Consider the following 57435-nt stretch of genomic DNA (forward strand, 5'->3'; position numbering starts at 1 on the left):
GAACTGGTGCAGCCCGCCTACCGGAAGAACTCGCTGTGGAGTCCAAGCTACTTTGCGGGAAGTGTCGGAGGCGCCCCCCTGAGCATGGTCAAGCAGTATATTGAGCAACAATCGAGGCCGGACTAGGGGCGCTCTCGCGCCCCTCGCTATCCATCCTCGCACTAGAAGTACGAGGTTTTTCGCGATGTTCGATAAAGCGTGATGGCCATGGTCGAACGACTCCTGAAAAGAGGTAAAGATTGCGCCTACGCGCTACGTTGTCGCAGTCCCTGCGATAGGCATAGAGTGCCCTTCTCTGTGTACTGCCTTTTTCCGCTGTCACTGAACTGTCTATTAGTCTAATAACAATATCGTCACGGGGCTTTCTAAAAGCATTAAAAAAGCAATGAATAACAACTACTTGATACTAAAAAAATGCCATGAACCAGGATAAAAAAAGCCCTCTTCACTGGTAAGACCAATTTTCCAACATAGTCATTCCGGGCGCCTGACCGTATCTTTCACGCTGTCCCAACTATCATTGAAAATGATGCGTTGGCTTTCGCGGAGCATACCAAATCAATAACAAGGGGCCGTTCCTCCCATGAATGAAAATATATTAGCTCTTCTGGCATTTCTGCCGCTGTTGCTGGCAGGGATATTGCTCATAGGCTTTAAAATCCCCGCCAAGATAGCGATGCCGATCGTTTTCTTCACCGCCGCCATTATCGGCCTGACCGCATGGGACATGTCGTTCAGCCGTGTCGCGGCATCCACCGTTCAAGGGTTGATCCAGACCGCTGGCCTGCTGTGGATCATCTTTGGCGCCATCCTGCTGCTGAACACCCTCAAGCACTCCGGTGGCATCACGGCCATTCGTAACGGCTTTTCAGGCATCAGCCCGGACCGTCGTGTGCAGGCGCTGATCGTCGCGTGGCTGTTTGGCTGCTTTATCGAAGGTGCTTCAGGCTTTGGTACTCCTGCCGCCGTGGCTGCACCGCTGATGGTCGCCCTGGGCTTCCCGGCGCTGGCAGCCGTCGTGGTAGGCATGATGATTCAGTCGACCCCGGTATCGTTTGGCGCAGTGGGCACCCCGATTGTAGTGGGCGTAGGCAGCGGCCTGGACCGTGCCGGTATCACGGCGCAGCTGGAAGCCAACGGCTCCACCTGGGAAGCCTTCTTCCAACAGGTCACCAGCACCACGGCGATCACTCACGGCATCGTGGGTATCCTCATGCCGTTGATTCTAGTGCTGATCATGGTGCGCTTCTTTGGCGCCAACCGCTCCTGGAAAGAGGGGCTGTCCATTGCTCCGTTCGCCATTTTCACGGGCATCGCGTTCGTCGTACCTTACATGCTGGTAGGCGTCTTCCTGGGGCCAGAGTTCCCCTCGATGATCGGTGCCATGGTCGGTCTGGCCATTGTCGTACCCGCCACGCGTAAAGGGTTCCTGCTGCCGAAAGACACCTGGGATTTCCCGGAAGCCACCTCCTGGCCGGACGAGTGGATCGGCAATCTGCAGATCAAGCTGGATGACGTGGTAGGCAAGACGCCGATTTCGACGCTCAAAGGCTGGATCCCCTATGTACTGCTGGCGATCTTCCTGGTGGCCTCCCGTACCGTCGAGCCCCTGCGTGTGGCACTGACTTCCGTGAACCTGAACTGGACCAACATTTTCGGTGAAACCGGCGTCAGCGGCGGCCTCCAGCCGCTCTACCTGCCGGGCGGCATCATTCTAGCCGTGGTGTTCATCACCTACTTCCTGCACAAGATGAATCCGCGTCAGATGAGCGCTGCGGTTTCAGAGTCCACCAAGACCATTTTTGGTGCGGGTTTCGTACTCATCTTCACCGTGCCGATGGTGCGCATCCTGATCAACTCGGGCGTCAATGGCGCAGACCTGGTCTCCATGCCCGTCATGATGGCCCAGGCCGTCGCCAACGGCGTGGGTGGTGTCTATCCCTTCTTTGCTCCCGCCGTGGGCGCCATGGGCGCTTTCATCGCCGGTTCCAATACGATTTCCAACCTGATGCTGGCCGAGTTCCAGTTCAGCATTGCGCAAACCCTGGGACTCTCAACCGCCGCCATGGTCGCACTTCAGGCGGTGGGTGCTGCAGCGGGTAACATGATCGCGATTCACAACGTGGTCGCTGCCTCGGCAACCGTTGGCCTGCTGGGTCGCGAAGGCACCACGATTCGTAAAACGATCATTCCGACCATCTACTACCTGATATTCGCCGGCATCATCGCGCTGGTCGCGTTCTACGTGCTGGGTATCACTGACCCGCTGATGTAACCTCAGTTGGGCTCAGACACCCTCTCCCACCCCCAGGCCACGCCTGGGGGTGGGCGTTTTCAGGTACATGCAAGCTCAATTGATGCGCTTGAGCGAGTCAGCGTGCTGCTTGCCCCGTATCACATAGCTTTGTGCGTTCAGCTTCAGCGCTTCCACCGCCTCTGCCGACAGCTCCCTGACCACTTTGGCAGGTGAGCCGACAATCAGCGAGTTTGGCGGAAAGACCGCCCCTTCCTTGATGAAGGCCCCTGCGCCTACCAGGCTGTTCTCGCCAATCACGGCGCCGTTGAGCACGACCGCCTGAATGCCGATCAAGCAGCCATCCCCCACGGTACAGCCATGCAGCATCGCCTGGTGCCCGACGGTCACCCCCTTTCCCACCTTCAGCGGGTAGCCGGGGTCCGCGTGCAGTACGGCGCCATCCTGAATGTTGCTCTCTTCACCGATTTCCAGATGATCGCTGTCGCCGCGCAGTACCGCCTGATACCACACGCTGGCGCGTGCCTTCAGGGTAACCTGACCGATGACGTCCGCCGTGTCGGCAATGTATACGTCTTCATGAATAGCGGGCCGATGCTCGCCAAATTGATAGATGGCCACGTAACGCTCCTTTTGTTGGTTATTCGCTCATGAAGAGTGTCACGATTACTGCCACTGTTCCAGGCGCATGGCGGAGCGCTCCAGGCGATCGTGCTCCGCCTCCAGCTCTCTCAGCAATTCACTGATGCTGGTGAGGTGCTCCAGCGCAATCTGCCGCGCCTGCTCGGCGTGGCCGCTGACTACCGAGTCATGCAGGCGTGCGTGCTGTTGATTGATCATCTCTCTGGGGCCGGGCCGGTGGTAGAGGTGCTTGACCGATGCAAAGACCGAACTGAGCAGCAGATCGGTCAGCCCCTGCAGCGTATGCACCAGCACGGGGTTGTGGGAGGCCTGGGAGATGGCCAGATGAAACGCGTGGTCCAGTCGCGCCAACTGTTCGACTTCCAGGGTATCCGTCTGGGCAGCGTATTCGGCCATGTCACGATAGCGGCGTGTGATCAGCACGCGGTCCATGGACGTGCCACGCCGAGCCGCCAGATAGGCAGACTCGCCCTCCAGCAGCGCGCGCACTTCCAGCAGGTCGAACAGCGTCCGTGGATGGTCACGAAACAGATGCATCAGCGGGCTCTGGTGTTGGCTCGGCAACAGAGACGCCACGGTGGAACCATGGCCCTGGCGAGTGTTGATGATGCCCTTGCTGCGCAAGATCCTCAGCCCCTCACGCAGGGAGGCACGAGAAACGCCCAGACGCTCACATAGCCGCCGCTCGGAAGGCAGCAGTTGGCCCGGTCGAAAGACTCCCTCGAGAATCAGCTCTTCCAGCCTGGCCGCCACGTGCTCGGGCGTGCGTTTGCCCATGGCGATATCGTCGTTGTTGAGTACCACTTGCCCTCCTCTCTGCTTGAGCCATAACGCCTCCTGGCGGTAAGACCAAGTAGCTGTTTGGGGTGAGTATGCCACGAACCTTGCGACTATCGACCAATTACTGGTCAGACCACTGCACCACAGGCTGGACAGGCGCCTGAAAAAAGCTCAGATTGGCGTCAAGCGGCGGCAACCTGCTGCTCTGTTCAACGATAAAAATGAAGGATGTCGCGATGAATATCCTGTTCGACGAGCGCCTCGATGGCGAGCTCGTCCACCGTGATAAAGCCGAGGTGCTCAGCGACCTGCAAAGCGCTGTGCCTACCTTGACCCTGCTGCACCGCGAAGAAGACCTGCGCCCATTCGAATGCGATGGCCTGGCGGCTTATCGGGTGCTGCCCATGCTGGTCGCCCTGCCGGAAACGCTGGCCCAAGTGGAAGGCCTGCTCAAGCGCTGTCACGCCCTGGGCGTACCGGTGGTGACCCGCGGCGCAGGCACCGGGCTTTCCGGCGGCGCCCTGCCCCTGGAACAAGGCGTGCTGCTGGTCATGTCGCGCTTCAATCAGATCATCAGCGTCGACCCCGATGCCCGTCTGGCCAGGGTACAACCCGGCGTTCGCAACCTGGCGATTTCCGAGGCGGCGGCGCCCTATGGCCTGTATTACGCGCCCGACCCGTCTTCCCAGATTGCCTGCTCCATTGGCGGTAACGTCGCCGAAAATGCCGGTGGCGTGCACTGCCTCAAGTATGGCCTGACCGTGCATAACGTGCTGCGCGTGGACGTACTGACCATCGAAGGCGAGCACATGACGCTGGGCTCCGAAGCGCTGGATGCGCCAGGCTTTGATCTGCTCGCGCTGATGAATGGCTCCGAAGGCATGCTGGGGGTGGTCACGGAGATTACCGTCAAACTGTTGCCCAAGCCGGAAACCGCCAAGGTTCTCATGGCCAGCTTCGACGATATCGAAAAGGCAGGCCGCGCAGTGGGTGACATCATTGCCGCAGGGATCATTCCCGGTGGCCTGGAAATGATGGACAAGCTCGCCATTCAGGCCGCAGAAGACTTCATCAAGGCGGGCTATCCAGTGGATGCCGAAGCCATTCTGCTCTGCGAGCTGGACGGCGTCGAAGCAGACGTGGACGACGACTGCGAGACCGTGCGCCGGGTACTGGAAACGGCAGGGGCCACCCATATTCAACAGGCCCGGGACGCAGCCGAGCGCGCCAAATTCTGGGCCGGGCGCAAGAACGCCTTCCCGGCGGTAGGCCGCATGTCACCGGACTACTACTGCATGGATGGCACCATCCCCCGCCGCGAGCTGCCCCGGGTACTCAAGGGCATTGCCGCGCTTTCCGAGGAGAGTGGTCTGGCCGTGGCCAACGTGTTTCACGCGGGCGATGGCAATATGCACCCGCTGATTCTGTTCGATGCCAACAAAGAGGGTGAGCTGGCCCTGGCGGAAGACGTCGGTGGCAAGATCCTGGAGCTGTGCGTTGCCGCAGGCGGTTCGATTACCGGCGAGCACGGCGTGGGGCGCGAGAAGATCAATCAGATGTGCAGCCAGTTTCAGCCCGACGAACTGACGGTCTTTCACGCTCTGAAAGCGGCCTTCGACCCGCAACGGCTGCTCAATCCGGGGAAGAACATTCCGACCCTGGCGCGCTGCGCCGAATTTGGCGCCATGCATGTACATAACAACGAGTTACCGCATCCAGAGCTGCCACGCTTCTGATGCCACAAGGACCGACCATGACCGAACTAGCGATACACGCTGACCAGGATATCGCCGCTGAACTGTGCGAACAGGTGCGCAGCGCCTACGCCGAGCGCACCCCGCTACGCATCGTGGCGGGAAACACCCGGGCTTTCTATGGCCGCCCGGCAGAAGGCGCGGAGCTCAATGTCGCGGCCCATCGCGGCATCGTCTCCTACGACCCCGTGGAGCTGGTGGTGACCGTGCGGGCCGGCACACGGCTTGACGCGCTGAACGCAGCACTTGCCGAGAAGCATCAGATGCTGCCTTTCGAGCCACCGATCTTTGGCGAAGCCAGCACCATTGGCGGTGCGGTCGCCACTGGCATGTCCGGCCCCCGTCGCCCCTGGGCCGGGGCTGCCAGGGATTTCGTGCTGGGCACGCGGGTGATCACTCAGGAAGGCAAACTGCTGCGCTTTGGCGGCGAAGTCATGAAGAACGTGGCGGGCTACGATCTCTCCCGCATGATGACCGGCGCTCAGGGCACGCTGGGCGTACTGGCCGATATCTCTTTCAAGGTGCTGCCGATTCCCACCGCCAGCCATAGCCTGCGCCTCTCCATGGGTCTGGAAGACGCCCTGGCGAAGCTCTCCGAGCTGGGCCGCCAGCCGCTGCCGATCACCGCTGCAGCCTGGCACGCGGGCGAGCTGTTCATCCGCCTGGAAGGCGGCGAAAGCTCGGTCAAGGCGACCAGGGAACGGCTGGGCGGCGACGCCCTCTCGGCAGACTTCTGGCAGCAGCTACGCGACCTGCAACACGCCTTTTTCAACCTGGCCGAGGGCCAAGCTCTGTGGCGCCTGTCGCTACCCCCCCATACACCGCCGTTGGCACTGGCCGTCGATGAAAGCGATATCTTCTACGACTGGGGCGGCAGCCAGCGCTGGGTGAAAACCCCACTGCCCGCGCAAACCCTGCGCGATGCCTGCCAGCAGGCAGGCGGCCACGCCACCTGCTACACCCCGCATCATCAGGGCGGTGCGGAGTCACCGTTCACGCCACTGAATTCAGTCGTGGAAAAGTATCATCGCAACCTGAAGGCCGAACTGGATGCCCACGGCATTTTCAATCCTGGTCGTCTTTATGCGGCATTTTAATCAGGAGAGCTGACATGCAGACGCACTTTACCGATGCCGACCGCCAGAAACCGCATATTCAGGAAGCCGAGCGCATTCTGCGCACCTGCGTACACTGCGGCTTTTGTAACGCCACCTGCCCCACTTACCAGCTGCTGGGTGATGAGCGAGACGGGCCACGCGGGCGTATCTACCTGATGAAAGAGCTGCTGGAGAGCCGCGATGACGATGACCAGGTCACCGAAGAGACTCGCCTGCACCTCGACCGCTGCCTGACCTGCCGCAACTGTGAAACCACCTGCCCCTCGGGCGTCGAGTATCACAAGCTGCTGGATATAGGGCGCGCCGAGATCGAGCGCCGCGTGCCCCGCTCAGCCGCCGAACGCGCCCAACGCTACGCCCTGCGTAAAATGCTGGTGGACCCCAAGCGCTTCAAGGCGCTGCTGAGTCTGGGGCAAACCTTCAAACCGCTGGTGCCTGGCAAGCTGCGCAGCAAAATGCCGCCCGCACCGGTCGATGCAGGCCAGCGACCCGACAGCCAGCGCCATGCCCGCAAGGTGCTGATCCTGGAAGGCTGCGTGCAGCCAGGCCTGTCGCCCAACACCAATGCAGCCACGGCGCGCCTGCTCGACCGCCTGGGCATCAGCGTCACACCGATCAGCGAAGCGGGCTGCTGCGGTGCCATCGATTTCCACCTCAATGCACAGGAAGCCGGTCGCCAGCGCATGCGCGCCAATATCGACGCCTGGTGGCCTCACATCGAGCAAGGGGCCGAAGCCATCGTGCAAACCGCCAGCGGCTGCGGCGCCTTCGTCAAAGAGTATGCCGACATGCTCAAGGACGACCCTGCCTACGCCGAAAAGGCCCGCCGGGTCAGCGCATTGGCCAGGGATATCGTCGAGATTCTGCGCGACGAGCCTTTGGAGACCCTGCAGCTCAAGGAGCATCAGCGTCTGGCATTCCACTGCCCCTGTACGTTGCAGCATGCCCAGAAGCTCAACGGCGCGGTGGAAAGCGTGCTTAGCCAACTCGGCTTTACGCTGGCCCCGGTCAAGGATGCCCACCTGTGCTGCGGTTCGGCAGGCACCTACTCGGTGACGCAGCCGGAGCTCGCCACCCAGCTGCGCGACAACAAACTCAATGCTCTGGAAGCAGGCAACCCCGAAGTGATCGTGACCGCCAATATCGGCTGTCAGACGCATCTGGCCAGTGCCAATCGCACGCCAGTCCGCCACTGGGTAGAAGTCGTCGACGCTGCCCTGGTATAACCTCGATACTCGCGGCCCCTGGCATCACGCCTTGCCCGTCAGGCGCCGCGCCTCACCCCCCATGATAAGAAGGATACTTTGATGCAAACCAAAGCCGTTCTGGGCCAAGCCGACGTTATTCAAGTACTGGACGCCGCACAGCAAGAAGCCGACAACAACAGCTGGCCAGTGACCATTGCCGTCACCGACGATGGCGGCCACCTGCTGGCCCTGCGCCGTCTGGATGGCGCTGCCCCGTTCAGCGCCGAAGTAGCGACCCAAAAAGCGCGCAGCGCGGCATTGGGCCGTAAGGAGACGCAAGTCTTCGAGGAGATGATCAACGGGGGTCGTACGGCGTTTGTCTCGGCACCGCTGCAGGGGCTGCTGTCCGGCGGCGTACCGATCATCGTGGATGGCCAGGTCGTGGGTGCCGTCGGCATTTCTGGCGTCAAGCCGGACCAGGACGTCCAGATCGCCAAAGCCGGTGTCAGCGCTATCGCCTGACCACTGAGCACCGCATGACGCCGTGACAAACGGCGTCATGCGCGCCTGAACATAGGCATCTGGAAATAGAAACGACAAAAAAGCCCGGATCAAGGATCCGGGCTTTTGGAATGTGTTCGGTTTTATCGACGTGCTTGCATGCACATGAATAACCGATAAGTGCTTAATGGCGGACCGGACGAGACTCGAACTCGCGACCTCCGGCGTGACAGGCCGGCATTCTAACCGACTGAACTACCGGTCCACGTTAAGGCACTTCAAGGCCAGTGCAAGGGCGTTGTCAAAGCGGTTCAGTCGCTATGCACGCTGCTTGAATGGTGGGTGGTACTGGGTTCGAACCAGTGACCCCCAGCTTGTAAGGCTGGTGCTCTCCCAACTGAGCTAACCACCCGATCATTGATAGCCGTTGGCTGATCAATCGACTACTTCAAGTTATCGTGGCGGACCGGACGAGACTCGAACTCGCGACCTCCGGCGTGACAGGCCGGCATTCTAACCGACTGAACTACCGGTCCGAATTACGATAACAGGTTTGCAGCATTGAGCGATGATGGCGGACCGGACGAGACTCGAACTCGCGACCTCCGGCGTGACAGGCCGGCATTCTAACCGACTGAACTACCGGTCCACAAATGCATCACTTGCTGCTTACGTTTCCAGGGCACCATGTCAATGGTGGGTGGTACTGGGTTCGAACCAGTGACCCCCAGCTTGTAAGGCTGGTGCTCTCCCAACTGAGCTAACCACCCGCTGGTCACGTGGCGCTGCATTCTACAGAAGCCTGTTCAAATGTCAACACAAGACGTTTAAATTTTGCATTTAAACCAGTGTGCTGCACGTATCACCGACTTCCACTCCCTGAGCGCGGACGAAGGATGCCGCAATCCGGGCCGCCTCGTCAATCAAAACCTTTTGTTCGAGGCCGGATAATTTGCGTGGTGTGAAATCATGGTCCCCCTCGGCCAGCCATTCGACCCGTACACTAGCGGGCAGAGAGTAGCTTTCCACCTCCGTACGGGTGCCAAAAGGATCTCGCTCCCCCTGAATGACCAGCATTGGACAGCTCAACGACGCAAAGTGCTCTGTACGCAGCATGTCCGTTTTTTTCGGCGGATGAAACGGGTACCCCACGGCAATCACGCCCGGGCACGGCTGCTCACTGGCAAACAACGACGCCAGGCGTCCGCCCATGGACTTGCCGCCCACCCACAAAGGAAGCGGATTCAGCGGCGCGATTAGAGAATACCAACGAGTGACACAGGCCACGCTTTTCAGCACGGGCGGTGGCGGGCGGCGCTTGCCCTGCTCGTTCATTTGCTGCATGTAGGGCAGATCGATGGCCCATACCTGCACCTCATTCTGCGCCAGCGTCGCGGCAAATTGACGCATGAAGTCGGATAAGTGCCCGGCGCCAGCGCCGTGCATCAGCAGCACACGGCCCTGCCTCGGCAGGCCAGAAACGCTCACTGGCCCATAACCTTCCACGTTAAAGCGCTGAACAGCGGGGCTGGCAACCTTTTCCGATAATGCCTCTGGGGTCAGGCATTCGAACCCCAAACCAGCGTAGTGAGACAACGGCAACTCCTGTTAATTCAGCGTTACATCCATTGGCGTGTTCAGCTTATGCCTCGGCTGCGCTAGAATCTAGACCGGATCTTGACCTGCATCATCAAGCGGGTGGCCGCACCCGGGCAAAATGCGCATGCACACTGCTACGGGTTACCCCCTAACCGCGTTCGATGGGAACATGAAATGAGCACAGCACTGGAACACCCGACCTACAATTACAAGGTAGTTCGGCAGTTCGCGATCATGACCGTTGTGTGGGGCATCGTAGGCATGACGATTGGCGTCATCCTCGCCGCACAGCTGGTTTGGCCGCAACTGAACCTCGGCTTACCTTGGACTAGCTTCGGGCGTCTTCGTCCGTTACACACTAACGCCGTCATCTTTGCCTTCGGTGGCTCGGCGCTGTTCGCGACGTCCTATTACGTCGTTCAGCGTACCTGTCAGACGCGACTGTTCTCTGACAAGCTCGCCGCGTTCACCTTCTGGGGTTGGCAGGCGGTGATTCTTTCCGCCGTGGTGACTCTGCCACTGGGTTACACCACCACGAAAGAGTACGCTGAGCTGGAATGGCCGATCAATATTCTGATTGCCGTTGTCTGGATCAGCTATGCCATCGTGTTCCTGATGACGGTCAAGAAGCGCTCCACGTCACATATTTATGTGGCCAACTGGTTCTTTGCTGCGTTCATCCTGACCGTTGCCGTGCTGCACATCGTCAATAACGCCGCCATTCCCGTCACCATGATGTACTCCACCTCGATCTATGCGGGCGCCGTGGACGCCATGGTGCAGTGGTGGTACGGCCACAACGCGGTGGGCTTCTTCCTGACGGCAGGCTTTTTGGGCATGATGTACTACTTCGTGCCGAAACAGGCCGAGCGTCCAATCTACTCCTACCGTCTGTCCATCGTTCACTTCTGGTCGCTGATCATGATCTACATGTGGGCAGGGCCACACCACCTTCACTATACGGCCCTGCCCAACTGGGCGCAGTCGCTGGGCATGATCATGTCGATCATCCTGCTGGCTCCCTCCTGGGGCGGCATGATCAACGGCATGATGACCCTATCGGGCGCCTGGCATAAGCTGCGCACCGACCCGACCCTGCGCTTTCTGGTCGTGGCCCTGTCGTTCTACGGCATGTCGACCTTCGAAGGCCCGATGATGGCCATCAAGACCGTCAACGCGCTGTCTCACTACACCGACTGGACCATCGGCCACGTGCACTCCGGGGCGCTGGGCTGGGTAGCGATGATCACCATTGGCTCCATGTACCACCTGATCCCGCGGGTCTTCGGTCGCACCGAAATGTACTCCACCAGCCTGATCGCCGTGCACTTCTGGCTGGCCACCATCGGTACCGTACTGTACATCGCCGCCATGTGGGTCAACGGCATCATGCAGGGCTTGATGTGGCGCGCCATCAACGCCGACGGCACGCTGATGTACACCTTCGTTGAGTCTGTCGAGGCCAGCGGGCCAGGCTACTTCGTTCGCCTGATAGGCGGCCTGTTCTGGATCGTCGGCATGCTGATCATGGCATTCAACGTGTACATGACCGTCAAGCGTCGTGAAGCCATCAGCTACTCGGCACCACAAGCCGCTTAAACCGGGGAAGTTCAGACCAATGAAACATGAGATTGTCGAAAAGAACGTTGGCCTACTCGCCGTCTTGATCCTGGTTGCGATCAGCTTTGGCGGCCTGGCCGAAGTCGTGCCACTGTTCTTTCAAAAGGATACGACGGAGCCCGTGGAAGGGCTGCGCCCGCTTAGCGCTCTGGAGCTGGAAGGTCGAGACATCTACCGCCGCGAAGGCTGCGTGGGCTGCCACTCACAGATGATTCGCCCGTTCCGCGCCGAAACCGAGCGCTACGGTCACTACAACGTGGCCGGTGAGCAGGTGTACGAGCACAACTTCTTGTGGGGGTCCAAGCGTACGGGGCCAGACCTGGCGCGCGTAGGCGGCCGCTACAGCGATGACTGGCACCGCGCCCATATGTACAACCCACGCGATGTCGTGCCCGAGTCCATCATGCCGGCTTACCCCTGGCTGTTCGAGCGCACCCTGGATGGCGAAGCAACGCCGCGCAAGATGCGCGTGCTGCGTCAGCTGGGCGTTCCCTACACCGATGAAGATATCGCCAACGCTACCGCCGAAGTACGCGGCCAGCAGGAAATCACTGCACTGGTGGCCTATCTACAACAGCTAGGAACCGTGCTCGAGGGCACTCGTTAAGTTATGGATACGGGAACTTTCCGCGGACTTATCACGTTCATTCTCATTGTCGCTTTCGTAGGCATCTTCTTCTGGGCCTACTCCAAGCGGCGTAAACCCGACTTCGATGAAGCGGCCAACCTGCCCTTTGCCGACGATGAAAACGATAAGCAACCGACCCGTGACAAGCATGCTTCGCCAGAGGGCGAAGCGGATTCCCGCCACGACAGGGGAGATAAGAATAGATGAATAACTTATGGGGTGACTCCCTATCCAGCTTCTGGAGCGCCTGGATCATCGTCATCACTCTGGGCACGATTGCGCTGAGCGTTTGGATCCTCATGACCAACCGCCGCACCGACAAGACCCCGGATGCTGATGGCAATGTAGAGACCACTGGCCACGCGGCTGACGGCATCGAAGAGTACGACAATCCCCTGCCCCAGTGGTGGTTCAAGCTCTTCATCCTGACCGTGGTCTTTGCGCTGGGCTATCTGGTGCTCTATCCAGGCCTGGGCAACTATGCGGGCGTGCTGGGCTGGACCCAGGAAGGTCAGTGGGAAGAGGAAGTGGCGCAGGCCAACGAGCGCTTCACACCGATCTTTGCTCAGTACCAGGAAGTGCCGATCCCCGAGCTGGCACAGGATGCCGAGGCCATGCAGGTAGCCGAGCGCATTTACCTGAACAACTGCGCGGTGTGTCACGGCTCCAACGCCCAGGGCGGCTACGGCTTCCCGAACCTGACCAACGACGACTGGCTGTATGGCGGCGAGCCCGAGAACATTCTCGCGACCCTGAACAATGGTCGTAACGGCCTGATGCCCTCCTGGCAGCAGCTTGGTGAAAACAACATCGAGAACCTGACCCAGTACGTGCTGTCGCTCTCCAACCTGGAGCACGACGAAGAGCGCGCCGCCAGCGGTGAAAGCACGTATCTGGCCGCCTGTGCTGCCTGTCACGCACCTAGCGGCACCGGCAACACGGCACTCGGCGCGCCCAACCTGACCAACGATATCTGGCTGTATCAGGCACCGGGTCAGAGCGTTGCCGACTCCATTCGCCAAACGCTGCGCAATGGTCGTAACGGCCACATGCCTGCTCAAGCGGCGTACATTGGTGAAGAGCGCGTCCACCTGGTGGCCGCGTACGTGTACAGCCTGCGCTTCCGCGACTGATCCCGTTATCAGGCGTTTGACGCCAGCGTGCACCAAGGGTGCGGTCTCATACCGCACCCTTTCTACATCCAGCAACCGCTCAGCCGTTCGGCGATCCGTTACACTATTGTTTATCGACACAGATTTATCGAAACAGGTTTAGCGACACGGCATAACGCTACTACGCCAGCGACCACCCTTCGGCTGCCGCCCACGTCTGCCTCACTGAGCTGCGATCACCGCCATGGAAAAAATACCTAGCCACGATATTACGCCGCCCACCGTTGGGCACCACACGCCTGGCCAGACCGAGACCCAGGAGATGTACGCCAAGCGGCGGCACATCTACGTGCGTGAAATCAAAGGTCTGTTCCAAAAGGTTCGGCGCAGCGCCAACTGGGCACTGATGATGGCCTTCTTTCTGCTTCCCTGGTTGAACTGGGGGGATCGACCGGCCATATGGTTCGACCTGCCCGGGCGTGAGTTTCATATCTTTGCGGCGACTTTCTACCCGCAAGAGTTCGTGCTGCTCTCGTGGCTATTGATCATCTGTGCCTTTGGGCTGTTTTTCATCACGGTGTTTGCTGGTCGCGTCTGGTGCGGCTATACCTGCCCCCAGAGCGTCTGGACCTTCCTGTACATCTGGCTGGAACATCGTATCGAAGGCAGCCGCCATCAACGCATCAAGCTGGACCAACAGGCCATGGATGCCAGCAAGGCGTGGCGCAAGACCGCCAAGCACAGCGCCTGGCTGCTGATCGCTCTGGCCACCGGCGTGACCTTCGTGGGCTATTTCACGCCCATTCGTTCACTGGTGATCGAGCTGCCCACGCTGGAGGCCCACGGCTGGTCCTACTTCTGGGTCGGCTTTTTCCTGGTGTTCACCTACCTGAATGCGGGCTGGTTGCGTGAGCAGGTGTGCATCTACATGTGCCCCTACGCTCGCTTTCAGTCGGTCATGTTCGACCGCGATACGCTGATCGTTTCTTACGACGCCACCCGGGGAGAGCCGCGCGGCAGCCGCAAGAAAACCCTCACCCATTCCCAGGCTCAGGCGGCAGGATACGGTGACTGTATCGACTGCGAGCTGTGCGTGCAGGTGTGCCCCACGGGGATCGATATTCGCGACGGCCTTCAGTACGAATGCATCACCTGCGCCGCCTGTATCGATGCCTGCGACAGCGTCATGGATCGCATGGGCTACCCGCGCGGGCTGGTTCGCTATACCACGGAAAATGCACTGGAAGGCAAGAAGAGCCATGTGCTGCGCCCCCGCCTGCTGGGCTATCTGGCCGCGCTGCTGGTCATGATCGCCACGTTTGCCTGGGCGGTGAACGACCGCATGCCGCTGGGCTTCGAGGCCGAGCGGGAGCGCACCCAGCTTTACCAGATCACGCGAGACGGTCAGGTCAGCAACGTCTACAACCTGACGATTCGCAATCTGGACAATAGGGCCCACACCTATCAGCTGAGCGTGACCGGGCTCGAGACGCTCTCCCTGGACCGCACATCGATCGAAGTGCCTGCCGGTGAGACACGCACCCAGATCGTGACCGTCCTGGCCGACCCCGCTGAGCTGCGAGAGCCCAGCCAATCGATTACCTTTATCTTGCAGTCTCAGCAAGACAACACCATTCGCTCGGAGCGTGAGACACGTTTCCTGGGCGACGTTAGGAGATAAGCCCCCATGTCCGACACCCCGATTCAGCCCTGGTACAAGCAGTTCTGGCCATGGTTCCTGCTGGCACTGCTCTCCTCGTCCATCGTGGTCAGCACTACCTTTGCCGTACTGTCGGTCAAGACTGCCGACGGCATGGTGGTCCAGGAGGATTACTACGAACACGGCAAGGCCATCAACATGATTTTGGCCAAGCAGGAGCGTGCCAACGAGCTGGGGCTTTCCGCCGAGCTGCGCATCGATCCGCTCACCAGCGATATCGTGCTGGACCTGACCGGCGACGACCGCCCGGAGACCCTCTACCTGACGCTGATCTTCCCGACCCAGGATGACCGTGACCAGGAGTTCGTGCTGCAGCACGTGCGCGAAGGCCGCTACATCACCCAGGGCCCCGACAACCTGCGCTACCGCTGGTACATTCAGCTGCAGCCCCAGCAAACCGAAGCCGACTGGCGGCTGATCGGTGAGGCGCGCTTCCCCAATGAAGAGAGTGTCGCCCTTCTACCCGGAGGCCGCACGCAGAGCGAATGAGTAATGCATCTCTAGCCAGCTGTTACCACTGCGGCAGCGCGGTGCCTGATGGGGCACCATGGAAGATCATCATTGACGAAGCGCCCCAGCCGCTTTGCTGCCCCGGCTGCGAAGCGGTCGCCCACGCCATTGTGGAAGGCGGCCTGGAGAGCTACTACCGCTACCGCACCGAGCTACCGGAGCGCCCCGACGAGCGTCAGGCCAGCAAATCAGACACCTGGTCGGTGTTCGACGACCCCGCGCTGCAGGCCCAGTTCACCCACCCGGAAGGGGATGAAGGCCACCTGCGGGCAACCCTGGCCGTAGAGGGGATTACCTGCGCCGCCTGCGCCTGGCTCATCGAACACCGCCTGAACGCCCTGGAAGGCGTCAGCTCCAGCGCAGTCAACCTGTCGCACCACCGCCTGCGCGTATGCTGGGACCCGACACGTATCAAGCTCTCCCAGCTGTTTGCCGAGCTGGCCAGCATTGGCTACGACGCCCAACCCTACGAGCCCGATCAGGCCCAGGCACGCCTGCAACACGAAGAGCGCATGAACGTGCGCCGTCTGATCGTAGCCGCCGTGGGCATGATGCAGGTGATGATGTTCTCGATACCGATCTATGTGTCGGACCCAGGGGAGCTGAGCGCCGACTTCTATGCCCTGTTCCACTGGCTTTCGTTTGCGCTGGCAACGCCAGTGGTGCTGTTTTCGGCACAGCCCTTTTTCCGCAATGCCCTGCGCGACCTGAAAAGCGGCGTGCTGGGCATGGACGTGCCGGTCTCGCTGGCCATTGGCGGCGCTTACCTGGCCAGCAGCTACGCGGTACTGTTCGATGTCGGCGAGGTGTATTTCGACTCCGTGGCCATGTTCACCTTCTTTCTGCTGTTTGGCCGCTACGTGGAGGGCCGCGCGCGGCGCCGTAGCGGCCACAGCGGCAATGCGCTGAGCGGCGTACTGCCGGTCTCGGCCATTCGTCTGGAGGCGGATGGCAGTGAGCGTATTCTGCCTGCCAGCGAACTGGCGATTGGCGACCGCGTATTGATCAAGCCAGGCCACGGCGTCCCTGCCGATGGCGTGATCGAAGAGGGCGAATCCAGCCTCGACGAATCCATGCTGACCGGCGAGTACTTGCCGGTGACCCGGCGCATCGGCGATAGCGTGGTGGGCGGCAGCCAGAACATGGAAAACCCGCTGACCATGCGCGTCACCCACCCTGGCAATACGGCTCGGGTAGCAGGCATCGTCGACCTGACCGATCGCGCCTTTGCCAGCCGCCCCCGCCTGGCGCAAATGGCCGCCCGCATGGCCCACCTGTTCGTCCTTCGGCTACTGCTGGTGACGGTCTGTGTGACGGTCGCCTGGTGGATCATCGACCCGTCGAGAGTGCTCTGGATCATGATATCGGTACTGGTGGTCACCTGCCCCTGTGCACTGGCTCTGGCCACGCCCACGGCGCTGACCGCCGGCCACGGCCAGCTGCGCCAGCGGGGCGTGCTGATTACCCGCGCCGATGCCATCGAGTCGCTGTCCAACGTTACCCGCGTCATCTTCGACAAGACCGGCACGCTGACCCGCGGTGAAATGCAGCTCACCCAGACCCAACCGCTGGGGCATCACGATAGCGAGCATCTACGCGCCATTGCCGCCGCGCTGGAGGCCCACTCCGAGCATCCTATCGCCCGCGCCTTCCGCCCCTTCCGCGATGCCACGCTTCAGGCACGCCATGTGAAGAGCCATACCGGTAGCGGCCTGGAGGGCACCCTCGATGGAGCCGTCTGGCGGTTGGGCAAGCCCGACTTCGCCAGCCAGCAAAGCATCGCGGTGCCGGGCAGCGGGCAGTGGCTGCTGCTGAGCGAAGATCACCAGCCGCGCGCCTGGTTCAAGCTGCATGACGGCATTCGGGAAGACGCCGCGCAAACCGTGGCGGCCCTGCAAGCACGCGGTCTGGCGGTGGAGCTGCTCTCCGGGGATACCCGGGAAGCCGTGGAAAGCCTGGCCGATCAGCTCAATATCGAGACCTGGCACGCGGGCCAGTCCCCTGAGGACAAGCTGAACCGGCTGCGCGAGCTGCAGGCCCAGGGCGAACGGGTGGTAATGATTGGCGATGGCATCAACGATGTGCCCGTGCTGGCCGGGGCCGATGTCGCGATTGCCATGAACGGTGCCACCGACCTGGCGCGTACCCGCGCCGATGCGGTACTGATGAGCCCGCGCCTGATGCGTATCCACGATGCCGTGGATATTGCCCAGGCCACCCGCCGCATCATGCGGCAAAACATGATCTGGTCGGTGTGCTATAACTTCTCAGCCTTGCCGCTGGCCGCCATGGGGCTCATTCCGCCCTGGCTGGCCGCCATCGGCATGTCGTTGAGCTCGCTGGTGGTGGTGGGCAACGCCTTGCGTCTATCGCGTTGGCGCAGTGCTCCACCCCCCAGCATCGCCCCCGCCAAACCGGTGACTGCATGAGCATTCTGTACCTGTTGATTCCGTTATCGCTGATCCTGCTCGGCCTCGCGGTCTGGGCCTTCTTCTGGGCGGTGAAGCACGACCAGTTCGAAGACCTGGAAGGCCCTGCCCACCGCATCCTGTTCGATGACGACGAAAACGACCTGACGCCTGAACAGCGCGCCGAGCGAAAAAACAGGGCCAGGCCGCCTCGCGACCAAGAGCCCCCGCCATGAACCCGACCGGGCTGGACCTGCCGCCGCTGCTGGCGGCCTGGGTATTTGGCCTCATGGGCGGGGCGCACTGCATCGGCATGTGCGGTGGCATCATGAGCGCCCTCACCTTCGCCGTGCCGCCCAGCATGCGCCACCCTGCTCGTCTGGGCGGGCTGCTGTTGAGCTACAACCTGGGGCGCATTCTCAGCTACATGGTGGCCGGTGCGCTGGTAGCCGCGCTGGGCACGCTGGTCGCACTCTCCCCAGCCGCCCGAGTGGGCCTGCAGGTGGTGGCGGCGGTCATGCTGATTCTGATGGCGCTGTACATCGCCAACTGGTGGAAAGGCCTGCTCCGAGTCGAGGCCGCCGGGCGCTACCTGTGGCGCTATCTCGAACCTCTGGGCCGACGGTTGATGCCCGTCGTGCACCTACCCCAGGCCTTCGCCCTGGGCGCGATCTGGGGCTGGCTACCCTGTGGGTTGGTGTACTCCATGCTGGCCTGGAGTCTGGCCACGGCCGACCCGCAGCAGGGCGCGTTGCTGATGGGTGCCTTCGGACTGGGCACCCTGCCAGCCCTGCTGGCCACCGGCCTGGCGGCTCGCCAGATGGGCCAGCTCATTCGCCACCCCGCCACGCGTACCGTGGCCGCCTTGACCATCATCGGCTTTGCCCTGTGGCAACTGTGGTCGCTGCTGCCGACGGCCCTCCACCCATAGCTTGATATAGCTCAACGCTTTGCCCGCTTCGATGCCTTAGCATGCAGGCATATGTCGGCCGGTGGCCCGCCACCTGGCTACTTTGCCCTGTTACCACGGAGCGTCTCTTCATGCCCCTTGCCTCTGCTGCCACCGTACCTCCTCACCTCGCAGCGGCCGAGACCCCTGCCTGGGACGAGGCCCTGCTGCGCCGTTACGACACCAGCGGCCCACGCTATACGTCCTACCCTACGGCACTCTCCTTTGACGCAGACATCGGTGCCGACGACGTCACTGAAGCCCTGGCGCGCAGCAATGCCAGCCAGCGGCCGCTCTCCCTGTACGTGCACGTGCCCTTTTGCCGCAAGATCTGCTTCTACTGCGCCTGCAACAAGATCGCCACCAAGAATACCCAGCTGGCCGAACCCTACCTATCGCGCCTCGATCGTGAAATGGTGTTGACCTCTCGCCATCTGGATACTCGGCGGCCCGTGCAGCAGCTGCACTGGGGCGGTGGCACCCCAACGTTCCTGACCCTGGCGCAAATGAGCGACCTGGTAGACAGGCTGGACGCGAGATTTGGGCTCTCCAACGCTCCTGACCGCGATTACGCCATCGAGATCGACCCCCGCGAAGCAGATGTCTTTACCCTGCGCCACCTGCAGTCGCTGGGTTTCAATCGCCTCAGCCTGGGCGTCCAGGACCTGAACCCCAGGGTGCAGGCGGCCATCAACCGCGTGCAGCCCAAGGTCATGACCGAAACCCTGATGGACGAAGCGCATCGGCTGGGCTTTCGTTCCCTCAATCTGGATCTGATTTACGGGCTACCGTTTCAGACCGAGCAGAGCTTTGCCGACACGCTTGGCCAGGTCATCGACCTCAACCCGGCCCGCTTGTCGGTGTTCAATTACGCCCACATGCCCAGCCGCTTTGCCCCCCAGCGGCGCATCAGCGAAACAGACCTGCCCAGCGCCGACGAGAAGTTGGCGATCCTGCGCACCACCATCGAGATGCTCACTCAGGCAGGCTACGTGCATATCGGCATGGACCACTTTGCCCGCCCGGACGACAGCCTCGCCCAGGCACAGCGCCAGGGCACTCTGCAGCGTAACTTCCAGGGCTACTCCAGCCACGCCCAGTGCGACCTGATTGGCCTGGGCGTTTCGGCCATTTCCCGTATCGATGATCTGTATGCCCAGAACCCCACCCAGCTGGCCGCGTATGAAGCGGCATTGGATGAAGGTCGGCTGGCAACCGTCAAAGGAGTACGTTTAAATAAGGACGACCTAATACGGAGAGACGTCATCGAGCGCCTGATGTGCGATATGGAAATTGACCTGGCCAGCGTTGGCCAGCGCTGGCACATCGACGCGCCTGCCTACTTCGCCAGTGCGCTGGAGCATCTGCAGCCTGCCGAGCGGGATGGCCTGCTGCAGCGCGAAGGGAACCGCCTGCGGGCAACGCCGACCGGGCGGCTGCTGATTCGCCACCTGGCCATGGCGTTCGATGCGCGCCTGCAAACCCAGTCATCGCAACGCTACTCGAAGATCGTATAAACGGCACCTTGAGACATCCACCCCCTGACCCTATGATGGCTAATGAAAAGGGAGAACAACATGCCATATCCTGCCAGCCAACGACGTTCACTGCTGCAAGAGGCGCGCTGCCAGACCTGCAGCCTCAGCTCGCTGTGCCTACCGCTCGCCCTGGAGCTGGAGGATATGAGCCAGTTCGACGCCATCATCCGCCGCCGCGCACCGCTCAAGAAGGGCGAACCGCTGTTTCGCCAGGGCGATGCGTTCACCAGCGTCTATGCGGTACGTTCCGGCAGCCTGAAACAGGTGACCAGCGAAGGCAACGGCAACGACCAGTTGACCAATTTCTATCTGCCCAGCGAGCTGGTAGGGTTGGATGGTATCGATGAGGAGCAGTATCCCGGCAGCGTGATTGCCCTGGAAACCACCTCGGTGTGCGAGATTCCTTTCGACCGCCTGGACACCCTATCGGAAGAGCTGCCGGAACTGCGCGGCCAGCTTTACCGCAGCATGAGCAAGGAGCTGCGCGATGATCGGCGCATGATGCGCCTGCTATCACGCAAAACTGCCGACCAGCGGCTGGCCAGCTTCCTGATTACCCTCTCTGACCGCTTCCGGCGACGCGGCTACTCGCCCTACAGCTTCCGGCTCTCCATGTCCCGCGCCGATATGGGGAACTACCTGGGGCTGGCCGTCGAGACCGTCAGCCGCATCCTGAGCCGCTTTCAGCAACAGAACGTGGTGGCCGTCTCGGGCCGAGAGGTCAATATTCTCGACCTGCAGCGGCTCATCACCCTGGCCGAAGAAGAGGAGCAGGCGATCAGCTCACGTTGAACGCCTGAATGCGCCCTTCCATCAGCGCCGCCTGTTTGGCTTCCAGCCCCACGAAGTCGAACAGCGCCCGGTCGGCCAACTGGGAAGGCGCTACATTGGTGACGGCCTTGAACATGCTCTCCAGCCGCCCCGGGTGCTTCTTGTCCCATTCGGCCAGCATGTCCTTGACGATCTGACGCTGCATATTGGGCTGCGACCCGCACAGGTTGCAGGGAATGATCGGAAACTCCATCAGCCGTGAGAATTCGGCAATGTCCGCCTCCTTGCAGTAGGCCAAGGGGCGGATCACGATGTTCTTGCCGTCGTCGGACAGCAGCTTGGGCGGCATGGCCTTCAGGGTTCCGCCAAAGAACATGTTGAGAAACAGCGTCTCGAGGATATCTTCCCGGTGGTGGCCCAGGGCAATCTTGTTGGCGCCGATCTCCTCGGCAAACCCGTAGAGCGACCCGCGACGCAGTCGCGAGCAGAGCGCGCAGGTGGTCTTGCCTTCCGGGGTTTTCTCCTTCACCACCGAATAGGTATCCCGCTCCAGAATGTGGTACTCCACACCCAGCCTATCAAGGTAACGGGGCAACACGTGCTCGGGAAAGCCCGGTTGTTTCTGGTCGAGGTTGACCGCCACCAGGGAAAAGTTGACCGGCGCATTGCGCTGCAGATTGCGCAGGATTTCCAGCATGGTGTAGCTGTCCTTGCCGCCCGACAGGCATACCATGACCCGATCCCCCTCATCGATCATGTTGTAATCGATGATGGCGTTGCCCACTTCACGACGAAGACGCTTTTGCAACTTGTTGAATTCGCGCTTCTGTTTGGCATCCTGAAGTTCAGGCTGCTGTTCAGACGCCGCTTTGGTGGCACGCGTCGCCGAGGAGGGGTCGAAAAAGTCAGGTGATAACATGGTCGTTGTACTGCCGATGGGTGAAGGAGCAGCGGCTATTCTACAAGACTCGCAGGCGCGACCCAATACAAACCCATCGTCTGCATTTGGCTGCACCGGGCGGCTGTGCCTCGTTCTACACCGTCAAGAGACGCTCACTCTGCAGGCGTTGATAGAGCAGCGCCGCCGCCGTGGCCTCGCTATGCACCGAAGGCCAGGCCAGCGGCAGGCACCAGCACGACAGCGCTTCGTTGATGCTCGGGCCGACCTCCGCCTGGGGATGCAAACGGCGTAGCTGACGAGCGTGTAGCCTGGCCAGGTCGACCTGAGCATTGGGCAGCCCAAACCCCAGCGAGGCCTTGAACATCCGGCCAAGCGGCGCCAGCAGGGCATCCAACTGCCACCCCACCACGGGCCGATTACCGATAAACTCCGCCAACGCTTCGATCCGAGCTCCCGAGTCAACTGACGAAGCCGGTGCGTCGTCTCGCTCCTGACGATGAGGCATGTGTTCGCCTTTCGTGGTCAGCGTGTCGCTCCAGGCATGGCTGGTCAACACCCGGCGCGGCGTCAATACGACAGCGGCCACGCGCAGCTCGCCCGGGCGAGCCTGGCTTTCACGACACGCCAACGCCACCGCTTCTTCGCCCATATAGGGCTGAAACAGCCAGCCATGCGGCGTGTCCGCGAACCGCCGTCGATCGCTTTCACGCTGCACCAGGGTTCTCAGTGAACCGCTCAAGAGACCCACGTGCCTATCCAATAGCCGCATTCCGCTCACGAATACTCCAGATGATAACGATGGGACAGCCGCTGCTTGAAGTCCTTGACGATGTGCAGCGCTTCGCGCAGCAGGTCGCGCTCCAGCGATGAAAGCTCCTGGACCACGACCCGGTTGGTGCGTTTGCCGGTATCGGCATCGCGGGCGCACGCGCTTTTCAGCTCCTGCAACTGCTGCTTCAGACGCAGCTCGGTGAACAGCGCCAGCGCCTCACCCAGGTCGTCGGCAAAGCGGCGGTCCAGACGGCCATCAGCGGCCAAGGCATCGAGCCGATCCAGCGTAGAGGTCGCCTTGATGCGCCGCTCCAGCGCCATGGTGCGCACCCCATGAACAATCGGAAAAATGCCGCCTTTCTTGATATCGATGCCGTGCTGGGGCTTTTTCAGCGAGCCAAACAGCGTCAACGGCGTCGAGAAACGCAGCGCTGCGCGGGCGAAATAGGAGAGCAGCAGCTCATCATGGGAACAGCGCACAAACAGCGCCTCACGCACACGGTCCAGCAGCGCGGGGTTGCCCGCGACGCCGTGGGCATCCAGCAAAATGGCCAGCTTCATCAGACTGTCGCCATCCCGGGCCGACACCCACCTGGCGATGTTCGACTCCCACGTCGACACCGTGCCCACCCACTCAGGGTTACACACCATGATGTTGCCAGGGCACGGCGGGTAGCCCAGCTGCACCAGCGTCTCTGACAAGGTGTTCATGCACTCGGCCACGTCCGGCCACTGGCAATCGTCAGCCAGGATCAGCCCGTTGTCCTGATCGGTTTTGAGAATCTGCTCGCCACGCCCCTCACTGCCCATGACCATCAGGCAGCTTTGCGGGTGGTACTGCTCGGGCACGGTCAAGGTCCACGCCTTACTCATGATGCGGCCATTCAACGCGGCCAGCAGGTCCATGGCAAAACGCAGCTTGACGCCCTGGGCCATGAGCGCCTTGACCAGCTCGGGCGTGCGCTGACTGGCCGATGCCAGGGCAGGCAGGCTATCGGCTTGCTCCACTTGCAAGCTCACCACATAGCTACGGCTGGAGAAGAACCCCAATACATCCGTCAGCTCCACCACCCCTTGCACCTGATCCTCTTCCATCACCACCACCCGCGATACCTGATGGCGGGTCATGGTGATCAAGGCATCAAACAGGTACTGCCCAGGAGCAACGGTGACCAGTGACCGATTGGCCAGTGACGCCACCGGGGTCTCCAACGAGGCGTTTTCGAGCACCAGGCCATTGAGCAGGTCCGTCTTGGTGACCATGCCCGGCCCGTCGTCGGTGGCCACCAGCAGGCTGTCGGCATGGCTGTCTTTCAACTGCTGGACGGCCTGTTGAACAGAGGCCTGGGCATCCATCATCAGCGGCAAACGCATGCACTCGCTCACCCGGGCCAACATGAACCCTGCCATGGTGACTCCCCCATCGGCACGCTTTTCGGTCAACAGGCGCGCCTTGTGAGACAGCGACTGTTTGAAGAATTGCTCGAACGCCGGGTAGTGCCGACACAGCTGGCTGAACAGCGCCTTGGGCATGACGTAACACAGACACTCGTCTTCGGCCTGAAAGCGGTAGCGGCTCTTGCCATTCAGGATGCTGATCGCACCAAACAGGTCACCCGCCGTATAGTGGCCGATACGCGCACTGGCAGCCGGCAGCGAGGGGTCCAACTCGGCCACCTCGCCCTTGTGGATCAAGAACACCGAGGCGCCAGGCTGGCCCATTTCCAGAATGACCTCATCACGTTCGAAATAGGCCAGGTCCATGCCCCGGCGCACGTGATCCCGACCCTCCTCGTCCAGCAGGGTGAAGGGCAGTTGAGACAGCTCTACTTCTACCATGTAGCAACCTCGATCAAGCGCCTTGTCTCGCGCCACGCAATGGCTTTTGTGATTATTATTAACCTGTCACTCTCTTTGACCCGCTTTACACCCTGCTACTTTCTGCTATAACGCTAACGTCTTAACGACTTTTGTTTAGCGACTAAAGTCGCGCCTTTTACTCTCTCTTAACGCTCTTTGGTCACTTTTACCAAGGTAGCAAACATTGGTTTAGCCAGAGCCATAGACCATTGTCCTATCGTCATACCCCAGCTTGCAAAAAAGGTCGCTTATCCTCTAAAAAACAGTAAGATATAAAAACAACACAGGTTCAAAAAAAGCCCTTACCAAGACGTGATACCAAAGTCTGGGATTTATTTTTTGTATTTATTGCCCAGTATTATTAGTGAGTCATACAGGGTTAAAGCACACCACCCTAGCCATGTATCCAGAGCCGCTGACAACCACTCGAGAGCACCTCAACGCTGACGGCTTAACAATAATAAGGTGACGTGCCTGGTAACGCCATTCAAGGAATCCACCACCGACAGGATCTCTTGTCTACGTTGCCCTGATGGATCACACGCTATCTTGAGTTCACTTTCCAACCCTAAAAATCACAACTGGAGAGCAACACAATGGCAGACGACAAGACCAATGCTGCTGAGTACTGGAAGGCCAACGTACGCCTGATCTTCGGGTGCATGATCGTTTGGGCCTTCGTCTCTTACGGATGCGCCATCCTCTTCCGCCCACTGCTGGCCAGCATTTCCGTTGGCGGTACGGACCTGGGCTTCTGGTTCGCTCAGCAAGGCTCCATTCTTACCTTTATCGGCCTGATTTTCTTCTATGCCTGGAGAATGAATCAGCTCGACAAGAAATTTGGCCTGGGGGAGTAAGCAAGCATGAGCCAATTTGCCATTAACCTTCTGTTCGTAGGCGCGTCGTTCGCGCTCTATATCGGCATTGCGATATGGGCGCGGGCCGGGTCTACCAAGGACTTTTACGTGGCGGGGGGAGGTGTTCACCCCGTGACCAACGGTATGGCCACGGCCGCCGACTGGATGTCTGCCGCGTCGTTCATCTCCATGGCAGGCCTGATTGCCTCGGGTGGCTACGCCAACTCCACCTTCCTGATGGGTTGGACGGGCGGCTTCGTTATCCTGGCGATGCTGCTGGCACCTTACCTACGCAAGTTCGGCAAGTTTACCGTGCCGGACTTCATCGGTGAGCGCTTCTACAGCCGCACCGCCCGCGTGGTAGCGGTGGTGTGTCTGATCATCGCGTCAGTGACCTACGTTATCGGCCAGATGACCGGTGCCGGGGTGGCGTTCTCTCGCTTCCTCGAAGTGCCCAGCACCTGGGGTATCTGGATCGCCGCAGCGATCGTTTTCCTGTACGCCGTGTTTGGCGGCATGAAAGGCATCACCTACACCCAGGTGGCTCAGTACATCGTACTGATCGTGGCCTACACCATTCCGGCGGTGTTCATCGCCATGCAGCTGACCGGCAACCCGATCCCGATGTTCGGCATGTTCAGCACCCACACCGAGTCGGGCGTACCGCTGCTGCAAAAGCTGGATGATGTGGTCAATGCACTAGGCTTCCAGGACTATACGGCGGATGTGGACAACAAGCTGAACATGGTGCTGTTCACCCTGTCGTTGATGATCGGTACGGCGGGTCTTCCCCACGTCATCATTCGCTTCTTCACGGTGCCCAAGGTGGCTGACGCGCGCTGGTCGGCTGGCTGGGCATTGGTGTTTATCGCCCTGCTCTACCTCACCGCGCCTGCGGTGGCCTCCATGGCACGTCTGAACCTGATGACCACCGTCTATCCCGAGATGACCGGACAGGTAGAGGATTACGAAATGGCAGCGGCCGAGCCTCTGCTGTATGAAGACCGTCCCACCTGGTTCAGAACCTGGGAAGATACCGGCCTCATCACCTTCAATGACTTGAACAACGATGGCCGTATCCAGTTCTACAACGACACCAACACGGAGTTTGCAGCCACCGCCGAAGCACGCGGCTGGGAAGGCAACGAGCTGAACGTCAACAATGATATTCTGGTACTGGCCAACCCGGAGATTGCCAACCTGCCCGGCTGGGTCATCGGTTTGATCGCGGCAGGGGGTATCGCTGCAGCCCTTTCCACGGCCGCAGGCTTGCTGCTGGCGATCTCCTCGGCCATCAGTCATGACTTGATCAAGAACACCATCAACCCCAACATTTCCGAGAAAAACGAGATGCTGGCGGCACGTATCTCGATGGGGGGTGCCATTCTGCTGGCCACCTATCTGGGCTTGAACCCTCCCGGGTTTGCGGCACAGACGGTCGCCCTGGCCTTCGGTATCGCGGCAGCCTCACTGTTCCCCGTGCTGATGATGGGTATCTTCTCCACCCGCATGAACAGCACTGGCGCAATCTGCGGCATGCTGGCGGGCCTCGTGGCTACCCTGCTGTACATCTTCACCTACCTGGGCTGGTTCTTCATCCCCGGTACCAACATGCTGCCGAACACGCCTGACAACTGGTTCCTCGGCATTTCACCGCTCTCCTTCGGTGCCGTCGGCGCACTGATCAACTTTGCGGTCGCCTTCGCTGTCTCCAGCGTCACGGCAGCGCCGCCCAAGGAGATTCAGGAGCTTGTCGAAAGCGTGCGTTACCCGAAAGGGGCTGGTGCCGCTGTCGATCACTAAGCCATAATCGTTCCTGGCTAGCCAACGGGCTAGCCCTGGAACCCATCACGCATCGGGCTTCCCATGGGAAGCCCGAGCTGTTTTAGGAAGCATCGTTATGATCTGGCACTTGATTGCCGCTGTCTTTGCCGCTCTGGCGGCGGCGGGTATTGCTCTGATACTGCGCCACCTGTCAGGGCGGCGCCTGCCCAAATGGATCGTGCCGGTCTTTGCCGGGCTCGGCATGCTGAGCTACCAGATTCACGTGGAGTACTCCTGGTTCGATCACAAGCAGCAGCAGCTGCCCGCCTCGGCGGTGATCGTGGACAGCAGTACCGGCACCGAAGTATGGCGCCCGTGGACCTTCGTGTTTCCCATGACCACGCGCTTCAGCGTGCTCGACCGCGATAGCCTGCAGCGCACCCAGCACGAAGGCGCCCTGCTTGCCGAGTTCATGCTTTACCACTTCGAGCGTCACCATACGGACCTGGTAATTCCCCAGGCCTACCTCTTGAACTGCAGCAGCCGTGAGCTGGTGCCGGTGGATATCGACACCCGTTCGCCGGACATCACCGGCATCCGCACGTTGCGCACCTCCTCCACGCTGCTTGAGCAAGCCTGCGCCGAACCAGCGCATTCTTCTTGAGCACTGGCGCTGGAGGGCAATTCCCCTAGAATGGAGCCTCACTGAACGCACCGCCGCATGGGGCGCAGATAACAAGACAGGGAGAGAAGCATGTTTCACGGCGGGCTGCTGGTAGCCGTATCACTACTCTATATTGCCGTGCTGTTCGGCATTGCCTGGTACGGCGACCGCCGGGCGCGCACCCATGGCGCCAGCCGCCGCCGCCCCATCATCTACAGCCTGGCGCTGGCAATTTACTGTACGTCCTGGACGTTTTACGGCGCGGTGGGCCAGGCCGCCACGGCAGGCTGGTCGTTTGCCAGCATTTTCGTCGGGCCAATTCTGACGTTCCTGCTGTTCTGGCCGGTACTGGCCAAGATGATTCGCGTTGCCAAGCACCAGAACGTCACCTCCATTGCCGACTTCATTGCGTCGCGTTACGGCAAGACGCAGTCGCTGGCCGCCTTTGCCAGCCTGGTGGCGCTGATCGGTACGCTGCCCTATATCGCCCTGCAGCTAAAAGCCGTGTCGACCAGCTTCAGCGTGTTGACCGATGCACAGGACCTCACCCACACCCCGCTATTTGCCGATACGGCGTTTTATGTGGCCATCGTCATGGCGATCTTTGCCATCCTGTTTGGCACACGCCATACCGATGCCACCGAGCACCATGAGGGGCTGATTCACGCGGTCGCCTTCGAGTCACTGGTCAAGCTGCTGGCCTTCCTGGTGCTGGGGGCCTTCGTCACGTGGGGCATGTTCGGCGGACTGGGTGAGTTGATGGGCCATGCGGAAAACCAGCTGGAGCTGCAGCGCCAGTTGGCTAACCAGGATTTCGGCCAGAGCTTCTGGGCACAAACGCTACTGGCCATGCTGGCCATCCTCTGCCTGCCACGTCAGTTCCACGTGGCGGTAGTCGAAAACATTCACCCGGACGACGCCAGCAAGTCGCGCTGGCTATTCCCGCTCTACCTGCTGGCCATTGCCTTCTTCGTGGTGCCGTTGGCCGCCGCGGGACTGATGCTGTTCTCGGAAAGCGGCGTCGAGCCCGACACTTACGTGCTGGCGCTCTCCATGGCCTCCGGCCAGCAGTGGCTGACTCTGCTGACCTTCATTGGCGGCTTTTCCGCAGCCACCGGCATGGTCATCGTAGCGGCGGTGGCGGTGTCCATCATGATCTCCAATGAAATCGTCATTCCGGCCTTGTTCCGGCTGCGCTGGTTCGACACCAAGGCCCGAGACTACGGACGACTGGTGCTGCGCGCCCGCCGCCTGACCATCATCGCCGTGCTGGCCATGGCCTACGGTTTCTATCAGCTGATTGGCGAGTTCACCTCGCTGGCCTCCATCGGCATGCTCTCGTTTGCCGCGGCTGGGCAATTTGCGCCTGCCTTGATCGGCGGGCTGTACTGGAAGCGCGGCAACCGGCTGGGCGTCGTCATCGGCATGAATGCCGGCTTTGCCATCTGGGCCTATAGCCTGCTGATGCCGGCCATGATCAACGCCGGCGTGCTGCCCCAGGCATGGCTGTTTGGCGGGCCACTGGGCATCTCCTGGCTCTCGCCCACGGCCCTGTTCGGCCTCAACCTGGGCGACCCGTTCACCCATGGGGTGATGCTCTCGCTGGGCATCAATCTGTTCTGCTATATCTTCGTCTCGCAGATCACCTCCCAGCGCGTGGTCGAGCGCATTCAGGCGTCGCTGTTCGTCGACAGCGTCGAGACTCGCCAGACCTCGGTAAACCGCCCCTGGACGGGCGCGACCACGGTAGGCGACTTGAAGGTACTGTGTGAGCGCTTCCTCGGTGCAGGCCAGGTGGATCGCGCTTTCGAAGACTACGCCCGCCGGGCGGGCAAACCGCTGGACGATGGCACCCGCGCGTCCATCGACGTCATCCAGTTTACCGAACGCTTTTTGGCGTCGGTGCTGGGCGCCTCGTCGGCGCGTATCGTGGTGAACTCGGCGCTGCAAGGGCGCGGCATCGGCATTTCCGATGTGATCTCCATCGTCGATGAAGCCTCCCAGGTGCTGGAGTTCAACCGCGCCCTGCTGCAGGCGACCATCGAAAACATCAACCAGGGCATCAGCGTGGTCGATCAGAACCTGCGGCTGGTGGTGTGGAACCAGCGCTATCTGGAGCTGTTCCGCTTCCCCGACCACCTGATTCGGGTCGGCGCCCCCATGGACCGCATCTTCCGTTACAACGCCCATAATGGCGAGTATGGCCCCGGCGACCCGGAGGAGCATGTCCAGCTGCTGATCGACAACATTCGGGCAGGCCAGCCCCACCGCTACGTGCGTTACCGCCAGGATGGCAGCGTACTGGAAGTGCAGGGCAACCCCATGCCCGGGGGCGGCTTCGTCTACACCTATCAGGACATTACCCAGCAAAAGCGCATCGAAGAGGCGCTGATTCGCTCTGAAAACAATATCCGTATCTATACCGATAACGTACCGGCGCTGATTGCCTACTTCGATAAGGAGAGCCGCTACCTGTTCACCAACCGCGCCTACGAGCAGGCCTTCAGCATCGATCGTAACGCGGTCATCGGGCGTCGCTATGAAGACGTCCTGCCGGTCAAGCAGGCCGAAGAGCGGCTGCCCTGGGTACAGCGAACGCTGGCCGGTGAGCGTGTCAGCTTCGAAGTCTCCATGCGCGTCAATGACGCCATGCGCTACATGCTGGTGACCTATACGCCCCACTTTGGCGACAGCCAGTCGATTTTAGGCTTTTTTGCGCTGTATCAGGATATTACCGAACGCCGCCAGGCCGAGATTGCGCTCAAGGAGACCAATGAAACCCTGGAGGAGCGCGTCAGAGAGCGCACTCAGGCGCTTTCAGAGGCCAACGCCGCTCTGCGCCAGGAGAACCGGGTGCGCGCAGAAGCGGAGCAAGCGCTGCGCCAGGCCAAGCTGCTGGCCGAGGATGCCAACGCCTCGAAAACGCGCTTTTTGGCCGCTGCCAGCCACGATCTGCTGCAGCCGCTGAACGCTGCGCGCCTGTTTACCTCGGCGCTGATGCAAAACGTCACCGCCAGCGATACCCAGCGCACCATTGGGCATATCGACAACTCGCTGCAGGCCGCCGAAGAGCTGCTGGGTACGCTGCTGGATATCTCCAAGCTGGATGCGGGCGCGCTGACCCCACGCCGCAGCCACTTCGCGCTAGCCGACATCTTCCGCCCGCTGCGGGCCGAGTTCGAAGTCATGGCCGACGACCGCGGCCTGGACCTGGACGTCGTCCCCACCCAGAAGTGGGTCGACTCTGACCCGCAAATGCTGCGCCGTATCGTGCAGAACTTCCTCTCCAACGCCATTCGCTACACTCAGGAAGGGCGCGTGCTGCTGGGCTGCCGCCGCCAGAGCGAACGGCTGCTGATCGAGGTATGGGATAGCGGCCCCGGCATTCCCGAGTCCAAGCTCACCGAGATTTTCCAGGAGTTTCGTCGTCTCGATCAGGTGTCGCGTCACAAGGAGAGCGAAAAAGGGCTGGGGCTGGGCCTGTCCATCGCCGACCGCATGAGTCGTGTGCTGGACCACCCCATCAAGGTACGCTCCTGGGAAGGCGTCGGGACGGTCTTTTCGGTGAGCGTGCCCATCGTGGCGGCCAAGGAGATGGCGCCGATAGAGCAAGAGGCTGGCCATCGCCGCAGTGGCAACAAGCTGGTGGGCACCCGCATCGTCTGTATCGACAATGAAACCCTGATTCTGGAGGGCATGACCGCCATGCTGAGCGGCTGGGGCTGTGAGGTCTTCACCGCCACCAGTATCGGAGGGGCCAAGTCGATTCTGCGCAACATGGATGGCGACCCGGATGCCATCCTGGCGGATTACCATCTGGATAACGAAGTCACCGGCCTGATGGCTCTGGAAGCCCTCAGCGAGCGCTTCGAAGGGGCCGTGCCGGGCATCGTGATCACCGCTGACCGCACCGAAACCGTGGCCGAGGAGATCAAGCGGGCGGGGTACCACATGCTCCTGAAGCCTGTGAAACCCGCCGCCCTACGTGCTCTGCTGACACGCACCCTGCAGGCCAGTCGGGCCAAACCCTGACCCTGACCCTGACCCTGGCCCTGACAAGGCCACAGCTAACAAAACGCCGCGCCTGGAGAACTCCAGGCGCGGCGTTTTGGTTGCCTACCGTCGCGATCAGGACTCGACTTTGGGCGGCTCCACTTCCAGCTTTTGCGCGGCGATGACCGCCTGGGTGCGCGAGTGAACGCCCAGCTTGCGCAGAATTGCCGTGACGTGCGCCTTGATCGTGGCTTCCGAGACATTCAGCTCATAGGCAATCTGCTTGTTGAGCAGACCTTCGGTGAGCATGTTCAATACCCGGAACTGCTGGGGAGTCAGCGACGCAATCGCTTCGGCAAAACGCGACTCCTCTTCGCTGGTCTCTTCCAGTACGTTGGCCAGCGCTTCAGGCAACCAGACTTCCCCCTGCAGAATTTCGCCCACGGCTTCGGCAATCAGCTGCAGTGAGGAGGATTTGGGGATGAACCCGGACGCCCCGTAGTCGATGGCGCGCCGCACCACGTAAGGCTCATCGCTGCCGGACACCACGGCAACGGGAATATCGGGCATCTGCCCGCGCAGCTGAATCAACCCCGAAAAGCCGTGGGCTCCCGGCATGTGCAGATCCAGAAGGATCAAATCCGCATCGGGATGTCGGTTGACGACCTCTGTGGTGGCTTCCATGGTGTCGGCTTCGACGATCTCGGCCTGGGGGGCCAACTGGCGCAACGCTTGGGTAAGCGCTGCGCGAAACAGCGGATGGTCGTCAGCGACGATAAACTTATGGGCTACTGCCATGGATTTTCCTCCGGTTCCTCGAGCAGCGGGGTTGCCTGCCGCCGCGACGCTAGGCTCATACGGTTGAGGCATGGTACCCCATGGGCTTCATCATGCCCAAGCATCACATGCACAATTTGTCATTGGAACGTCATTCAAACAGAAACAGCGGTGCCGGCTCATGGCCGGCACCGCGACAGACTAACGCAGTTTGCCCTGATTTAATAAATCCAGGCGTGACGCTGGTCATTGAAAACAGCCCCCACAAGACGATTCATGGGGGTGCTTCCCTTACTGGTTGGCACGATGTTCGATCAGGTCATCGACCACCGACGGGTCTGCCAGCGTACTGGTATCGCCCAGCCCATCACACTCGTTGGCCGCGATCTTGCGCAGGATGCGGCGCATGATCTTGCCCGAACGGGTCTTGGGCAGCCCCGGTGCCCACTGGATGACGTCCGGCGACGCAATGGGGCCGATATCCTTACGAACCCACTGGGTCAGCTCTTTCTTCAGTTCGTCGGTGGGATCCATGCCATCGTTCAAGGTCACGTAGATATAGATGCCCTGACCCTTGATGTCATGGGGGAAGCCCACCACGGCGGCCTCGGCCACGGCGGAATGAGCGACCAGCGACGACTCGATTTCGGCGGTGCCCATGCGGTGGCCAGAGACGTTGAGCACGTCGTCCACACGGCCGGTGATCCAGTAGTAGCCGTCCTCGTCGCGGCGGCAGCCGTCACCGGTGAAGTACATGCCGTCGTAGGTGGAGAAGTAGGTTTGCACGAAGCGCTCGTGATCCCCCCAGATGGAGCGCGCCTGCCCCGGCCAGGAGTCGAGAATCACCAGGTTACCTTCATTGGCCCCCTCCAGGGTCTGGCCCTCGTTGTCCACCAGCGCTGGCTTGACCCCGAAGAACGGTGTCGTGGCCGAGCCCGGCTTGAGGTCGGTAGCCCCCGGCAGCGGCGCAATCATGATGCCGCCCGTCTCGGTCTGCCACCAGGTATCCACGATGGGACACTTCTCGTTGCCGATGACCCGGTAGAACCACTCCCAGGCTTCCGGGTTGATCGGCTCACCCACCGAGCCCAGCAGGCGCAGCGAGTCGCGCTTGCTGGAATCCATCACGCGGTCACCATGGGCCATCAGTGCACGAACGGCGGTCGGCGCGGTATAGAGGATGTTGACCTGGTGCTTGTCGACGATGTCGCCCATCCGGCCATGGGTCGGATAGCTGGGCACGCCTTCGAACATCAGCGTCGTGGCGCCGTTGGCCAGCGGCCCGTACACGATATAGCTATGCCCGGTGACCCAGCCCACGTCGGCGGTACACCAGTAGATCTCGCCTTCCTGGTAGTCGAAAATATATTGATGGGTCATGGCAGCATAGGTCAGGTAGCCGCCAGTGGTATGCTTCAGCCCTTTCGGTGCGCCGGTAGAGCCTGAGGTATACAGAATAAACAGCGGATCTTCTGCGTTCATGGGTTCGGCCGGGCACTCTGTCGACTGCTGATCGACCAGCTCGTCGAACCACAGGTCACGGCCTGCCTGCCAGTCGATATCGCCCCCGGTGCGTTTGACGACCAGCACGTTCTTGCACACGTCGGTGCCATCACGGGTCAGCGCCGAGTCGACGTTCTCTTTCAGCGGCACATGCTTGCCACCGCGCACCGACTCATCGGCGGTGATCACCAGCTTGGAGTCCGCACCAATCACGCGCTGAGCCACGGCGTCCGGGGAGAAACCACCAAAGACCACCGAGTGCACTGCGCCGATCCGCGCGCAGGCCAGCATGGCCATGGCGGCTTCGGGAATCATCGGCATATACAGCGTGACCGTATCGCCTTTCTGAATGCCCAGCGATTTCAGGCCATTGGCCAGCTGGTTGGTACGCTCGTACAGCTCACGGTAGGTGATGTGTTTGGATTCGCTGGGATCATCGCCTTCCCAGATGATCGCCGTCTGGTCGCCACGCGTGGCCAGATGGCGGTCCAGGCAGTTGGCGCTGACGTTCAGCTCGCCATCTTCGAACCAGCGAATATCGACGTTGTCGCGGGCGAACGAGGTGTTCTTGATCTTGCTGGGAGTCTTGATCCAGTCGAGACGCTTGGCTTGCTCGGCCCAGAAGCCTTCAGGGTCCTCCATGGACTGCTGATACATTGCCGCATACTTGTCTTTGTCGGCCCATGCCTTGGCTGCGATGCTATCGCGCACTGGATAGACGTTCTGATGCTCGCTCATGAAATTGCCTCTGTCCGTGAAAATGCACTCTCGTGGAAGTTGTGTCGGTCTTGTTATTGGTGGCACCGACCCGGCTAATCTTTACCTAGCATAAACCTCCCGATGACGGCTTCCCCTTAGACATTGGTATTAACATTTTTACTTTAAAAAACATATACTTAAAACATATTTCCGGGATTCATGAAGCACTGTAGACCAAGGTCTGATGACAATGTCGGCAGCGATACCGCTGTCCTTTTACCACTAAGGCATGACGTCTGGCCGTAAAGGCGTGGGTCTGGCAGGCGCACCGGTAGCGGTAGGGGCGCGACTGCGCCTGGCCGATATCGAAACGGTGGGTAACCCGGGGTTCCAGCCCAAACAGGTCACGCATGACGGTCTGCCACTCCCGGCCATGGGGTTTCAAACGGGTGCCGTTGGCCAAGTGAAAGACCAGCCAGTGAGCCATTTCATGGGGGATCACCTCGTCGAAGAAGGCCATGCGGTTGGCCGCCATCAGCACGGGATTGAAGCGCAGCCCTTGTCGGCCCCAGTGGGCCTGCCCAGCCCCTGCGCCCTTCAGATCGAACCAGACGCCGGGGGTCGGTAGCGTCGGATACACTTCCCGACAGCGGGCCAGCGCTTCCGCGACCCGTTCACGGGCGGCGGAAGCCAGCGCGGGTGGCGATAACGCAGCCAGCTCATCAGCAGGCCAGGAAGGCAGTGGTGTGGTGTTCATTAGTGATAAACTAACCGTCAAGATGTTGTTCGATTCAAGATACCCGATGAGGCTTTTCATGGCAGAGCGCAACAACGAGCCCCCCACAACCGCTTCCGACAGCGTGCCACCCCAGCCGCTGCTGGAAGATGAGCAGCTGGACAGGCTGGACGACTTTCTCGATTCGGACCGCGTGGGCGAAGATGCCCTGGACCTGATCTCGGCCCATGGCTTTCTGGTGGCCCTGGCCGTGGCGCCCAGCGAACAGCCCCGCGACGCGTGGCTTGCCGAGCTCTTTCAGGGCGAGCCCAACTACCAGGACGACGCCGAACGCGACGAGGTCACGCACCTCCTCTGCCTGCTGCGTGATAACGCCATGGCGGTGCTGGAGCAAGGCGGTCTGCCAGAGCTGCCCTTCGAGCTGACCCTGGATGGCCTGCCCGCCGAAGAGACCCCCATCGGCGACTGGTGCGCAGGCTTCATGGAAGGCGTGTTCAGCGACGAAAGCGCCTGGTTCCAGGAGGACGAAGAGGCTGCGGCCACCCTGCTGCTGCCCTTCATGCTGCTCTCGGGTCTGTTTGATGACGAACCCGACATGGCCGAGATGGCCAGCGACCAGGCCAATCAGGAAGCGCTGGTGGCCCAGCTACCCGAACTGGTGCTCGACCTCTACCTGCACTACCGCGTGCCCCCCGAGACGCCCAAACCCAAGCCCCGCAAGAAAACCCCTGCCAAGGGCAAAAAACGCAAGTAGCCGCTACTTGAGCCGCGTCACCAGGCCATCCAGCGCGCCATACACCCACTCCCGGGCGCGCTGCCACCAGGGCCGCGCGGCCCAGGCCTGGGCATCCACCTCGTCACTGGCAGCAAAATTGCGCTCGAACAGCTCGCGCACGTCGTTGGCGAAGGCAGCATCTTCCACCTCCTGATTGGCCTCCAGGTTCCAGTGCAGGTTCCAGTGGTCAAAGTTGCAGGAGCCCAGGCTCACCCAGTCGTCTGCCAGAGCAAACTTGGCATGAATGAACGTGGGTTGGAACTCGAAGATACGCACGCCCGCCTTCAGCAGGCTGTGATAAAAGCGCTGGCCTGCGTAACGCACCCCAGGGTGATCATGCTTGGCACCGGGCAGCAGCAGGCGAACGTCCACCCCGCGCCGGGCCGCGCGCACCAGCCGCCGACGCAGCGAAAAGGTCGGCACGAAATAGGGCGTACATAGCCACAGCCGTTGGCGAGATTGGTGGACCCGCGCGTAGAGTGAGTGCCGAATGGCCTGATAGCGATAGCCACGGCCCGAGATGACCCTGCCCCTGACGCCCTCTTCGTGCGGCTCGGCTACCCGCGCCTCCGGCAGTGCCAGACGCGGCCCTTGCGGGGACGCATAGCGGGTCAGCCGCGAACGCCACAAGCGACGAAACAGCGCCTCCCAGTCGGCCACCACGGGCCCTTCGACCCGGGCGGCGATTTCGTACCAGGCCTCCAGGAACTCATCCACCGCGCCAAACCCGCCCGTGAAGGCTACCTCGCCATCCACCACCACGATCTTGCGATGGTCACGGCTCAGGTTGCGTGCCAGCGAGTGGAAGCCAATCGGGTTGAACAGCTGCAAGGCCACACCTGCCGCCTGCAGCCGCTCACGATCCTCGCGCTTCAGCCCCATGGCGCCATAGCCATCCAGCAGCACATACACCTGCACGCCACGCTCGGCCGCGGCCACCAGTACATCGATCATCTGGTCGGCCAACGCCCCCGACTCCATCAGGTAAAGCTCTACGAAAACATAGTGCTGGGCCTGATGGACGGCGTCGAACATGGCTGGCAGAAAGCGCGACGCTTCCGGCAGAAGCGCCACACGGTTACCTTCTCGCCACGCGTACTGCATAGAGACTCCTTCTCTTGCGCCCTGCCTGCAGGCCGCCTTAGCGGCTCAAGGAGCGGTGAACATACAGGTCATAGCGGCTGGTTTTGCCTTCGATTGTATGCTGTGGCGCAGGACCTGCAATAGGCGGTGCCTTGCGCGGGCGCTTGACCACCACCCGGTGAGTGGCCACCGCCAGCGCCGCTTCCAGCAAGCGCGGGGCGTCATCGTCCGTTCCGGCCAGTTCACGAAACAAGCGCATTTCCTTCTTCACCAGCGCCGATTTCTCGCGATGGGGAAACATGGGGTCCAGATGCACGACCTGCGGGGTGAACGCGGCGCTGGCCACCAGCGCCGCCAGCGCCTCACAGGCATCGCCATGACGCAGCTGCATGCGCGCGGTGATGGGCGCCGTCTCGGCGTCCCTGGCCGCCCGGGCCAGGCCATCCTCCAGCAGCGCGGCAATGGCCTGCACGCGCTCGACCATCAGCACCTCGGCACCCAGGCTGGCCAACACGAACGCGTCACGCCCGAGCCCTGCCGTGGCATCCACGATGCTTGGCGTCACGCCTTTGGAAAGCCCGCACGCCTTGGCCACCAGCTGGCCGCGCCCACCGCCAAACTGACGCCGATGGGCCGCCTTGCCGGACACGAAATCGACGCTCAAGGGCTTGCCGTACTGGCGCTCGTCACCGACCAGCGCCAATCGGCCATCGCGCTCTTCCAGCGTCAGCCCCGCGGGCAGCGCTATCGGTGGGCGCGCCGAGCTCATGCCGGCTTTTTCCAGGCCACGTCGTTACGCAGGTAGACGGGCTGCGCTTCATGGGCGGCGACACCCAACCCTGCGTCCAGGTCCCGCGCGGCCAGCCAGGCCATCTCTTCGGCGCGCGGCTCCAGGTCGTCGCTGAGGTGCTGGGTCATGCCCACATGCACTGCCACATCGAAAGCGTCCCAAAGCGCAAAGCCCGAGCCGACCCCGACCCAGTCGGTTTCATCGGATGGCAGCCTAAAAGCGCCTGGGGCCAGTACTCGCTCATCGCTTTGCGGGCTGACCACGTCATTCAGGCAGTGCCAGCTGGCCACGTAAATTTCACCCATTCGGGCATCCAGCGCGGTCACCACATGGCGAAAGTGATAGCGGCGATGCACCTGCAGGGCCAGGGACTCCAACGTCGAGATACCCAGCAGCGGGCGCTCCAGGCCGAAGGCCAACCCCTGGGCCGCTCCGGCGGCAATGCGCAGGCCGGTAAAGGAGCCCGGCCCACGGCCAAACGCGACGGCGTCCAGCTGCCCGGGCACAATGGCGGCGGTAGCCAGCAGCTCGTCGACCATCGGCATCAAGCGTTTGGTATGGGCGCGCGGCGCCATTTCGTAACGCGCCAGGCACTCGGACTGATCACTCTCCTGACGCAGCAGCGCGGCAGAGCAGGCACTGGAGGAGGCATCCAATGCCAGAAGATATCGCGACGACATAACCGTGTGGCACTCCGAAAAAAATAGGCCGCCAGTATACCGTCTGGCGGCCTTGACGACGATGGCCCGCAGGGAACCTGCGGGCCATCGTCAGTCGACAATCTTTACCAGGCTCAGCTCAGCGCTTCTTTCACCTGGCGGGTGATATCGGCCACGCTGCCCACCCCTTCCACGCGGTGGTATTGAGGTGCAGCAGACGGGTCCTCTTTGGCCCACTGCTGGTAGTAGTCCACCAGCGGAGCCGTTTGGTCGTGGTACACCGACAGGCGGTTGCGCACGGTAGACTCCTGATCGTCTTCCCGCTGGATCAGGGCTTCTCCGGTGACATCGTCCTTGCCAGGCTCTTTGGGCGGATTGTGTTCTATGTGGTAGACACGGCCCGAGGCGGGGTGAACGCGACGTCCGGCCAGGCGGCTGACGATCTCTTCGTCCGGCACGGCGATTTCCAGCACGTGATCGAGCTTCACGCCGCCTTCTTTCATGGCATCGGCCTGAGGAATGGTGCGGGGGAATCCGTCAAACAGGAAACCGTTGGCGCAGTCCGGCTGGCTGATGCGCTCCTTGACCAGGTCGATGATGATCTCGTCGGACACCAGCCCACCACTGTTCATGATTTCCTTGACCTTGAGTCCCAGCTCAGTGCCGTCCTTGATGGCGGTGCGCAGCATATCCCCGGTGGAAATTTGGGGAATCTTGAACTGCTCACAAATAAACTGAGCTTGAGTCCCCTTCCCCGCGCCGGGGGCACCCAACAGGATTAAACGCATGGCACTGCTCCTTGAATGTTCGTACTTGATTGGTGGTGATCGAATAAATCAATGAATCGACAATAACCGTGCCGTTCAGGCGACACAACTCCCCAAAAGCCTGAAAGGCCGATTATTTTGCGTTTTTTCAAGCGAAAACAGCAAAGTGGCGATGGCTAGTACTTTGGTCACGCTGGTTTTCTGCTGACGCCACAGAAACACAAGCGGCGCCCATAGGGGCGCCGCTTGTGGCTTGCTCGTGGTCTGATTACAGCAACAGACGGCGGATATCGGTGAGCACGTCTGCCAGGAAGGCAGTAAAGCGTGCCGCATCGGCACCGTTGATCGCCCGGTGGTCATAGGAGAGCGACAGCGGCATCATCAAGCGCGGCTGGAAGGCATTGCCATCCCACACCGGCTTCATTTGCGCTTTCGACACGCCCAGGATCGCCACTTCAGGCGCATTGACGATAGGCGTGAAGGCCGTGCCACCGATCGAGCCCAGGCTCGAAATAGTGAAGCAGCCACCGGTCATCTCGTCGCGCTTGAGCTTCTTGGTCTGTGCTTTCTTGCCCAGCTCTGCCATTTCCTTGGCGATCTCGATCAAGGACTTCTTGTCGGCATCGCGCAGTACGGGCACCATCAGGCCATCCGGCGTATCCACCGCGATACCGATATGCACGTACTTCTTCCAGACCAGCGTATCGCCGTCGCCTTTCAGGCTGACGTTGAACTGCGGGTACTTGCGCAGTGCAAAGGCACACGCCTTGACCAAAAACGGCAGCGGCGTGAGCTTCGCCCCCTGGGCTTCGGCCTCGGCCTTCATCGCCTTGCGGAAGTCTTCCAGCTCGGTGATATCGGCTTCGTCGAACTGGGTGACGTGAGGCACGTTGAGCCAGCTGCGATGCAGATTGGTCGCACCCATCTTGAGCAGGCGGCCCATCGGCTTCTCTTCCACTTCACCGAACTGGCTGAAGTCGACTTCCGGCACGGCAGGAATACCCGCGCCACCTGACGCTGCCGGTGCGGCGGCCTGGGCGCTGCCCTGGTTGGCCAACACCTGCTTGACGTAGGCCTGCACGTCTTCCTTGAGCACGCGCTCTTTCGGGCCGCTGGGCTTCACCAGCCCCAGGTCGACACCCAGTTCGCGGGCCAGCATGCGTACCGCCGGGCCAGCATGTACCAGCTTGCCGTCACGGGGCTTGTGTGCTGCCATTTGCGCTTCTGGGCTCGGCGTGCCGCCACTGGCCGCAGGCTTGGCGCTGGCCGGGCTGGCACTGCTTTGCGCTGCCTTTTCAGGCGCCGCTTTCTTCGGCGCGGCCTTCCTGGCGCCCGCCACTTCCATGTAGCCAATCACGTCGCCTTCGGAGACGGTATCGCCCTCCTTGACGGTCAGCTCGACGAGTTTGCCCTTGTAAGGGCTGGGCACATCCATGGAAGCCTTGTCGGACTCCAGGGTGATCAGCGGGTCTTCGACGTCGACTTCGTCGCCTACCGACACGCCAATCTCGATGATGGGCACGTCTGCAGAGCCGGAAAGATCCGGCACGCGGATCTCCTTGCGCTCGGGCTCACCGCTGCCACTCTCTTCTTCAGCCGCTTCTTCTTCGGCGGGCTCGCTGGCAGGGGCAGGCTGTTCGGCCTTGGCAGGCTCTTCGTCGGCAGCGTCATCGCCACCGGCGATTTCCATCTTGCCGATGACATCGCCTTCCGACACGGTATCGCCTTCCTTGACGGTCAAGGAGACGATTTTCCCGCTATGCGGGCTGGGCACGTCCATGGAAGCCTTGTCGGACTCCAGCGTGATCAGCGTGTCTTCGGCGTTGACGTCGTCGCCTTCGCCAACGGCCACTTCGATGATCTCGACGTTGTCGGAACCACCCAGGTCAGGCACCTTGATGTCAACGGTCTGCTTGCCACCGCTGGCTTTTTTCGCTGCCGGTGCAGGGGCCTCTTCCTGCTTGGGCGCGGGGGCTTCCTCGGCGGCGCTGTCAGCTTTTGCTTCCGGTTCGGCATCGCCGCTACCTTCCACTTCCAGCTCGACGATGTCGTCGCCTTCGGAGACCTTGTCGCCCTCTTTCACCAACACTTTGACCACCTTGCCGCCTTTCGGGGCCGGTACATCCATGCTGGCTTTGTCGGATTCCAGAGTGATCAGGGTGTCTTCCGCTTCAATGACGTCGCCTTCTGACACCGCAATCTCGATGATTTCGACATCGGTATCGCCACCGATATCGGGAACTTTGATGATTTCGCTACTCAAGGTCGCGCTCCTTCCAAATCGGATCGAGCCGGCGGGCAGTGGCCCGCCGGGCAGCGGTTTAGCTGGTCAGCGGGTTCGGCTTGTTGGCATCGATGCCGTACTTCTTCAGCGCTTCGCCAACGTGCTTGCGATCAATCTCACCGCGATCGGCCAGCGCGCGCAGCGCCGCAACGGTCACGAAGTAGCGATCCACTTCGAAGAAGTAGCGCAGCTTCTCGCGGGTATCGGAACGGCCAAAGCCATCGGTGCCCAACACGGTGTAGTCGTTGGGTACCCAGGCGCGTACCTGGTCCGCATACAGCTTCATGTAGTCGGTAGAGGCAATCACCGGGCCATCACGACCTTCCAGGCACTGGGTCACGTGAGGCTTGCTGGCCTCGGCGTCCGGGTTCAGGAAGGCTTCGCGCTCCAGCAGCAGCGCTTCGCGGCGCAGCTCGTTGAAGCTGGTGACGCTCCAGATATCGGCCCCGATGCCCCAGTCGTTGGCCAGCAGCTCGGCAGCGGCTTCGACTTCACGCAGGATGGTGCCCGACCCCAGCAGCTGAACGCGGCCTTTGTCACCCTGAGTCTCCTTGAGCAGATACATGCCCTTGACGATATCGTCGGCGGGGACGTTCTCGAGCTCGGGGTGCTCGTAGTTCTCGTTCATGACGGTGAGGTAGTAGAAGCAGTTCTCTTTGTCCGTGAACATGCGCTTCAGACCATCCTGCACGATGACCGAAACTTCGTGAGCATAGGTCGGGTCGTAGCTGCGGCAGTTGGGGATGGTAGACGCCTGGATCAGGCTGTGGCCATCCTGGTGCTGCAGACCTTCGCCGTTCAGCGTGGTGCGCCCGGCGGTACCGCCGACCATGAAGCCGCGTGCCTGCAGGTCGCCTGCGGCCCAGGCCAGATCACCGATACGCTGGAAGCCGAACATCGAGTAGTAGATGTAGAACGGCAGCAGCGTGACGTTGTTGTTGCTGTAGGAAGTGGCGGCCGCAATCCACGCGGACATGGCGCCAGCTTCGGAAATACCCTCTTCGAGAACCTGACCTTTCTGGTCCTCGCGGTAGTACATGATCTGGCCTTTATCGACCGGCTCGTACTTCTGACCTTCCGAGGTGTAAATACCCAGCTGACGGAACATGCCTTCCATACCGAAGGTACGCGCTTCGTCGGGGATGATCGGTACGACCTGCTTGCCCAGCTGCTTGTCCTTCACCAGGCCGTTGAGGATACGCACGAAGGCCATGGTGGTAGAGATTTCGCGGCCTTTGGAACCGCCCATCTGGGAAGCAAACGTCTTGTCTTCCAGGCTGGGGATTTCCAGCGCTTCGAAATCGCTGCGGCGGCTCGGCAGGTAGCCGTTCAGACGCTCGCGCTGCAGGTGCATGTACTTGAGCTCGGGAGAGTCTTCTTCCGGCTTGTAGTACGGGACTTCCTTGAGCTGTTCGTCGGTCAGCGGAATGCCGAAGCGGTCGCGGAATTTCTTCAGCGCTTCGTATTCCATGCTCTTGACCTGGTGCGCTTCGTTGGCCGCTTCGCCATCGCCGCTCCCCATACCGTAACCCTTGACGGTATGCGCCAGGATCACCGTGGGCTTGCCGTTGGTGGTGTTGACGGCTTCGTGATAGGCCGCATAGACCTTGAACGGGTCGTGACCGCCACGGTTGAGCTTCCAGATATCCTCGTCGGAGAGATCCTTGACCATCGCTTCGGTTTCCGGGTACTTGCCGAAGAAATGCTCGCGGGTATAGGAGCCACCGTTGGCCTTGTAGTTCTGGTACTCGCCGTCGACCGCTTCGTCCATGCGCTTCTGAAGGATGCCTTTCTTGTCCTTCTCGAACAGCGGATCCCAGTGACGACCCCACACCACCTTGATGACGTTCCAGCCGGCACCGCGGAAGACGCCTTCGAACTCGTCCATGACGCGGGAGTTGCCGCGTACCGGGCCGTCCAGACGCTGCAGGTTGCAGTTGATGACGAAGATCAGGTTGTCCAGATTTTCGCGGCCAGCCAGCGAGATGGCACCCAGCGATTCCGGCTCGTCGCACTCGCCGTCGCCCATGAAGCACCAGATCTTGCGGTCCTTCATGTCTTTCAGTTCACGGTGATGCAGGTACTTCATCACGTGAGCCTGATAGATGGCCTGAATCGGGCCAAGGCCCATGGACACCGTGGGGAACTGCCAGTAGTCAGGCATCAGCCAGGGGTGGGGGTATGACGACAGGCCGTCACCATCCACTTCACGGCGGAACTTGTCCATCTGCTCTTCGGTCAGACGACCTTCCAGGTAGGAACGCGCGTAGATACCCGGTGCCACGTGGCCCTGGATATAGATCAGGTCGCCTTCGAAGTCCCCCTTGGGGGCGCGGAAGAAGTGGTTGAAGCCCACATCGTACAGCGTGGCCGACGACATGAAACTTGCAATGTGACCACCCAGCCCAGGATTGGCACGGTTGTTACGAATGACCTGAGCAATGGCGTTGTAACGGATCAGGGAGCGAATACGACGCTCCATGAACAGATCGCCAGGCATCGGGGCTTCGCGATGAACCGGTATCGTGTTGCGGTGGGGGGTTGTCACCGAGAAGGGCACCTTCATCCCGTCCCGGCGCAGGCGATCCGCCAAGCGGGTCATCAGGTAGCGGGCGCGATCTTCGCCCTCACGATCCAGCACCGATTCCAGGGATTCCAGCCACTCCGTGGTTTCGACCGGATCGAGATCTTCTCTTGTCTCCAGACTCATAGAGGTCTCTCCGAATGACGATAAATGACAATGAGCCCCGCCAACCCTTCGGGCCTGGGGCGGCTGCGGTGTGTGGCCACCACAGGCCTGTGAATAGCCGACGCGATGCATCGAGCAGGGGATTTTCACCCTACATTCAATGAGCTACGCTTTCATGAATGTAGTTAAGCTACAGTTTTTTGGTAAAAATTAGCCTTTTGTATATGCGAAGATACCGCAAAGTCGTCACGCTGCCAATTGCGGCACGCCGCAAAAAGCCATCGAAAACAAACTATTGCACTGCAACATAAGCGCTTTATAGGACCTTGGTCGCTACGACTTAGGATACCTTCCTGTAACCAAACTACCGTTTCATTTGTTGCTAAAAGAACCACTTATTTGCCCCGTTTAACCGTCTATTGGGTGGGCGCCATCAAGCGCTGGCGGAAATAGGCCCAGTCGAAGGCGGGCCCCGGGTCGGTCTTGCGCAAGGGGGCCACATGAGCATGACTGGTGATCCGCTCAGCGGTCAGCGCCGGGTAACGCGCCATCAGCCAGTGCGTGGCCTCGGCAAGCGCCACATACTGCGCCTCGCTGAACGGCGTCTGGTCATCGCCCTCCAGCTCGATTCCTACGGAGAAGTCGTTCAAGCGTGTCCGCCACGCCTGTTCAGCCGGGTCCCACCAGCGCGATTGCCCGGCGTGCCAGGCGCGCTGGTCGACGTCGACGAACTGAACGCACTCGCCATCGCGGCGAATCAGCAGGTGCGCCGACACCCGCAGGTGCGCAATCGTAGCGAAGAAGGGGTGCTCGTCGGGCACCAGCCGATTGGTGAACAGCGCCTCGATGGCGTGACCCGAGAATTGCCCGGGGGGCAGGCTGATCGCGTGAAGCAACAGCAGCGACACTTCCTGCTCGGGCCGCGCATCCTGGTTGGGTGACACGACCTGCCGAGCCTTGGCCCATTGGCCCTGGGATGCGAGCTGGTTCATTCGGCTGACTTGCTCCTCTACGTTCGCGTTGTGTTTCACTATAATGCCTTTCACCCAAGATCACGCTTCGAGAACCCACTGCTATGCATTATCAAACCGCGCTTGATGAAGAGATTCGCACCTGCGTTCCCCGCTGGCTGGCGGAAGACCTGGGCACCGGGGACATCACCGCACAGCTGATCCCTGAGAACCAGTGGGCCACCGCCAAGGTGATCACCCGCGAACCGGCGGTCCTCTGTGGCGTTGCCTGGGTCGAGGAAATTTTCCGCTGTCTGGACGAGCGCGTCACGCTGCGCTGGCAGGCCAGCGATGGCGACATGCTGGAGGCCCAGCAGTGTTTTCTGGAGCTCGAAGGCCCCGCCCGCAGCCTGCTGACCGGCGAGCGCGCCGCGCTGAACATTCTGCAGACGCTGTCTGCCACGGCCACCGCCACTCGCCGCTATGTAGACCTGATCGAAGGCACCGGCGTACGCCTGCTGGACACCCGCAAAACGCTGCCGGGGCTACGCTTGGCACAAAAGTACGCGGTCACCTGCGGCGGTGGCCATAATCACCGCCTGGGCCTGTGGGATGCCTTCTTGATCAAGGAGAATCACATCGCGGCCTGTGGTGGCATTCAGGCTGCCGTGGCGCAGGCCCGCAAGCTGGCCAGCGACGTACCGGTGGAAGTGGAAGTCGAAACCTTCGAAGAGCTGGACCAGGCGCTGGCGGCGGGCGCCGATATCGTCATGCTGGACAACTTCGACATCGAAGACCTGCACGTAGCGGTAGAGATCAATGGGGGTCGCGCCACCCTGGAAGCCTCCGGCAACGTCGATGACTCGACGCTGAAAGCCATTGCGGACACCGGCGTGGACTGCATTTCCAGCGGCGCCCTCACCAAGGATGTGGCCTCCGTCGATCTGTCGATGCGCATCACTCAAACCTTCAACGTTTGATCGTCAGGTTTCCACCGCGCTGAGCTGCTTGACCAGCCGGTAGCGCTGGAGCATCTCACCACTGCGCTCGACCCACTGCTCGCCGAGGTTATCGTAGCCACGGCGCTGCAGTCGTTCGAGCAGCATCCGGCTGGCCTCGATTTCCACCTGCGCCACGCCATGCTCCAGCAGAATGCGCTCGGCATGGATCAACAGCGTGGTGCCGATGCCACGCCCCGCCAGCGACGGCCAGACGTAAAGCGTTTCAATGCGCCCACCGCTTACGTCCAGCTCGAGAAAGCCAACGCAGCGGCCATCGCAGGCGGCCACCAGCGTCGTGTAGAGCGCCTGACGCGCCGCCCAGGCGGTGCCTTCACGGGGCAGCGCATGGGCCCAGGCGCGCCGCTCGGCCAGCCCATAATGGTTGGCCGCGCCTTGCATGACGGCATGATAGAACACTTCGGCCTGGTCGGCGGCGTCCTTGGCCAGCGCCGCGCGATACGTGACGCGGGCCGTTGGCGTGGATGCCGGTGAAGAAGGGTCGATGTTGGACATACGTTGCCTCAATGGGGTGACCGCTGGCCGTCAAGCGCAGCGCTGTGTCGGTTCCGTTGGCTAGTCTATACTCATCGCCCTGGCGGGCAACCCGTGCCAGCCGAGCTTGAATTCATCGAGCGTGCGTCGCCATGCCACCATGCACAAGCGCGCTGACACGCAAAAGGGAGTGCCATGCACGATTCTCGGGGCCACGGGCCGTTTTCGATCACGCCCATTGGCCATATCATCAGCGACTACCCGGACAAGTTTGGCGTGCCTCGCCAGCCTGGCTTGGCCCCGGCCGCCCATGCGCGCCTGGTACTGGCCCACCCTTTCGACGACCCACTGACCGTACGCGGGTTGGAAGACTTCAGCCACCTGTGGCTATCGTTCATCTTTCACCAAAGCCCCGAACGCTGGTCGCCCCTGGTACGCCCGCCTCGGCTGGGGGGAAACCGCAAAGTGGGCGTCTTCGCCAGCCGCAGCACCCATCGCCCTAACCGGCTGGGGCTGTCGCTGGTCGCGCTCTCCGGTATCGAGACCGGGCCCGGCGTGACGCTTCACCTGGCGGGCTGCGACCTGGTCAGCGGCACCCCCGTGGTGGACATCAAGCCATACCTGCCCTGGGCAGAGGCCATTCCCAGCGCCCAGGCGGGGTTTGCCCCTCAACCGCCGGAGACGGTGGCCGTGGTGTTCTCGCCAGAGGCTCACGGCGTGCTATCTCTACGCCAGGATGGCGCGTCGCTGCGGGCGCTGATCGAGCAGGTGCTGGGCCAGGACCCCCGCCCCGCTTATCAGCGGGGCGGACAGGCCGAACGTCTTTACGGGGTGCGCCTGCGCAATGTCGATGTGCGCTTTCGGGCGCTGACCGCCGCCGAAAACGACGCCACCACCCTGGAGGTGGTGGCGATAGAGCCCGAAGACCGCAAGTGACCATGGCGCCAGCGAGCGGCCCCATGGCAAGCCTGACGGATCAGGCGGGGAAGGTGATACCCAGGCGACGGCCGACTTCTTCATAGGCTTCGATGACCCCGCCCAACCCTTGACGGAAGCGATCCTTATCGAGCTTCTCACGGGTATTGGCATCCCACAGGCGGCAGCCGTCCGGGGAGAACTCGTCACCCAGCACGACTTCGCCCTTGAAGAGACCGAACTCCAGCTTGTAGTCCACCAGCAGCATATCGCCTTCGGCGAACAGCTGCTTGAGGATGTGGTTCACCTTGAAGGTGAGCGCCTTCATCTTGCTCAGCTGTTCCGGCGTGGCCCAGCCAAAGGTTTCGGCCAGCGACTCGTTGATCATCGGGTCGCCCTTCTCGTCGTTCTTCAGAAACAGTTCGAAGGTGGGCGGATTGAGCGCAATGCCCTCTTCCACGCCCAGACGCTTCACCAGCCCACCCGCGGCAATGTTACGCACGACACACTCGACGGGAATCATCTCCATCTTCTTGACCAGACTTTCGGTGTCGGAAATCTGCTGCTCGAAGTGGGTGGGGATGCCGCCCTCTTCCAGACGCTGCATGATGTAGGCATTGAAGATGTTGTTCACCATGCCTTTACGGGCGAGCGCCTCTTTCTTCTTGCCATCGAAGGCACTGGTATCGTCACGAAAATGCAGTACCAGCAAGTCAGGGTCGTCGGTGGTGTATACGGATTTTGCCTTACCGGCATAGAGTTCCTGGCGCTTTTCCATGGGGGCTCCGTCTAAAATCAAGGTCTAAGAGTTAACGTAAGTAGCCGGAGACACGCTCGAGCAACTCGCGCTGGTCATCTGCACTGAATCCACGCTCGCTGGCATTGACGGCACGCAGCACGGTCTGGTTGCCCTCCGGCTGGAGCACGAGGCGAATATTCTGGGACATGCGGCGCACGTCCTGGCTGAACACGATCTGCAGCGGGTTACGTCCACGCTCGGTCTGGGTCATGTATTCGACCAGGAACTCGTAGTCGTCAGCCGAGGCTTCCAGCAGATCACGCTGGCCTTCCTGGGTGAAATCCAGTGCCAGGTAGTGGTTCATTTCAGCCCACACGCGTTCGATGGGCTGCGGAATCAGAACTTCCCACTCATCGCCCTGCTGACGCATTTGCAACGTTTGCTCACTGGCAAGGCGTTGCGCAGTCCAGGAGGATGCGCTGGCCGTTGCGCTACGCGCACCGAGGTACTGCTCCAGCGCCGCCACACAGCTCTCGACGCTCTGTCCACCCTGCTCGCAGCGCACTTCGCTACTGCCGGCACGCAGGGCGCTCTGCAAGCGTAACGTGGCTTGAGGCGTCACGATGACGCCCTGGGTCGCACTGCTCTCCTGAACACCCAGTTGGCGACTGCGCACGAACCCCTCCAACTGAGGCCATACCGCGCCGGGGTCTGCGGCTACCACCAGCCAGACCTGGTCACCCGCCTGACGCCGCTCGACGTACTCCGGCTCCAGCCCGCTGCCTAGCGCCAGAGAAGGTGGCGGACCGATACGCGCGACTTCATCGACACGCGACCCTTGCAGGCCCGCTTGAGGAACCGGCATGGCATCCCGATAACGCTGAGTATTGCGCGTTTCCGGCAAAACGAGAGGCGGCGCTGGCGCGGCTTCGGTGTAGTCCAGGTTACGGTCGTGGTAGTACCCGTCACGCGCGCAGCCCGCCAGCGTGACGGTTGCAGCCAGCGCCAGCGGAATCCATTTCAGCGCACGTTTTTCTAGCACAGAGCTCATCAAGCCACCTTAACAGTCATCAGGTCATTTACCCGGCAAGGTACATCGTCACCGGGTAGCAAATGCGTTCGCAGCGCCTAGGGTTACTCCTTGATCAAACCCGCCAGTTGCAGCGCTTCGTTTACCGTACCGTGGTACTTTTCGGACAGCCAGGTCAGCGGCAGGCGGATGCCCTGCTCCATGTAACCCATGCGATTCAGCGCCCACTTGACGGGGATCGGGTTGGACTCGATCCCCAGGTTGGTATGCAGCGGCATCAGGCGCGTATTGATCTGATGCGCCTTGTCGGCATCCCCCGCCACCGCGGCGGCGCACAGCTCGTGCATCGCCCTGGGCGCCACATTGGCGGTGACCGAAATATCACCATGGCCACCCATCAGCATGAAATCACAGGCCGTGGCATCGTCACCGGAGTAGAGCATGAAGTCGCTGCCCTTCAGGCGAGAGATTAGATCTTCGGCGCGCTCAAGGTTCCCGGTGGCATCCTTCAGGCCGATGATATTGTCCACCTCGGCCAGGCGAATGACGGTTTCGTTGTAGAGATCCGAGCAGGTACGTCCCGGCACGTTATAGAGGATGACCGGCAGTTTGCTGCCCTTGGCCACCGCCTTGAAGTGCTGGTACAGGCCTTCCTGAGTAGGCTTGTTGTAGTAAGGGCACACGGAGAGGCAGTAGTCGGCGCCTACTTCGCTGGCATAGCGCGCCAGCTCGACCGCTTCCGAGGTAGCGTTCGCGCCGGTACCGGCAATGACCGGGATACGCCCATTGACCTCTTCCACGACGCTGCGGATCACATCGAAGTGCTCGGCAAACGACATGGTGGTGGGCTCACCGGTAGTGCCTGCGGCCACGATGGCATCGGTACCGTTCTCGAGATGGAAGTTCACCAGGCGACGAAGCGCCTCCCAGTCGATGTCGCCATTGACCTTCATCGGCGTCGCCAGGGCGACAATGCTGCCTGTGATCATCCGTATTTTCCTCACCTGCAAAAAAGTGGAACTCGCCCGGCCAGGCGGGGTGGCATGGCCCATGATCGAGCAAAAGACGCGGCGCGGATACCTCGAAGGAACACGATGACCCCGCCTGTAAACAGCAAATGGTACTCAGGCGATTCGAGCCTGTACAGCGTAAAGCACGCAGAGTTTACCACTGAGCCGGGCCAAACCAGAACGATTCGCTTTGACAGCACGGCGGCGCATGCGTGTAATCTTGGCGAACCCCTATCTGTGAGGAGCTTGTATGTCACTCGAACTCGGTCAACCCGTTCCCGACTTTTCGGCCAGCGCCACTGGCGACACCACCATCACGCTGTCCGAACTGCGCGGCCAGCAGGTGGTGATTTTCTTCTACCCCAAGGCCAGCACCCCGGGCTGTACCACCGAAGGCGGCGACTTTCGTGACCGCAAGGCGGCCTTCGATGCCGCCAACACCGTGGTCATCGGCATTTCTCGAGACGGCCTGCGCGCCCAGGAGAACTTCAAGGCCAAGCAGGACTTCAATTTTGCGCTGATCTCGGACAAGGACGAAGCGGTCTGTCAGCTGTTTGACGTCATCAAGCTGAAGAAGATGTACGGCAAGGAGCACCTGGGCGTCGAGCGCAGCACGTTTCTCATCGACAAGGACGGCAAGCTGGCCAAAGCGTGGCGTGGCGTCAAGGTGCCCGGTCATGCGGAAGAGGTGCTGGCAGCCGCTCAGGCACTGCATGCCGAATAACCGGCCCTGAAGGCTCGTTGAGCCATGGCACCGGGACAGCATCCGGTGCCACTTGGCAAGCCCTCGTCAATCGGCCTTCAGCTCTATCTGCTCACGCAACTCCTGATGCTCCTCCAGCCCTCTGGGCCAGGCAAAGACCAGCGCCTTGAGCAGAGTCGCCAACGGAATGGCGAAAAAGACCCCCCAAAACCCCCAGATGCCGCCAAAGAACAGCACGGCCACGATGATCGAGACCGGGTGGATGTTATTGGTCTCGGAAAACAGCACCGGCGCCAGCACGTTGCCATCCAGGGCCTGGATGATGCCGTAGGCCAGCAGCACGTAGGCAAACTGCTCGCTCACGCCGAAGTGGAAGACCGCCACCGCCGCCACGGGAATGGTGGCCACCGCAGCACCGATGTAAGGCACCAGCACGGAAAAGCCCACCAGCACGGCCAACAGCGCCGTATAAGGCAGCCCAAACAAGGCAAAGGTCAGGTACGAGACCGTACCGACAATGACGATTTCGATGGCCTTGCCACGGATGTAGTTGGCGATCTGGCGATCCATCTCCTGCCAGATACGCGTCAACAGCGAGCGCTTTTGCGGCAGCAGCGAGAGCGCAAACCCCACCAGCGCCTCGCGATCCTTGAGCATGAAAAACACCAGAATGGGCACCAGCACCAGATAAATGATCAGCGACATCACGTTACCCAGCGACGACAGCGACAGCGTCAAGGCGCGCTGCCCTACCTGGCTGATCTCGCGTCCGGCCACCCCGATCCAGCTCTGCATCTGATCAGGCGTGATCAGGTTGGGGAAGCGCGCCTGCAGCTCATCCAGCCATATCTGCGCCGTGGCAAACATGCGCGGCGTCTCCTGCACCAGCCCCACCAGCTGGTTCCATATCAACGGCATCAGGATGAACGCCATGGTCAGCAACACGCTGACGAAGGCCACGAACACGATGATGACCGCCAACAGGTGAGGCACACCTCGCCGAGTCAGCCCGTTGACCAGCCCCTGCAGCAAAAACGCCAGCACCAATGAGGTGAAGAACGGCGCCAGCATGCGTCCAAACATGATGATGGCCGCCAACCCTGCGATCAGCACCACCAGCAGAACCAGTGCCTCTTCATCGGAGAAATAGCGTTCGATCCAGCTTCTGAGAATGGCGCGCATGGTCATGAGCGAGCCGCCCCGGCTTTACGCAGCCAGAACACGTAGATCTCGCCCTGCTGAACTCTGGCTTCCAGCCGATGATCACTCAGCTCGGCGAAGGAAGCGACATCGCGCCAGGAACCCGCATCGGTGGCACGTATCTCCAGCAACTGGCCTGCCGACAACCCGGCTAGCGCCTGCTTGGCCTTCAACAGCGGCAACGGGCAGTGCAGCCCGGTAGCGTCCAGTACCGCATCGGGCTCTACCCCCTCGGCCAGCGCGGATGCTATTTGCTCAGACATACCCTCTCCCTTGTGAAAGCGCTTTTACCTATAACGAAACGACCCATGACACAGCTATCCATACAGCGATTCATAACGACCACCGTTCACCGCTACATAACCACGGTATTGTTGCATACACTGTTCGGACGATGACCAGCCTGTCTCGATTTAACGGCACTTCCTTGCCTGAATCAATGTCACAGCCTGTGTTTGCAACATCCATCACCGCAATGATCGTGCGAATCGAGAACCATCACGAGGGATGCCATGGCGCACCTTAAGACTGTTACGCCACGCCTGGCCTGCGCACTGGCCCTGCTGTTGGGCACTGTGGGCCTCAGCGCGCCTGCTCAGAGCAGTGACAGCTATCAGCTGCCCACCCTGGGGGGCGCCTCCACTTCGGTGAGCAACGAGGAGTATCGCCTGGGCCGTGCCTGGCTGCGCCAGTTCAGGGCCCATGCCCCTCAGTGGCAGGACCCCATCGTCAACGACTACCTGGAGAGCCTGGTGGCCAGGCTGGCGCCCCATAGCCAGCTGGGCAATCTGCAGACGACCACGGTAATGGTCGATAACCGCTCGCTCAACGCTTTTGCCGTGCCCGGTGGCGTGGTGGGCATCAACTCGGGGCTGTTTGCCTTTGCCGAGGATGAAGGCGCGTTCATTTCGGTCATTGCCCACGAGCTGGGGCACCTCTCCCAGCGCCACTTTGCGCGTGGCAGCGCTCGGGCGGAGCAGACGCAACTGCCCGCCATGGCCGCCATGCTGGCGGGCATGCTGATTGCCGCCAGCGGCGGTGGCGATGCCGGTATCGCCACCGCCATGGGCTCCCAGGCGGCGCTGATTCAGGACCAGCTCAGCTACTCGCGGCGCTTCGAGCAGGAAGCCGACCGTGTGGGCCTGCAAGCCATGGCCGCCGCCGGTTACGACCCCGAAGCCATGGTGCGCATGTTCGGCGCCATGCAGCGCATGGCGCGCCTGCAGGGCGGCACGCCCCCGGAATTTCTGTTGACCCATCCGGTCTCCGACAGCCGCTTGAGCGATGCCCAGGCCCGGGCGGCACAGCTCAGCGTCGCCAATCGATACACCAGCGATACCTTGTACGACATGATGCGCGCCCGAGCACTGCTCAGCATCCATCGTAACAGCCCTCAACAAGCGGCGGCCCGTCTCGAACAGGAGAGCGCCGAGGAGCCCGCCCTGCGCTATGTTTCAGCCCTGATCGATGCGCAGAATGGCCAGACCGATCAGGCGCTCCAGACTCTGGATCGGCTGGCCAGCGAGCTGCCGGATTACGCCATGCTGCCCGCCTCGGCCGCCCAGGTGGCCCTGCAGGCCCAGCGCTATGACGATGCCATCCAGCGCAGCCAGCGGCTGTTGCGGCTGATGCCCAACTACCTGCCCGCTCAGCTCACCCTGGCAGAAGCGCAGCTGCAGCGCGACCCTCAGGCAGCCTACACGCTGCTGCGAGAAGTCACGGCGCGCCACCCGGACAACCCTCAGGGGTTCAACCTGCTGGCGGAAGCGGCTGGCCGCAGTGGCCACAATGGCTGGGGGCACCTGGCCCGGGCCGAACATTTGCAGCTCACCGGCCGAATGGATAGCGGCATTCGCCAGCTAGGCATCGCCCGAGACGCTGCCCAGCAGGAGAACGACCAGCAGGCACTGGCGCGCATCGAGCAGCGCCGCGAAGCGTTCATCGAGTACCGGGAAGCGCTGGAAAAATTTTAGCCACGCCGCCCAGCCACCGCTCAGCCAAATACGCCAAGGCCCGGCGCCAAAGGGCGCCGGGCCTTGTGCATTCACGCCAGGCAGAACCTAGGCGTTGAAGTTCAGCATCCGCTCCAGCGGCTTGAGCGCCTGCTGACGCAAGGCCGCATCGACGAAAATTTCGCCGCTGCCTTCGCGCAGCGCGCCCGCCAGGTTATCCAGCGCGTTCATCGCCATCCACGGGCAGTGGGCACAGCTACGGCAGGTGGCTCCATTGCCTGCGGTCGGCGCTTCGAACAGCGTCTTGCCCGGCACGGCCTGCTGCATCTTGAAGAAGATGCCGCGGTCGGTGGCCACGATCAGCTTGTCGTTGGGCAGCGTTTGCGCTGCCTTGATCAATTGCGAGGTCGAACCAGCCACATCGGCGAGCTTGACGACCGCTTCCGGCGACTCCGGGTGCACCAGCACGGCTGCCTCGGGGTACAGGCGTTTCAGGTCCTCGATCCCCCTGGCCTTGAACTCCTCATGGACGATGCAGGCGCCATCCCACATCAGCATGTCGGCGCCGGTTTTTTTCTGGATGTAGCCCCCCAGATGCTTGTCGGGCGCCCAGAGAATTTTTTCCCCCTTGGCCTGCAGATGTTCGATCACCTCGACGGCGATCGAGGAGGTCACGACCCAGTCGGCACGCGCCTTGACGGCCGCCGAAGTGTTGGCGTAGACCACCACCGTGCGATCCGGGTGGGCGTCACAGAACGCGCTGAATTCGTCGATGGGGCAGCCGATATCCAGTGAGCAGGTGGCCTCCAGGGTGGGCATCAGCACCCGCTTTTCCGGGGAGAGGATCTTGGCCGTCTCGCCCATGAAGCGTACCCCTGCCACCACCAGAGTAGTGGCGTCGTGGCGAGCGCCAAACCGGGCCATTTCGAGGGAGTCTGCCACGCAGCCACCGGTCTCTTCGGCCAGCTGTTGAATGGCATCATCGGTATAGTAGTGCGCCACCAGAACGGCGTTGTGGGCCTTGAGCAGCTGTTTGATCTCAGCCACGCGGGCTTCGTCTTCCGCCGGGATGCGCGTTGGGCAGTACGGGCTGGGAAGCGGTGCTTCCAGCGCCACTTGAGAAGTCAGAATAGTCATCGTGTCTACCACTGTGACGAACAGGGAATCCCCCCGTTAAACACCAGTTGCGACGTATGCGCTCCGCATGCGCCGCCCTCGGGGCAACTGGCCGCTGCGTCTGTCGCACTCGCCAGTTGCCGATCTGGCCTGCTACTGCGGGCCAGCGCTGCCGAGCATGATCGACAGCCAAATCCACACATCGTTACGGGTCCATTGTGGTGGACAAGTATTGCCTGCTGCAAGCAGAACCGCACGCTGCAGTGCGGCATGATTTGCCGATGCACCCTGCCCATCGCTAGGGCAGAACGCGCATAGCAGAACGCCCCTGGCAGCAAGCTACCAGGGGCGTTGAATTTGGTGGGTCGTGTAGGATTCGAACCTACGACCAATTGATTAAAAGTCAACTGCTCTACCAACTGAGCTAACGACCCAAATCCTGCTGCTTTTCTGAGGGCTTTCGCCGCTCTGTACGGCGTTACCGTAGTGTATCACCTGATAACATCGCCGCTGTTCGAATGGTGGGTCGTGTAGGATTCGAACCTACGACCAATTGATTAAAAGTCAACTGCTCTACCAACTGAGCTAACGACCCGTCCGAACGGATGCATATAGTACGGATCACACCCGACAATAGCAAGCCTTTTTTGTCTTTCGTCTAAAAAAACCGCGCGGTGCTCGGTGTCCCCACACCGCGCGGCGAGCATCGCTTAACGACGCTTGGGCTTGCGCATGGCCTGAACCGGGCGACGCTTGTGCTTGTCGCGACTCCAGCGGTTTTTCTCGTCCGGCGTCAGCTCGGGCACCTTGCGGGTCTCCAGGTGGGCCAGGGTCGCCAGATCGTCGACTTCGTCCTGGGAAAGCTCGACCCACTCGCCTGCCTTGGCACGCTTGTCGAGGAAGATATTACCGTAGCGCACGCGCTTCAGGCGGCTGACGGTGAGCCCCTGGGACTCCCACAAGCGGCGTACTTCGCGGTTGCGGCCTTCCAGAATTACCACGTGGAACCAGGTGTTGATGCCTTCGCCACCAAACTCCTGCACGTCGGTGAAACGGGCGGGGCCGTCTTCCAGCATGACGCCATCCACCATGGCGACGATATGCTCTCGCTTGACGTCGCCCATGACCCGCACCGCGTACTCACGCTCCACCTGGGTGGAGGGGTGCATCAAGCGGTTGGCCAGTTCACCGTCGGTGGTGAACAGCAGCAGGCCGCTGGTATTGATATCCAGCCGCCCGATGGCAATCCAGCGCTCGCCTTTCAGGCGCGGCAGACGCTCGAAGACCGTGCGACGGCCTTCCGGGTCCTTGCGGGTACACAGCTCGCCTTCCGGCTTGTTGTACATGATGACCCGGCGCGGCACTTCTTCTTCCGGGCGCAGCGTGACCGGGCGGTCATCGAAGCTGACCTTGTCGCGGGCTTCCACGCGGTCACCCAGCTTGGCCACCTGGCTGTTCACCTTCACCCGGCCATCGGCAATCGCGGTTTCCATTTCACGGCGGGAGCCAAGGCCCGCACGGGCCAGCACTTTCTGCAGTTTTTCGCTGGTGGGCGGCGTGGTGTTGTTACTCTGACTCATGGTCGTCTGACCTCACATCGTTGGTCTGCGTGCCCGCGTCCTCATCTCGACGCTGGGCACGTGCCGCAAGCCGTGCCTCCAGAT

51 protein-coding genes and 7 tRNA genes (1 of these 58 only partly in view) are annotated in these 57435 nt (G+C 61.3%); 26 read left to right on the plus strand and 32 right to left on the minus strand.

Annotation, left to right across the window (positions count from 1 at the left end; translation table 11 throughout):
* On the plus strand, positions 1-126 hold a 126-nt coding region (locus CWI66_RS03725; RefSeq protein WP_198517439.1), incomplete at its 5' end, for a transposase.
* Between the two features lie 457 nt (positions 127-583).
* Positions 584-2275 carry an L-lactate permease gene (locus CWI66_RS03730; protein ID WP_100730960.1) on the plus strand — a complete coding sequence of 564 codons (1692 nt, stop codon included), beginning with the start codon at positions 584-586 and terminating at the stop codon, positions 2273-2275.
* A 75-nt stretch (positions 2276-2350) separates the two neighbouring features.
* Here CWI66_RS03730 and CWI66_RS03735 read toward each other — a convergent pair whose 3' ends face one another.
* Together CWI66_RS03735 and glcC are read right to left on the minus strand one after the other, a co-directional pair.
* Positions 2351-2875 (minus strand): gamma carbonic anhydrase family protein, encoded by a 525-nt coding sequence (locus tag CWI66_RS03735; RefSeq protein WP_100730961.1) that lies wholly within the window; start codon positions 2873-2875, stop codon positions 2351-2353.
* A 45-nt stretch (positions 2876-2920) separates the two neighbouring features.
* Positions 2921-3700, minus strand: a complete 780-nt coding sequence (gene glcC / locus CWI66_RS03740) for a transcriptional regulator GlcC (RefSeq protein ID WP_100730962.1) — start codon at positions 3698-3700, stop codon at positions 2921-2923.
* A 212-nt stretch (positions 3701-3912) separates the two neighbouring features.
* On the opposite strand from glcC, the gene glcD reads away from it, so the two are divergent.
* From glcD to CWI66_RS03760, 4 genes are all read left to right on the plus strand, one after another.
* The gene (glcD, locus tag CWI66_RS03745; protein WP_100730963.1) at positions 3913-5412 is read left to right on the plus strand and encodes a glycolate oxidase subunit GlcD; all 1500 of its coding nucleotides are present in this window, start codon (positions 3913-3915) and stop codon (positions 5410-5412) included.
* Between the two features lie 17 nt (positions 5413-5429).
* Positions 5430-6527 (plus strand): glycolate oxidase subunit GlcE, encoded by a 1098-nt coding sequence (gene glcE / locus CWI66_RS03750; RefSeq protein WP_100730964.1) that lies wholly within the window; start codon positions 5430-5432, stop codon positions 6525-6527.
* A gap of 14 nt (positions 6528-6541) precedes the next feature.
* Positions 6542-7774, plus strand: a complete 1233-nt coding sequence (glcF, locus tag CWI66_RS03755) for a glycolate oxidase subunit GlcF (protein WP_100730965.1) — start codon at positions 6542-6544, stop codon at positions 7772-7774.
* Positions 7775-7855: 81 nt separating this feature from the next.
* Positions 7856-8257 carry a heme-binding protein gene (locus CWI66_RS03760; protein WP_081136279.1) on the plus strand — a complete coding sequence of 134 codons (402 nt, stop codon included), beginning with the start codon at positions 7856-7858 and terminating at the stop codon, positions 8255-8257.
* Positions 8258-8424: 167 nt separating this feature from the next.
* Here the strand turns inward: CWI66_RS03760 and CWI66_RS03765 are convergent.
* The 6 genes from CWI66_RS03765 to CWI66_RS03790 all read right to left on the minus strand — a co-directional run bounded on the left by CWI66_RS03765 (position 8425) and on the right by CWI66_RS03790 (position 9691).
* A tRNA-Asp gene (locus CWI66_RS03765) sits at positions 8425-8501 on the minus strand.
* A gap of 71 nt (positions 8502-8572) precedes the next feature.
* A tRNA-Val gene (locus tag CWI66_RS03770) sits at positions 8573-8648 on the minus strand.
* A gap of 47 nt (positions 8649-8695) precedes the next feature.
* Positions 8696-8772: transfer RNA gene (locus tag CWI66_RS03775), tRNA-Asp, on the minus strand.
* Positions 8773-8808: 36 nt separating this feature from the next.
* Positions 8809-8885 (minus strand) — tRNA-Asp (locus CWI66_RS03780).
* Positions 8886-8930: 45 nt separating this feature from the next.
* Positions 8931-9006: transfer RNA gene (locus CWI66_RS03785), tRNA-Val, on the minus strand.
* 70 nt (positions 9007-9076) lie between these two features.
* Positions 9077-9691, minus strand: coding sequence for an alpha/beta fold hydrolase (locus CWI66_RS03790; protein WP_332868028.1), 615 nt, complete (start codon positions 9689-9691; stop codon positions 9077-9079).
* 318 nt (positions 9692-10009) lie between these two features.
* Between CWI66_RS03790 and ccoN the strand changes: the two genes are divergently transcribed.
* From ccoN to fnr, 11 genes are all read left to right on the plus strand, one after another.
* On the plus strand, positions 10010-11434 hold the full coding sequence (gene ccoN / locus CWI66_RS03795; protein WP_081136282.1) for a cytochrome-c oxidase, cbb3-type subunit I: 1425 nt from the start codon (positions 10010-10012) through the stop codon (positions 11432-11434).
* A 19-nt stretch (positions 11435-11453) separates the two neighbouring features.
* Positions 11454-12062, plus strand: coding sequence for a cytochrome-c oxidase, cbb3-type subunit II (gene ccoO / locus CWI66_RS03800; protein ID WP_016916188.1), 609 nt, complete (start codon positions 11454-11456; stop codon positions 12060-12062).
* Between the two features lie 3 nt (positions 12063-12065).
* Complete coding sequence (locus CWI66_RS03805; RefSeq protein WP_039181513.1) at positions 12066-12290, plus strand: CcoQ/FixQ family Cbb3-type cytochrome c oxidase assembly chaperone; 225 nt, start codon at positions 12066-12068, stop codon at positions 12288-12290.
* Complete coding sequence (ccoP, locus tag CWI66_RS03810) at positions 12287-13216, plus strand: cytochrome-c oxidase, cbb3-type subunit III (protein ID WP_081136284.1); 930 nt, start codon at positions 12287-12289, stop codon at positions 13214-13216. The genes CWI66_RS03805 and ccoP overlap by 4 nt, the downstream gene beginning before the upstream one ends.
* 223 nt (positions 13217-13439) lie before the next feature.
* A complete protein-coding gene (gene ccoG / locus CWI66_RS03815; RefSeq protein WP_100730966.1) occupies positions 13440-14876 on the plus strand; it encodes a cytochrome c oxidase accessory protein CcoG in 1437 nt (478 codons plus the stop codon).
* 6 nt (positions 14877-14882) lie between these two features.
* A complete protein-coding gene (locus CWI66_RS03820; protein WP_081136287.1) occupies positions 14883-15404 on the plus strand; it encodes a FixH family protein in 522 nt (173 codons plus the stop codon).
* Positions 15401-17854, plus strand: coding sequence for a heavy metal translocating P-type ATPase (locus tag CWI66_RS03825; RefSeq protein WP_100730967.1), 2454 nt, complete (start codon positions 15401-15403; stop codon positions 17852-17854). The genes CWI66_RS03820 and CWI66_RS03825 overlap by 4 nt, the downstream gene beginning before the upstream one ends.
* Complete coding sequence (ccoS, locus tag CWI66_RS03830; protein ID WP_016916182.1) at positions 17851-18069, plus strand: cbb3-type cytochrome oxidase assembly protein CcoS; 219 nt, start codon at positions 17851-17853, stop codon at positions 18067-18069. The genes CWI66_RS03825 and ccoS overlap by 4 nt, the downstream gene beginning before the upstream one ends.
* Positions 18066-18764, plus strand: coding sequence for a sulfite exporter TauE/SafE family protein (locus CWI66_RS03835; RefSeq protein ID WP_016916181.1), 699 nt, complete (start codon positions 18066-18068; stop codon positions 18762-18764). The genes ccoS and CWI66_RS03835 overlap by 4 nt, the downstream gene beginning before the upstream one ends.
* 110 nt (positions 18765-18874) lie before the next feature.
* Complete coding sequence (hemN, locus tag CWI66_RS03840; protein ID WP_100730968.1) at positions 18875-20299, plus strand: oxygen-independent coproporphyrinogen III oxidase; 1425 nt, start codon at positions 18875-18877, stop codon at positions 20297-20299.
* 60 nt (positions 20300-20359) lie between these two features.
* Positions 20360-21112 (plus strand): fumarate/nitrate reduction transcriptional regulator Fnr, encoded by a 753-nt coding sequence (gene fnr, locus CWI66_RS03845; protein WP_100730969.1) that lies wholly within the window; start codon positions 20360-20362, stop codon positions 21110-21112.
* Here the strand turns inward: fnr and ttcA are convergent.
* The 3 genes from ttcA to CWI66_RS03860 form a co-directional block, all read right to left on the minus strand.
* Positions 21099-22010 (minus strand): tRNA 2-thiocytidine(32) synthetase TtcA, encoded by a 912-nt coding sequence (ttcA, locus tag CWI66_RS03850; protein ID WP_100730970.1) that lies wholly within the window; start codon positions 22008-22010, stop codon positions 21099-21101. The genes fnr and ttcA overlap by 14 nt on opposite strands.
* Before the next feature lie 115 nt (positions 22011-22125).
* Positions 22126-22740, minus strand: coding sequence for a DNA polymerase III subunit epsilon (locus tag CWI66_RS03855; RefSeq protein WP_332868030.1), 615 nt, complete (start codon positions 22738-22740; stop codon positions 22126-22128).
* A gap of 26 nt (positions 22741-22766) precedes the next feature.
* Positions 22767-24602: a DUF294 nucleotidyltransferase-like domain-containing protein gene (locus CWI66_RS03860; protein WP_100730972.1), complete on the minus strand. Its 1836-nt coding sequence runs from the start codon at positions 24600-24602 to the stop codon at positions 22767-22769.
* A 617-nt stretch (positions 24603-25219) separates the two neighbouring features.
* On the opposite strand from CWI66_RS03860, the gene CWI66_RS03865 reads away from it, so the two are divergent.
* The 4 genes from CWI66_RS03865 to CWI66_RS03880 all read left to right on the plus strand — a co-directional run bounded on the left by CWI66_RS03865 (position 25220) and on the right by CWI66_RS03880 (position 31940).
* Positions 25220-25480: a DUF4212 domain-containing protein gene (locus CWI66_RS03865; protein ID WP_039181551.1), complete on the plus strand. Its 261-nt coding sequence runs from the start codon at positions 25220-25222 to the stop codon at positions 25478-25480.
* A 6-nt stretch (positions 25481-25486) separates the two neighbouring features.
* The gene (locus CWI66_RS03870; protein WP_100730973.1) at positions 25487-27283 is read left to right on the plus strand and encodes a sodium:solute symporter family protein; all 1797 of its coding nucleotides are present in this window, start codon (positions 25487-25489) and stop codon (positions 27281-27283) included.
* Between the two features lie 97 nt (positions 27284-27380).
* The gene (locus CWI66_RS03875) at positions 27381-27908 is read left to right on the plus strand and encodes a hypothetical protein (RefSeq protein ID WP_100730974.1); all 528 of its coding nucleotides are present in this window, start codon (positions 27381-27383) and stop codon (positions 27906-27908) included.
* Positions 27909-27998: 90 nt separating this feature from the next.
* Positions 27999-31940, plus strand: a complete 3942-nt coding sequence (locus tag CWI66_RS03880; RefSeq protein WP_100730975.1) for a hybrid sensor histidine kinase/response regulator — start codon at positions 27999-28001, stop codon at positions 31938-31940.
* Positions 31941-32036: 96 nt separating this feature from the next.
* Here the strand turns inward: CWI66_RS03880 and CWI66_RS03885 are convergent, their stop codons facing one another.
* The 3 genes from CWI66_RS03885 to CWI66_RS03895 all read right to left on the minus strand — a co-directional run bounded on the left by CWI66_RS03885 (position 32037) and on the right by CWI66_RS03895 (position 35637).
* The gene (locus CWI66_RS03885) at positions 32037-32699 is read right to left on the minus strand and encodes a LuxR C-terminal-related transcriptional regulator (protein WP_016916171.1); all 663 of its coding nucleotides are present in this window, start codon (positions 32697-32699) and stop codon (positions 32037-32039) included.
* Positions 32700-32969: 270 nt separating this feature from the next.
* Complete coding sequence (acs, locus tag CWI66_RS03890) at positions 32970-34919, minus strand: acetate--CoA ligase (protein ID WP_100730976.1); 1950 nt, start codon at positions 34917-34919, stop codon at positions 32970-32972.
* Positions 34920-35097: 178 nt separating this feature from the next.
* Positions 35098-35637 carry a SprT family zinc-dependent metalloprotease gene (locus CWI66_RS03895; RefSeq protein WP_100730977.1) on the minus strand — a complete coding sequence of 180 codons (540 nt, stop codon included), beginning with the start codon at positions 35635-35637 and terminating at the stop codon, positions 35098-35100.
* 58 nt (positions 35638-35695) lie between these two features.
* Between CWI66_RS03895 and CWI66_RS03900 the strand changes: the two genes are divergently transcribed.
* The gene (locus CWI66_RS03900) at positions 35696-36370 is read left to right on the plus strand and encodes a YecA/YgfB family protein (RefSeq protein ID WP_100730978.1); all 675 of its coding nucleotides are present in this window, start codon (positions 35696-35698) and stop codon (positions 36368-36370) included.
* A gap of 3 nt (positions 36371-36373) precedes the next feature.
* Here CWI66_RS03900 and CWI66_RS03905 read toward each other — a convergent pair whose 3' ends face one another.
* The 7 genes from CWI66_RS03905 to ampD all read right to left on the minus strand — a co-directional run bounded on the left by CWI66_RS03905 (position 36374) and on the right by ampD (position 45655).
* Positions 36374-37495 (minus strand): phospholipase D-like domain-containing protein, encoded by a 1122-nt coding sequence (locus CWI66_RS03905; RefSeq protein WP_100730979.1) that lies wholly within the window; start codon positions 37493-37495, stop codon positions 36374-36376.
* A gap of 37 nt (positions 37496-37532) precedes the next feature.
* A complete protein-coding gene (locus CWI66_RS03910) occupies positions 37533-38243 on the minus strand; it encodes a class I SAM-dependent methyltransferase (RefSeq protein ID WP_100730980.1) in 711 nt (236 codons plus the stop codon).
* A complete protein-coding gene (gene tsaB, locus CWI66_RS03915) occupies positions 38240-38944 on the minus strand; it encodes a tRNA (adenosine(37)-N6)-threonylcarbamoyltransferase complex dimerization subunit type 1 TsaB (protein WP_100730981.1) in 705 nt (234 codons plus the stop codon). Before tsaB ends, CWI66_RS03910 begins: the two co-directional genes overlap by 4 nt.
* 113 nt (positions 38945-39057) lie before the next feature.
* A complete protein-coding gene (adk, locus tag CWI66_RS03920; protein ID WP_100730982.1) occupies positions 39058-39711 on the minus strand; it encodes an adenylate kinase in 654 nt (217 codons plus the stop codon).
* Between the two features lie 247 nt (positions 39712-39958).
* Positions 39959-41953 carry a pyruvate dehydrogenase complex dihydrolipoyllysine-residue acetyltransferase gene (gene aceF / locus CWI66_RS03925; protein WP_100730983.1) on the minus strand — a complete coding sequence of 665 codons (1995 nt, stop codon included), beginning with the start codon at positions 41951-41953 and terminating at the stop codon, positions 39959-39961.
* A 58-nt stretch (positions 41954-42011) separates the two neighbouring features.
* Entirely contained in the window at positions 42012-44684 is a 2673-nt protein-coding gene (gene aceE / locus CWI66_RS03930) for a pyruvate dehydrogenase (acetyl-transferring), homodimeric type (RefSeq protein ID WP_100730984.1), read from the minus strand.
* Between the two features lie 395 nt (positions 44685-45079).
* Positions 45080-45655 (minus strand): 1,6-anhydro-N-acetylmuramyl-L-alanine amidase AmpD, encoded by a 576-nt coding sequence (gene ampD, locus CWI66_RS03935; RefSeq protein ID WP_100730985.1) that lies wholly within the window; start codon positions 45653-45655, stop codon positions 45080-45082.
* 83 nt (positions 45656-45738) lie between these two features.
* Between ampD and nadC the strand changes: the two genes are divergently transcribed.
* The gene (nadC, locus tag CWI66_RS03940) at positions 45739-46593 is read left to right on the plus strand and encodes a carboxylating nicotinate-nucleotide diphosphorylase (protein WP_100730986.1); all 855 of its coding nucleotides are present in this window, start codon (positions 45739-45741) and stop codon (positions 46591-46593) included.
* Positions 46594-46596: 3 nt separating this feature from the next.
* On the opposite strand, the gene CWI66_RS03945 is transcribed toward nadC, so the two are convergent.
* Complete coding sequence (locus CWI66_RS03945; protein WP_016916159.1) at positions 46597-47127, minus strand: GNAT family N-acetyltransferase; 531 nt, start codon at positions 47125-47127, stop codon at positions 46597-46599.
* Between the two features lie 174 nt (positions 47128-47301).
* Between CWI66_RS03945 and tsaA the strand changes: the two genes are divergently transcribed.
* Positions 47302-48042: a tRNA (N6-threonylcarbamoyladenosine(37)-N6)-methyltransferase TrmO gene (tsaA, locus tag CWI66_RS03950; RefSeq protein ID WP_016916158.1), complete on the plus strand. Its 741-nt coding sequence runs from the start codon at positions 47302-47304 to the stop codon at positions 48040-48042.
* Between the two features lie 40 nt (positions 48043-48082).
* On the opposite strand, the gene purC is transcribed toward tsaA, so the two are convergent.
* From purC to dapA, 3 genes are all read right to left on the minus strand, one after another.
* Positions 48083-48799: a phosphoribosylaminoimidazolesuccinocarboxamide synthase gene (gene purC / locus CWI66_RS03955; RefSeq protein WP_016916157.1), complete on the minus strand. Its 717-nt coding sequence runs from the start codon at positions 48797-48799 to the stop codon at positions 48083-48085.
* A gap of 31 nt (positions 48800-48830) precedes the next feature.
* Positions 48831-49811 carry an outer membrane protein assembly factor BamC gene (locus CWI66_RS03960; protein WP_081136326.1) on the minus strand — a complete coding sequence of 327 codons (981 nt, stop codon included), beginning with the start codon at positions 49809-49811 and terminating at the stop codon, positions 48831-48833.
* An 83-nt stretch (positions 49812-49894) separates the two neighbouring features.
* Complete coding sequence (dapA, locus tag CWI66_RS03965; RefSeq protein ID WP_016916155.1) at positions 49895-50779, minus strand: 4-hydroxy-tetrahydrodipicolinate synthase; 885 nt, start codon at positions 50777-50779, stop codon at positions 49895-49897.
* A gap of 271 nt (positions 50780-51050) precedes the next feature.
* On the opposite strand from dapA, the gene CWI66_RS03970 reads away from it, so the two are divergent.
* The gene (locus CWI66_RS03970; RefSeq protein ID WP_100730987.1) at positions 51051-51524 is read left to right on the plus strand and encodes a peroxiredoxin; all 474 of its coding nucleotides are present in this window, start codon (positions 51051-51053) and stop codon (positions 51522-51524) included.
* 66 nt (positions 51525-51590) lie between these two features.
* Here CWI66_RS03970 and CWI66_RS03975 read toward each other — a convergent pair whose 3' ends face one another.
* Positions 51591-52691 (minus strand): AI-2E family transporter, encoded by a 1101-nt coding sequence (locus CWI66_RS03975; RefSeq protein ID WP_039181613.1) that lies wholly within the window; start codon positions 52689-52691, stop codon positions 51591-51593.
* On the minus strand, positions 52688-52966 hold the full coding sequence (locus CWI66_RS03980; RefSeq protein WP_016916152.1) for a sulfurtransferase TusA family protein: 279 nt from the start codon (positions 52964-52966) through the stop codon (positions 52688-52690). The genes CWI66_RS03975 and CWI66_RS03980 overlap by 4 nt, the downstream gene beginning before the upstream one ends.
* Positions 52967-53215: 249 nt before the next feature.
* Between CWI66_RS03980 and CWI66_RS03985 the strand changes: the two genes are divergently transcribed.
* A complete protein-coding gene (locus CWI66_RS03985; RefSeq protein WP_081136330.1) occupies positions 53216-54676 on the plus strand; it encodes a M48 family metalloprotease in 1461 nt (486 codons plus the stop codon).
* 87 nt (positions 54677-54763) lie between these two features.
* Here the strand turns inward: CWI66_RS03985 and nadA are convergent, their stop codons facing one another.
* The 5 genes from nadA to scpB form a co-directional block, all read right to left on the minus strand.
* Positions 54764-55792, minus strand: coding sequence for a quinolinate synthase NadA (nadA, locus tag CWI66_RS03990; protein ID WP_016916150.1), 1029 nt, complete (start codon positions 55790-55792; stop codon positions 54764-54766).
* Positions 55793-56129: 337 nt separating this feature from the next.
* Positions 56130-56205, minus strand: a tRNA-Lys gene (locus CWI66_RS03995).
* 85 nt (positions 56206-56290) lie between these two features.
* A tRNA-Lys gene (locus tag CWI66_RS04000) sits at positions 56291-56366 on the minus strand.
* Between the two features lie 115 nt (positions 56367-56481).
* Complete coding sequence (gene rluB / locus CWI66_RS04005; RefSeq protein ID WP_016916149.1) at positions 56482-57351, minus strand: 23S rRNA pseudouridine(2605) synthase RluB; 870 nt, start codon at positions 57349-57351, stop codon at positions 56482-56484.
* Positions 57338-57435: the final stretch of an SMC-Scp complex subunit ScpB gene (gene scpB / locus CWI66_RS04010; RefSeq protein ID WP_100730988.1), read on the minus strand. The gene runs 691 nt beyond the window's last position; only the last 98 of its 789 coding nucleotides appear in the window; its start codon lies off the right edge, out of view; it ends in the stop codon at positions 57338-57340. Before scpB ends, rluB begins: the two co-directional genes overlap by 14 nt.

The organism is Halomonas sp. 141 (genome assembly GCF_002810305.1).
Lineage (GTDB): Bacteria > Pseudomonadota > Gammaproteobacteria > Pseudomonadales > Halomonadaceae > Vreelandella > Vreelandella stevensii.

Bases quoted from the DNA above. Each gene is read 5' to 3' on its own strand.
- CWI66_RS03885 (WP_016916171.1), bottom strand. From the start codon at position 32,699: ATGGCAGTAGCCCATAAGTTTATCGTCGCTGACGACCATCCGCTGTTT.
- rluB (WP_016916149.1), bottom strand. From the start codon at position 57,351: ATGAGTCAGAGTAACAACACCACGCCGCCCACCAGCGAAAAACTGCAG.
- CWI66_RS03910 (WP_100730980.1), bottom strand. From the start codon at position 38,243: ATGAGCTCGGCGCGCCCACCGATAGCGCTGCCCGCGGGGCTGACGCTG.
- CWI66_RS03820 (WP_081136287.1), top strand. From the start codon at position 14,883: ATGTCCGACACCCCGATTCAGCCCTGGTACAAGCAGTTCTGGCCATGG.
- CWI66_RS03975 (WP_039181613.1), bottom strand. From the start codon at position 52,691: ATGACCATGCGCGCCATTCTCAGAAGCTGGATCGAACGCTATTTCTCC.
- purC (WP_016916157.1), bottom strand. From the start codon at position 48,799: ATGGAAAAGCGCCAGGAACTCTATGCCGGTAAGGCAAAATCCGTATAC.
- CWI66_RS03760 (WP_081136279.1), top strand. From the start codon at position 7,856: ATGCAAACCAAAGCCGTTCTGGGCCAAGCCGACGTTATTCAAGTACTG.
- glcE (WP_100730964.1), top strand. From the start codon at position 5,430: ATGACCGAACTAGCGATACACGCTGACCAGGATATCGCCGCTGAACTG.
- tsaB (WP_100730981.1), bottom strand. From the start codon at position 38,944: ATGTCGTCGCGATATCTTCTGGCATTGGATGCCTCCTCCAGTGCCTGC.
- hemN (WP_100730968.1), top strand. From the start codon at position 18,875: ATGCCCCTTGCCTCTGCTGCCACCGTACCTCCTCACCTCGCAGCGGCC.
- CWI66_RS03805 (WP_039181513.1), top strand. From the start codon at position 12,066: ATGGATACGGGAACTTTCCGCGGACTTATCACGTTCATTCTCATTGTC.
- CWI66_RS03985 (WP_081136330.1), top strand. From the start codon at position 53,216: ATGGCGCACCTTAAGACTGTTACGCCACGCCTGGCCTGCGCACTGGCC.
- glcF (WP_100730965.1), top strand. From the start codon at position 6,542: ATGCAGACGCACTTTACCGATGCCGACCGCCAGAAACCGCATATTCAG.
- dapA (WP_016916155.1), bottom strand. From the start codon at position 50,779: ATGATCACAGGCAGCATTGTCGCCCTGGCGACGCCGATGAAGGTCAAT.
- CWI66_RS03865 (WP_039181551.1), top strand. From the start codon at position 25,220: ATGGCAGACGACAAGACCAATGCTGCTGAGTACTGGAAGGCCAACGTA.
- CWI66_RS03900 (WP_100730978.1), top strand. From the start codon at position 35,696: ATGGCAGAGCGCAACAACGAGCCCCCCACAACCGCTTCCGACAGCGTG.
- CWI66_RS03835 (WP_016916181.1), top strand. From the start codon at position 18,066: ATGAACCCGACCGGGCTGGACCTGCCGCCGCTGCTGGCGGCCTGGGTA.
- ccoS (WP_016916182.1), top strand. From the start codon at position 17,851: ATGAGCATTCTGTACCTGTTGATTCCGTTATCGCTGATCCTGCTCGGC.
- CWI66_RS03905 (WP_100730979.1), bottom strand. From the start codon at position 37,495: ATGCAGTACGCGTGGCGAGAAGGTAACCGTGTGGCGCTTCTGCCGGAA.
- glcD (WP_100730963.1), top strand. From the start codon at position 3,913: ATGAATATCCTGTTCGACGAGCGCCTCGATGGCGAGCTCGTCCACCGT.
- ccoP (WP_081136284.1), top strand. From the start codon at position 12,287: ATGAATAACTTATGGGGTGACTCCCTATCCAGCTTCTGGAGCGCCTGG.
- nadA (WP_016916150.1), bottom strand. From the start codon at position 55,792: ATGACTATTCTGACTTCTCAAGTGGCGCTGGAAGCACCGCTTCCCAGC.
- ccoN (WP_081136282.1), top strand. From the start codon at position 10,010: ATGAGCACAGCACTGGAACACCCGACCTACAATTACAAGGTAGTTCGG.
- fnr (WP_100730969.1), top strand. From the start codon at position 20,360: ATGCCATATCCTGCCAGCCAACGACGTTCACTGCTGCAAGAGGCGCGC.
- CWI66_RS03875 (WP_100730974.1), top strand. From the start codon at position 27,381: ATGATCTGGCACTTGATTGCCGCTGTCTTTGCCGCTCTGGCGGCGGCG.
- CWI66_RS03970 (WP_100730987.1), top strand. From the start codon at position 51,051: ATGTCACTCGAACTCGGTCAACCCGTTCCCGACTTTTCGGCCAGCGCC.
- ccoO (WP_016916188.1), top strand. From the start codon at position 11,454: ATGAAACATGAGATTGTCGAAAAGAACGTTGGCCTACTCGCCGTCTTG.
- CWI66_RS03825 (WP_100730967.1), top strand. From the start codon at position 15,401: ATGAGTAATGCATCTCTAGCCAGCTGTTACCACTGCGGCAGCGCGGTG.
- ttcA (WP_100730970.1), bottom strand. From the start codon at position 22,010: ATGTTATCACCTGACTTTTTCGACCCCTCCTCGGCGACGCGTGCCACC.
- CWI66_RS03960 (WP_081136326.1), bottom strand. From the start codon at position 49,811: ATGAGCTCTGTGCTAGAAAAACGTGCGCTGAAATGGATTCCGCTGGCG.
- CWI66_RS03860 (WP_100730972.1), bottom strand. From the start codon at position 24,602: ATGGTAGAAGTAGAGCTGTCTCAACTGCCCTTCACCCTGCTGGACGAG.
- ccoG (WP_100730966.1), top strand. From the start codon at position 13,440: ATGGAAAAAATACCTAGCCACGATATTACGCCGCCCACCGTTGGGCAC.
- CWI66_RS03980 (WP_016916152.1), bottom strand. From the start codon at position 52,966: ATGTCTGAGCAAATAGCATCCGCGCTGGCCGAGGGGGTAGAGCCCGAT.
- acs (WP_100730976.1), bottom strand. From the start codon at position 34,919: ATGAGCGAGCATCAGAACGTCTATCCAGTGCGCGATAGCATCGCAGCC.
- CWI66_RS03730 (WP_100730960.1), top strand. From the start codon at position 584: ATGAATGAAAATATATTAGCTCTTCTGGCATTTCTGCCGCTGTTGCTG.
- CWI66_RS03870 (WP_100730973.1), top strand. From the start codon at position 25,487: ATGAGCCAATTTGCCATTAACCTTCTGTTCGTAGGCGCGTCGTTCGCG.
- ampD (WP_100730985.1), bottom strand. From the start codon at position 45,655: ATGAACCAGCTCGCATCCCAGGGCCAATGGGCCAAGGCTCGGCAGGTC.
- CWI66_RS03895 (WP_100730977.1), bottom strand. From the start codon at position 35,637: ATGAACACCACACCACTGCCTTCCTGGCCTGCTGATGAGCTGGCTGCG.
- CWI66_RS03945 (WP_016916159.1), bottom strand. From the start codon at position 47,127: ATGTCCAACATCGACCCTTCTTCACCGGCATCCACGCCAACGGCCCGC.
- tsaA (WP_016916158.1), top strand. From the start codon at position 47,302: ATGCACGATTCTCGGGGCCACGGGCCGTTTTCGATCACGCCCATTGGC.
- nadC (WP_100730986.1), top strand. From the start codon at position 45,739: ATGCATTATCAAACCGCGCTTGATGAAGAGATTCGCACCTGCGTTCCC.
- adk (WP_100730982.1), bottom strand. From the start codon at position 39,711: ATGCGTTTAATCCTGTTGGGTGCCCCCGGCGCGGGGAAGGGGACTCAA.
- CWI66_RS03880 (WP_100730975.1), top strand. From the start codon at position 27,999: ATGTTTCACGGCGGGCTGCTGGTAGCCGTATCACTACTCTATATTGCC.
- aceE (WP_100730984.1), bottom strand. From the start codon at position 44,684: ATGAGTCTGGAGACAAGAGAAGATCTCGATCCGGTCGAAACCACGGAG.